Source organism: Chiayiivirga flava, from assembly GCF_014202825.1.
GTDB classification, from domain to species: Bacteria; Pseudomonadota; Gammaproteobacteria; order Xanthomonadales; family Xanthomonadaceae; genus Chiayiivirga; species Chiayiivirga flava.
This window is the reverse complement of sequence record NZ_JACHHP010000001.1, coordinates 286880-344550: the sequence shown is the minus strand read 5'-3', so window position 1 is coordinate 344550 and position 57671 is coordinate 286880. Positions and strand designations below refer to the sequence as shown.

Here is a 57671-nt window from a genome sequence, read left to right as displayed (position 1 = left end):
TGCGCGGGCCGGTCACCGCGGCCGGCTACGTCTTCAACGACAACGGGCCCGGCCTGGTCGAGGACTGCATCGCGGCGGTGCGGCGGGGCGGCAATCTCGTGATCTTTCCCGAGGGCACCCGCACGCGCCGCGGGCAATCGCTCAAATTGCAGCGTGGCGCCGCGCACGTGGCGCTGCGCGGCGCGCTCGACATCACCCCGGTGCGCATTTCCTGCACGCCGATGACCTTGGGAAAAGGCGAGAAATGGTATCGTGTCCCGCCGCGCCGGGTGCTGTTCTCGATGCACGTGGACGAGGACATACCGATCGCCGGATTCCTCGCCGATGCCCAGGGCGAGGCGGTGGCCGCGCGCCGGCTCACCGACCATCTGGCGGACCATTTTTCGAGGGAGGCACCGCGTGGTTGCACTTGAACACGAGATCAAGCAGCTCATCGTCAGCGCGCTGGCGCTGGAGGACATCGCGCCGGACGACATCCAGACCGACGCGCCGCTGTTCGTGGAGGGGCTCGGCCTGGATTCGATCGATGCGCTGGAGCTGGGTCTGGCGCTGCAGAAGCGCTACGGCGTGAGCCTGTCGGCCGATTCGCAGGAAACGCGGCAGCACTTCGCCAGCGTGCAGACGCTCGCGGCCTTCGTCGCAAGCCAGCGCAAACAATGACGGGGCACGCGCCAGCGGCCGGACGACTGCAGCAGGGACCATCGGGCATGACCAAACAGGAACTCTTCGAGCGGATCGTCGCGATCCTGCACCAGCACTTCGAGATCGATCCGGCGCGCATCACGCCCGAAGCCTCGCTGCGCGACGACCTGGACATCGACAGCATCGACGCGGTGGACCTCATCGTGCAGCTCAAGCCGCTGCTCGGCAGTAGCCTGCAGCCCGACGCGTTCAAGTCGGTCCGCACGGTGCAGGACATCGTCGATGCGACCTACGGCCTCGCGCGCAGCGCGGCTTGAATCCTGCGGCCGGACAGCGCTGGCGGCGTCCGGGTGCCCTCGTGCTGGCGGGACTGACGCTCGCCTATCCGCTGATCGTCTACCTCGGCCTGCAGCGCTTCGAACCGCGCATGCTGGCGGTGGTGCTGTTCCTCATCGCCGCCACGCGCGCGCTCGCGACGCCGCAGCCGATCTGGCTCGCGGCCGCGGCCGGCATCGGCCTGCTCGCGCTCGTGGCGACGCTGGGCAATGCGGTGCTGCCGCTCAAGCTGTATCCGGTGCTGGTCAATGCGGTGCTGTGCGCGGTGTTCCTCGTGAGCCTGTGGCGGCCGCCGAGCGCGATCGAGCGCCTGGCGCGCCTGCGCGAACCGGACCTGCCGCCGCGCGCGGTGCGCTACACCCGCCGCGTGACGTGGGTGTGGGCGGGATTCTTCGTGTTGAACGGATCGATCGCGCTGACCACGGCGTTGTGGGCGTCGGACGCGGTCTGGTCGCTGTACAACGGACTTGTGGCGTACGCGTTGATCGGGCTTGTGTTCGGCATCGAATGGCTGGTGCGGCAACGCGTGCGGGCGCTGCCGGATGAGTGACTGGTTGCCGCTGCGCGAGGTGGCGCTGCGTGCGCGCGCGTCCGCCGGTCCGGAGGCGCGCCACGCGCGGTTCCGCGCGCGCGCGGGCGTCTGGCATGCGGCGTTCGCGGCGCAGACCGGCACGCACTGGGCGCTGCATTGCGATGATGTGCTGGAGTTCGCCGCCGCGCTGTTCGGCGCCTGGCATGCGGGCAAGACCGTGTGGTTGCCGGGCGATGCGCTGCCGCAGACACGCGCGGCGCTGCAGCCGCAGGTGGCCGGGTTCGCAGGCGATGCGCCGGGCGATCTCGCGCCGGCGCCGGACGCTCTCGATGCAGCGCTGCCCGGCGATCCGCTCGACGAGGACGCCACGCGGCTCGTGGTGTTCACCTCCGGAACGAGCGGCGAGGCGAGCGCAATTCCCAAGCGGCTCGCGCAGCTCGCGCGCGAAGTCGAATCGCTGGAAGCGACCTTCGGCGCGCGTCTGGGTGCGGCACCGGTGCATGCCACGGTGTCGCACCAGCACATCTACGGCCTGCTGTTCCGCGTGCTGTGGCCGCTCGCGGCCGGGCGCGAGATCGTGCCGCGCCGGGTGCTGTTCCACGAGGACATGTTCGCGGCGCTGCAGCGGGCGCCCGGCGTGCTGGTCAGCAGCCCCGCGCACCTCAAGCGCCTGCCCGAGGGACTGGACTGGCCGCGCCTGCGTGGCTGCGTGGGCGCGGTGTTCTCGTCCGGCGGCGCCTTGCCCGACGAGGCGGCGCGCGACGTGCAGGCCCGCTTCGGCCAGGCACCGATCGAGATCTACGGCAGCAGCGAAACCGGCGGCGTGGCGTGGCGTGGCGACGGCGGTGCATGGCAGGCCCTGCCGCACGTCGAGTGGCGCGTGCGCGATGCGCGGCTGGAGGTGCGATCGCCGCATCTGCACGACACGGACTGGTTCGCCACCGAAGATCGTGCGCAAGCCGACGCGACCGGCTTCCGTCTGCTCGGGCGCGCGGACCGGATCGTCAAGATCGAGGAACGCCGCGTCTCGCTGACCGCGCTCGAGCGCGCGCTGCGCGACACCGGCTGGTTGCAGGAGGCGCGTGTGCTGCTGCTCGACGGCGCGCGCAGCGTGCTCGGTGCGGTCTGCGTGCCCGCGGCGGAGGGCAGGGCGCGGCTGGGCCGCAGCGGCAAGGCCGAGGTGTGCCGGGCGCTGCGCGCCGTGCTCGCGCGCGGGCACGATCCGGTCGCATTGCCGCGCCGCTGGCGGTTCGTCGACGCGCTGCCCGTCAATGCCCAGGGAAAAACCACCGACCGCGACCTGCTGGCCCTGTTCCGTCCGCACGCGCCGACCCCGCGCTGGCTGCGGCGCGATGCGGTCCACGCCGCACTCGAGTTCAACACCACGCCGGATCTGCTGGTGTTCGATGGGCACTTCCCTGCGGCGCCGGTGTTGCCGGGCGTGGTGCAGGTGGACTGGGCGGTGCGCTGGGCGCGGGAGGCCTTCGCGCTGCCGCCGGACTTCGTCCGCATGGAGGCGATCAAGTTCCAGCGCATCGTCGGCGCGAGCCAGCGCGTGCGGCTCTCGCTCGACTGGTCGGCCGAGCGCGGCACGCTCACGTTCGCGTTCCGCTCGGAGTCCGGGCCGCATGCGAGCGGACGCCTCGTGTTCGGCGGCGCGGCGTGAGCGCCGCGTTCTCGCCCGTGGTGGTGATCCCGGTGTTCGATCACGAACACGCGGTCGGTGCGATGGTGCGCGGCGTGCGTGCGCACGGCGTGCCGTGCCTGCTGGTCGACGACGGGTCCGGCCCGGCGTGCGCCGCCGTGCTCGACGGGCTTGCGCGCGGCGATGCGCAGGTCACGCTGCTGCGCCTGCGGCCGAACGCGGGCAAGGGCGCTGCGGTGATGGCGGGGCTGCGCGAAGCCGGCCGGCGCGGCCACAGCCACGCGGTGCAGATCGACGCCGACGGTCAGCACGCCACCGACGACATACCGGCCTTCCTGGCGCGCGCCGCGCAACACCCGGACGCGGTGATCTGCGGTTGTCCGGTGTACGACGCAAGCGTGCCCAAGGCACGGCTCGTCGGCCGCTATGCCACGCACATCTGGGTGTGGATCAACACCCTGTCCTTCGCGATCCGCGATTCGATGTGCGGCTTCCGCGTGTATCCGCTCGGACCCACGCTGCGCCTGATCGACGAGGAATACATCGGCCGGCGCATGGATTTCGACAGCGAGATCCTGGTGCGGCTCGCCTGGCGCGGGATCGCCGTGGTGAACCTGCCGACGCCGGTCACCTACCCGTCGGACGGTGTGTCGCACTTCGATGTGCTGCGCGACAACGTGCGCATCACCGCAATGCACACGCGCCTGTTCTTCGGCATGCTGCGGCGCCTGCCGACCCTATTGCGGCGCAGGTTCGCATGACGGCGCAGGCGCGGCACTGGTCGCAGATCGGCGAGGCGACGTCGGTGAGCGGCATCTGGTTCCTGTACGGGGTGCATCGCGTGCTCGGCCGCTGGCCGTTCCGCGTGTGCCTGGCGCCGGTGGTGCTGTACTACTGGCTGCGGCACGGGCTGGCGCGGCGCGCATCGCTGCAGTACCTGCAACGCGTGGAGGCCAGCACCGGCGCACTCGGCCACGTGCCGCGCCTGCGTCACACGCTGCGGCACCTCTTCGGCTTCGCCGACACCATGCTCGACAAGCTGCTCGCCACGGCGGGACGCTACCCGATGGACAGGGTGCGTTTCGAGGGGCGCGAGGCGATGCACGCGCAGCTGGTCGGCGGCCGCGGCGCGCTGATCCTGACCGCGCACATCGGGTGCCTGGAGCTGTGCCAGGTGCTCGCACGCTACCACCGCGATTTCCGCGTCAACGCGCTGATCCACACCGCGCACGCCGAACGCTACAACCGCATCATCCGCAGGCTCGATCCCGAGTCGCGCATCACCCTGATCCAGGTGACCGAGATTTCGCCTGCCACCGCGATGATGCTCGCGGAAAAGATCGCCGCCGGCGAGTTCGTCGCGATCGCGGGCGACCGCGTGCCGGTGCGCGGCGGACGCGTGGCACGCGCCGAGTTCCTCGGGCATTCCGCGCCGTTTCCCGTGGGGCCGTACGTGCTCGCGAGCGTGCTGGAATGCCCGGTGTACACCATGTCCTGCACGCATGCGCACGACGGCTACACCGTGCGTTTTGCGCCGTTTTGCGAACGCATCGCGCTCGTGCGGCGCGAGCGCGAGGCCGAATTCGCGCGCCAGGCGGCGAATTTCGCCCGCTGGCTGCAGACGCGTCTTGCCGAGGCGCCCTACGATTGGTTCAACTTCTTTCCCTTCTGGGACCAGGCTTCCGACGATGTCCGACATTCCTGATCCGCCGCTGGTCTTCGGTGCGGCGCCGCTGTGCATCGAGGATGTCGTGGCGCTCGCGCGCGGCACGCGCAGCGCCGCGCTCGACCCGACGCCGACGTTCCGCACAAGGATCGCGAAAGGCGCCGAATTCCTCGATCGCCTGCTGCGCGAGGATGGCGTGATCTACGGCGTGACCACCGGCTACGGCGATTCGTGCACGGTCAACATTCCACCGGCGCTGGTGGCCGAGCTGCCGCAGCATCTGTACACCTACCACGGCTGCGGGCTCGGGCGTTTCCTCGATCCGGACGAAACGCGCGCGGTGCTCGCGGCGCGGCTTGCATCGCTGGTGCGCGGCATGTCCGGCGTCAGCATGGCGCTGCTGGAAGGCCTCGCCGCACTGCTGCGGCACGACGTGCTGCCGCTGATCCCGGCCGAAGGCTCGGTGGGTGCCAGCGGCGATCTGACGCCGCTGTCGTACGTGGCCGCCGTGCTGTGCGGCGAGCGCGACGTGCTGTTCCGCGGCGCGCGGCGACCCGCAGCCGAGGTGTTGCGCGAACTCGGACTCGTCCCGCTGCGCCTGCGCCCGAAGGAAGGTCTGGCAATCATGAACGGCACCGCCGTGATGACCGGACTGGCCTGCCTTGCGTGGGTGCGTGCGGACTATCTCGCGCGCCTTGCCACGCGCCTGACCGCGTACAACCAGGTGATCGCGGACGGCAACGCGCACCATTTCGACGAGGTGCTATTTGCCGCCAAGCCGCATCCGGGGCAGCTGCAGGTCGCCGCGCGGCTGCGCTCGGATCTTGCCAGCGATCGCCCGCCGCGCAACGAGCAGCGCTTGCAGGATCGCTACTCGCTGCGCTGCGCGCCGCACGTGATCGGTGTGCTGCAGGACGCATTGCCGTTTCTGCGCGGCCTGATCGAAACCGAGCTCAACAGCGCCAACGACAACCCGCTGATCGATCCCGAACGCGAGCAGGTGCTGCACGGCGGACACTTCTACGGCGGCCACATCGCATTCGCGATGGACAGCCTCAAGAACCTGGTGGCCAACGTCGCAGACCTGCTCGACCGGCAACTGGCGATCATCGTCGATGCGCGCTACAACCACGGCCTGCCGGCGAACCTGTCCGGCGCCGCGGGTGCGCGCGCGGCGGTCAACCACGGCCTGAAGGCGCTGCAGATCAGCGTATCGGCGTGGACCGCCGAGGCACTGAAGGGCACGCTGCCGGCATCGGTGTTCTCGCGCTCCACCGAATGCCACAACCAGGACAAGGTCAGCATGGGCACCATCGCCGCGCGCGACGCGCTGCGCGTGATCGAACTGACCGAGCAGGTGGCCGCGGCGATGCTGATCGCGGCGCGGCAGGGACTGGCGTTGCGGCGGCGGATCGATGCCGGCGCGCGCCTGGGCGGCGAGGCCGAGGCGATGCTCGGCGATCTGGAGACACGCATCGCGTTCGTCGATGAGGACCGCGCGCTCGACGTGGACCTGCGCATGCTCGTCGACGACATCCGCGCCCCGCGCTGGAGCCTGTATGCCGACTGAGAACCGACTGCGCGGCGAGATCGAGCTCGAGCCTGCGTTCCACGATCTGGATCCGATGGACATCGTCTGGCACGGCCGCTACGCGCAGTACCTCGAACTTGCGCGCTGCGCGCTGCTGCGCCGGTTCGACTACGACTACCCGCAGATGGCGGCGTCCGGCTTCGGCTGGCCCGTGGTCGACATGCGCCTGCGCTACGTGCGCCCGCTGCGCTACGGGCAACGCGTGCGCGTGATCGCCACCATCGTGGAGTGGGAGAACCGCCTGAAGATCGACTACGAAGTGCGCGACGCGGCCAGCGGCGAGCGCCTGACGCGTGGGTACACGGTGCAGGTGGCGGTGGAGATCGCGACCGGGGAGATGCGTTACGTGTGCCCCGAGGTGTTGTGGCAGCGTCTGGGGGTGACGCCATGATCGCGCGGCTGCTCGCGGCGGGTGCGGCGCTGTTGCTCGCATGCGGCGCGCACGCGCAGGACCGCCTCGATGCGATCCGCGAACGCCTGGCGCAGCAGACGCTGCTGCGCGGCGAGTTCAGCCAGGAGAAACGGCTGGCCGGTTTCCGCAATCCGCTGCGTTCGAGCGGGCGGTTCGTGCTGGCGCGCAAGCGCGGCATCGTTTGGGACACGCTGCAGCCGTTTGCATCCTCGATGGTGGTGACGGCCGATCGCATCCGCAGTCGTCTGCCCGACGGCAGTGCGCGGGTCGAGGTCGACGTCGCGCAGCAGCCCGCGCTCGGCGCGGTCAACGCGACGCTGTTCGCGCTGTTTGCCGGCGAGCTGGCGGTGCTGTCCGAGCGGTTCGACATCGAGCCTGCCGTCGTCGACGGGGCGCGCTGGACGCTGGGACTCACGCCGAAGGCTGGCGGCCTCGCCGAGGTGTTCGTGCGGGTCGATCTGGAAGGCGATGCGTACGTGCGCGAGGTGCGCATCGAGGAACGCGGCGGCGACATCACGCGGATCGCGTTCGACGCCTTGCGCACGACGCCGGCCGAACTCAGCGAAGCCGAGGCGCGCGCCTTTGACTGAGATGCCCGCACCGCGCCATGCGCGCCCGCTCGCGTGGCTGTGGCTGCTGCTGGTGGCGGCCGTGCTTGCGCACCAGTGGCACTTCTGGCGCAGCGGCAACCTCCAGAGCGACGTGCTCGCGCTGCTGCCGGTGGACGACGCGCGGCCGGATGTCGCCGCGGTGGGCGCGCGCATCGCGGACCAGGGCGCACGGCAGGTGGTGATCGTGCTGTCGTCGTCCGACGCCGACGCCACGCGGCGCGCCGCCGCGGTGTTCGCACAGGCGCTGGCGGACGCCGGCACCGGCCTGGTGCCGGCCGCATCGAACGCCGACTGGTTTGCCGAAGCGCGCGGTTTCTTCGCGCCGTTCCGCGATCGCCTGCTGACCGCCGCGCAGCGCGAATCGCTGGCGACGGCCGACACCGACGCGCTTGCCGCGCAGGCGCTGGCGCGGCTGTACGGCCCGCTTGCCGGTGCGCGACTCACGCCGTGGTCGGACGATCCGCTCGGACTGTGGCCGGACTGGTGGGCCGAGCGCGCCGCGGGCCTGGACGCCGGCGGTGACGATCTGGTGCGCGATGCGGACGGTCGCGCGTGGGCGGTGCTGCGTTACGAGCTGCGCGATTCGGCGTTCCGCCTCGACGGCGTGGCACATCTGCAGTCGGCCATCGACGCCGCCATCCGGCGCGCCGACGACGGCGCGCTGCGCGTCCTGCCGCTCGGCGTGCCGCTGCATGCCGAGGCCGCCGCCGTGCAGGCCCGCAGCGAGGTCAATACCATCGGTGTCGGATCGCTCGCCGCGGTGCTGCTGCTGGTGTGGGCCGCGTTCGGCTCGCTGCGGCCGATCCTGCTCGTGGCGCTGTCGCTGGCGGTCGGCATGCTGGCCGCCGTGTCCGCGACCGCGCTCGTGTTCGGCGAGGTGCATCTGCTGACGCTGGTGTTCGGCGCAAGCCTCGTCGGCGTGGCCGAAGACTACGGCATCCACTGGTTCGCATGCCGTCAGGGCACGCAGGTGCCGCGCTGGGCGTTGTTGCGTTCGCTGCTGCCCGGGCTGTCGCTGGCGCTCGCGACGAGTGCGCTCGCGTATCTCGTGCTCGGCGTGGCGCCGTTCCCGGGCCTGCGGCAGATGGCGCTGTTTTCGGCGGTAGGGCTCGCCGCGGCCTTCCTGACGGCGGTGCTCTGGTTTCCGTGGCTCGATCATGGGCCGGTGCGTGTCACCTGGCTGTCGCGGCGCATCGGCCGATCGCTCGCGGCATGGCCGGTGCTGCGCCCCGGCGTCGCGGGTTTCGCCGCGGCGGCGGTGCTGGCGGCGGTCTGCGTGGCCGGACTCCTGCGGCTGCAGGTCGACGACGACCTGCGCAGCCTGCAGAGCTCGCCGCAATCGCTGGTCGATGCGCAGCGCGATGCGGTGTCGGTGCTGCGCCTGCCGAGTCCGGCGCAGTTTTTCCTCGTCACCGGCGACACGGCAGAGGAGGTGCTGCAACGCGAGGAGGCGCTCACGCAGCGTCTTCGTGTCGCGGTGGCCGACGGCACGCTGGCCGGCTGGCGCGCGGTCTCCGACTGGGTCCCGTCGCGCCAGCGCCAGCGCGAAAACGCGGCGCTGTCGGCATCGGTCGAAGGCGCGGTGCTCGCGCGCGTGGCGCAACAGCTCGACGACGATGTTCCGCGCCCCCCACGCGCGATCGGCACGCTGGAGCCCGAGGCCTGGCTCGCATCGCCCGCGTCGCTGCCGGCGCGCGCGCTCTGGCAGCCCGACGTCGACGGCGCACCCGCCAGCGTGGTGCTGCTCGACGGCCTGGCCGGCCCGCAGGCGGTGGCTGCGGTCGCGTCGCTCGCGTACGGATTGCCGGGCGTGGAATGGATCGACCGTGTCGGCCAGATGTCGAGCCTGCTCGGCGAATATCGCGGCACGATGTCCGCCTTGCTGATCGCCGGCCACGTGCTGACATTCGTGCTGCTGCTGTTGCGTTATGGCCGTGAGGCGTGGCGCGCGAGCCTGCCGACGGCCATTGCGACCGCACTGACGGTCGCGCTGCTCGCGCTGCTCGGCCAGCCGCTGCAGTTGTTCACGATCCTCGGACTGCTCGTCTTGCTGGGCATGGGGATCGATTACGGTATCTTCCTGCTCGAGCACCGCGGCGATCCGGCGTCGTGGCTCGCCGTGTGTCTGGGTGCGGCCAGCACGTGGCTGGCGTTCGGGCTGCTGGCGCTGTCGGCGACGCCCGCGCTGCGCGCGTTCGGGCTTGCCCTGCTGTTCGGCATCGGCCTTGTGTGGCTGCTGTCGCCGCTGTTCCGGCGTCGAGCGGACGAATCGATGCCCCCTGTTCGGAGTGATGGATCGCATGCGTACTGAAACCACCGACGTGCTGATCGTCGGCGCCGGTCCCGCGGGTTCGGTTGCCGCGGCGTTCCTGCGCCGGCAGGGCCGCAGCGTGATGATGCTCGAACGCGAGCAGTTCCCGCGGTTCTCCATCGGCGAGAGCCTGCTGCCGCAGAGCATGGAATACATCGAGGCGGCCGGCCTGCTGCGCGACGTGGTCGAAGCCGGCTTCCAGTACAAGAACGGCGCTGCGTTCGCGTGGGGCGAGCGCCGCACCGAGTTCGATTTCCGCGATAAGTTCTCCACCGGCTGGGGCACCACCTACCAGGTGCAGCGCGCGCGTTTCGACGAGGTACTCGCGCACGGTGCACGCCGCCTCGGTGCCGACCTGCGCTTCCGCCACGAAGTCACCGCCATGACGCCGCACCCGGAATCGCCCGGCGTGACGGCACGGTCGCCCGAGGGCGAGGACTACGCCGTGCAGGCGCGCTTCGTGCTTGATGCCAGCGGCTTCGGCCGCACGCTGCCGCGACTGCTGGCGCTGGAGCAGCCGTCGAATTTTCCCGCGCGCGGTGCCATCTTCACGCATGTGGAAGACCGCATTCCGGTCGGCGAATTCGATCGCGAGAAGATCCTCATCACCGTGCATCCCGAGCACGTGGACGTGTGGTTCTGGCTGATTCCGTTTTCCAACGGGCGCTGCTCGCTCGGCGTGGTGGCGCGGACCGACTATCTGGCGCAGTTCGAGGGCAGCGAGATGGAACGGTTGCAGGCCATCGTGGCCGGCGTGCCGAGCCTCTCGACGCTTCTGCGCGACGCGGCCTGGGGCGTGATGCCGGTGCGGCAGATCGTCGGGTATGCGTCGAACGTGAAGTCGCTGTGGGGGCCCGGGTTCGCCCTGCTCGGAAACGCCGGCGAATTCCTCGATCCGGTGTTCTCCTCCGGCGTGACCATCGCGTTCAAGTCCGCGCAGCTCGCCACCGACGCGATCGCGCGCACGTACGCGGGCGAGGCCGTGGACTGGGAGGCGGAGTACGCGAAACCGCTGCGCGACGGCGTCGATACGTTCCGCGCGTTCGTGGAAGCCTGGTACGCCGGCACGTTCCAGAACATCATCTTCCATCCGGATCCGCCGGTCGACGTGCGCAACAAGATCTGTTCGATCCTCGCCGGCTACGCCTGGGACAAAAGCAATCCGTACGTGGCCGACACCAAGCGCCGCCTCGGCGTGCTGGAGGAGCTGTGCGCGCCGCGCTGACATTGGCCCGCGGTGCGACGCTCGCGCTGCTGATGGCCGCGTGTGCGGCGCCGCCGCCGCGTGCGCGCATCGTGCTGCCCACGCTGCAGCTCGCGCCGGCCAGCCTCGGCCGCACGCTGGCGCTGCAACAGCGGCTGGACTTCGCCTTCGGGCCGGAGCGGCGCGCACTCGATGCGCTGCTGGAAGTGGACGCGCAGCGCGTGTCGCTTGCAGTGCAGGCGCTCGGGCGCTCCGGCGTCACGTTGTCGTGGGATGGCGTCACGCTTGCGCAGACGCGCGCCGACTGGCTGCCGGCGGCGGTGCGCGGCGAACGCGTGCTCGACGATCTGCAATTCGTCTACTGGCCACTGGACGCGATCCGTGCCGCGCTGCCGCCGGGGTGGCAGGTGGACGGCGAGGGCGGCACGCGCAATCTGCGGCACGACGGTACCGTGTGGCTTGCGGCGCGCATGGCCGACGACGGCACCGTCACGCTGGAGAACCATGCCGACGGTTACCGGCTGACGGTGCGGTCGGTGTCGCTCGACGCGGCTGCCGCACACCGCGTGGAGCCGACGATGCCCGCGCCGACGCGGGAGCGGGCGGCATGACGGGCGAGGTGTTCCTGCACGCACCGGGCACCGTGAGCGCGCTCGGGCACGACGCGTCGCGGTTCCGCGCCGCGCTGTTCGCGGCCGATGCACCGCGCGGCCTGTGCGAGAGCGACCGCTATTCGCCCGGCCGCACCCTGGCGCTGGGCCTGGTCGAGGAACCGCTGCCGGACATGCGCGACCGCGAACGTGTCTGGCGCAGCCGCAACAACGCGTTGCTGCGCATGGCGTACGCGCAGGTGCGTGCGCAGGCCGACGCGGCGATCGAGCGGTTCGGTGCGGCGCGCGTGGCCGTGATCGTCGGCACGAGCACGTCGGGCATCGGCGAATCGGAACGCGCAAACGCGTTCCACCGCGCGCACGGCCGCTGGCCGGACGAATTCCACTACGGCCAGCAGGAGATCGGTGCGCCGTCGGCCTACGTGGCGCATGAGAGCGGCGCGCGCGGGCCGGCGTACACCGTGTCCACCGCGTGTTCGTCGGGTGCCAAGGCGATGATCGCCGGCGCGCGCCTGCTGCGCGCCGGCATCGCGGACGCGGTGATCTGCGGCGGCGCGGACTCGCTGTGCCGGTTCACCGTGGCCGGTTTCAGCGCGCTCGAATCGGTGGCGGCCGGGCGCTGCAACCCGATGTCGCGCCATCGCAACGGCATCAACATCGGGGAAGGCGCCGCGCTGTTCGTGATGACGCGCGAGCCGGCGCCGGTGCGGCTCGCGGGCTGGGGCGAGAGCTCCGATGCGCACCACATGTCCGCGCCGGATCCGGACGCCACCGGCGCGATCGCCGCCATCGCGCAGGCGCTGGCGCGTGCCGGCATCGATGCGTCCGGGCTCGACTACGTCAACCTGCACGCCACCGCCACGCCGCTCAACGATGCGATGGAGTCGCGCGCGCTCGCCGCCTCGGGCATCCGCGCGCCGTGCAGCGGCACCAAGCCGCTGACCGGACACACGCTCGGCGCCGCCGGTGCGATCGAGGCCGCGATCTGCTGGGCCACGCTCGCCGGCAATCCGCACGGCGCGCTGCCGCCGCACTGGTGGGACGGTGCCGCCGATCCCGCGCTGCCGTCGCTGCATCTCGTGGCGCCGGGCGAACGCGCCGCGCGGGCGCCGCGGCACGCGCTGAGCCTGTCGTTCGCGTTCGGCGGCAGCAACGCCGCGCTGCTGCTGGCGGCGGCATGATGGCCACGGGCATGCCGCCGATCGAAGCCTGCATTCCGCATCGCGGCGCGATGCGGTTGGTGGACCGCATCCTCGCGCACGACGACGACAGCATCGTCGTGGAAGCCGATGTGCCGTTCGACGGGCTCTTCGTCGAGCGCGCGGGCGTCCCGGCCTGGGTCGGCATCGAATACATGGCGCAGGCGATCGCCGCATGGGCCGGCGCCCGCGCGCGCGATCGCGGCGACGGGCCGAAGCTGGGCTTCCTGCTCGGCACGCGGCGGTACGCGTGCACCCGCAGCCATTTTGCGTCGGGTTGCGTGCTGCGTGTCGAGGCGCGGCGCGAAGTCATGGGCGACAACGGCCTGGGCGTGTTCGACTGCCGCATCCTGTGCGACGGCGACGAACTCGCGAACGCGCACGTGTCGGTGTTCGAGCCTGCCGACGCGGGCGCCTTCCTGCATGGAGCGTCGACATGACGGCCCCGATCGCCGACCGCGCGCGCCGCTGCGTGCTCGTCACCGGCGCCAGCCGCGGCATCGGCCGCGCCATCGCCGAACGCCTCGCCGCGGACGGCTACGACCTGGCGGTGCACTGTCGCAGCCGCGTCGACGACGCCGAGGCCGTCGCCCGCCGCGTGCGCGACGCCGGGGGCAATGCGCGCGTGCTGGCCTTCGACGTGGCCGACCGCGCCGCCTGCGCGGCAGCCATCGGCGAAGACATCGAAGCGCACGGCGCCTATTACGGCGTGGTCTGCAACGCCGGCATCGCGCGCGACAACGCCTTCCCCGCGATGAGCGGCGACGACTGGGACAGCGTCATCCACACCAATCTGGACGCGTTCTACAACGTGCTGCAGCCGGTCGTGATGCCGATGGTGCGGAGACGCGCGCCCGGGCGCATCGTCACACTGTCGTCGGTGTCGGGCCTGGTCGGCAATCGCGGCCAGACCAACTACAGCGCCGCGAAAGCCGGCATCATCGGCGCCACCAAGGCGCTGGCGCTGGAACTGGCCAGGCGCGACATCACCGTCAACTGCGTGGCGCCCGGCGTCATCGAGACCGACATGATCGACGACGAGATCGCCACCGAAGCCCTCAAGCTGATCCCCGCGCGCCGCCTCGGGCGGCCGGACGAGGTCGCCGCCGCAGTGGCCTTCCTGCTGTCCGACGATGCGGCGTACATCACGCGGCAGGTGCTGTCCGTGAACGGCGGGCTGGTCGGATGAGTGCGCACGCCGTCAGGCGCGTCGTGGTCACCGGCGTCGGCGCCATCAGCCCGCTCGGCAACGACCGCGACACGGTGATGGCGCGACTGCGCAGCTGCACCAATGCGGTCGCGCGTATCCCGGAGTGGGACAAGTACATCGGTCTCAACACACGCCTGGGTGCGCCTGCCGCGCCGTTCGAGCTGCCGGCGCACTACAACCGCAAGACCACGCGCAGCATGGGGCGCGTCGCACTGATGGCCACGCTCGCGAGCGAACGGGCGCTGCAGCAGGCCGGCCTGCTCGGCGATCCGCTGCTGCGCTCCGGGCAGGTGGGCGTGTCCTACGGTTCGTCGTCCGGTTCGCCGAACGCCACGGCGGATTTCGGACGCATGCTCGGCGAATGCAACACCGCCGGCATCACCGCCAATACCTATCTGAAGATGATGAGCCACACCGCGCCGGTCAACATCGGCGTGACGTTCGGCCTCACCGGGCGCGTGATCACCACGTCCAGCGCCTGCACCTCGGGCAGCCAGGGCCTGGGCTACGGATTCGAAGCGGTGCGCTCCGGACGCCAGATCGCGATGCTCGCCGGCGGCGCGGAGGAGCTCGACCCCACGGCCGCCGCCGTGTTCGACACGTTGTTCGCCACCAGCACGCGCAACGACGCACCGCAGTGCACGCCGCGGCCGTTCGATGCGAACCGCGACGGCCTCGTGCTGGGCGAGGGCGCCTGCACCTTCGTGCTCGAGGAGCTGGGGCACGCGCGTGCGCGCGGCGCCGACATCCTGTGCGAGGTCATCGGTTTCGGCACCAACAGCGACGGCCAGCACGTCACCCAGCCCAGCGCCGGCACGATGGCCACCGCGATGCGGCTCGCGCTCGACGACGCCGGCATCGCGCCGCGTGACGTCGGCTACGTCAACGCCCACGGCACCGCCACCGACCACGGCGACATCGCCGAATCGCAAGCCACCGCCAGCGTGTTCGGCGAGGCCATCCCGATCAGTTCGCTCAAGAGCTACATGGGCCACACCCTCGGCGCGTGCGGTGCGCTGGAGGCGTGGATGACCATCGAAATGCTGCGCGCCGGCTGGTTCGCGCCGACGCTCAACCGGGACACGCCGGATCCGCGCTGCGCCACGCTCGATTACGTGCGCGGCAACGGACGCGAGATCGCCACCGACGTGGTGATGAGCAATAATTTCGCCTTCGGCGGCATCAACACCTCGCTGGTGTTCCGCCGCTGGAGCGGCTGAGCGCGCACCGCGCTTGCGCAGCATCGCCCGCACCGCTTTTCATCGACAAGGAGGCTCCATGCACCGATTCGCCCTGACCGTCCTCGCCGCGCTTGCCGTGGCCGCTCCCGCGGCCGCGCGCGACACCATGAGCGAAATGCCGCTGCAGGAAGTGATCGACTCGCCGATGGCGAAAGCCGAAGGCCTCGACGGCAGCGTGAAGTTCTACCTCGCCGGCCAGCCGCACCCGCGCGTGCTGCAGTCGATGAGCGAGGACGTGAGCAACAAGAAGACCAACGGCACCAACAAGTCCGATGCCGAAGCCTGCCGCTGGGTGGCGATTTCGGTGCTGCTGGCGTTCCAGGAAAAGGCCAAGCAGCTCGGCGCCAACGCGGTCATCGACATCAAGAGCTATTACAAGAAAAACGAGGTCAGCGACCCGGTCAACTACCGCTGTCATTCGGGCATGCTGATGTCGGGCGTGGCGCTGAAGGGTCGTTTCGCGAAACTTGCGGAGTGACACGCGCGGCACGGAGCGCACGCACGTGAACGCCGTACGTCGGGTCGCGCTCGTGCGCGATGTCAGCGCCGCGCTCGAACGGTGCCAGCTCACGCACGTCGAACGCACGGCGATCGACGTGGCACGCGCGCGCCGGCAGCACCACGCGTACTGCGACCTGCTGGCCGCGCTCGGTTGCGACGTGGTCCGGCTGCCCGCGCTCGATCTTTCGCCCGATGCGGTGTTCGTCGAAGACGTGGCGCTGGTGTTCGACGAGATGGCGATCGCCACCCGCCCCGGTGCCGAATCCCGGCGCGGCGAGGTGGCGTCCGTGGCGCAGGCGCTGGCGCGGTGGCGCGACGTCCTGCCGCTCGATCCGCCCGCAACGCTCGACGGCGGCGATGTGCTGCGTCTGGGCCGCACGCTCTACGTCGGGCGGTCGTCGCGCAGCAGTGCGGACGGGATCGCCGCACTGGCGCGCCGCGTGGCCCCGTTCGGCTACGACGTGGTGCCGGTGCCGCTGCACGGTTGCCTGCACCTGAAGTCCGCGGTCACGCGGGTGTCCGACGACACGCTGCTGGTGCAGCCGGCGTGGGTCGATCCTGCGACGTTCGATGGCTGGCATCGCATCGCCGTGGCGGAGGACGAAGCGCACGCGGCGAACGCGCTCGCGATCGGCACGGCGGTGGTGTATCCCGACGCATTCCCGCGCACCCGCGCACTGCTCGACGCACACGGGCTCGACGTGCACACGATCGACGTGTCCGAACTGCAGAAGGCCGAAGGTGCGGTGACCTGCTGCAGCCTGGTCTTCGACGTGTCCGGCTGGAGCGCCGATGGCTGAGCTGCGGGCCTTTGTCGACGCGCACGCGCTCTGGCTGTTCGTGCTTCTGCTCGTCGCCGGCGCCGCCGGCGCCGCGGTCGCGTGGCGCCGGCGCGACCACGCGGGCGAGGACGCGCCGATCCCGATGCTGCGCAAGCGCACCGCCTCGGGGTTGCTGGGCATCGCGTCGGGCGTGTTTGCCGCGCTCGCGGTGTCGGTGATGGGCGAGGGCAGGCTCGTCGCGCTGGACAACCGCGTGCATGCCTGGCTGGCCGACACCTTCGGCGCGCCGCTGCTCGCCGCGCTGGGCTGGCTGACGTACCTGGGCGACGATGCGGTGATCGTCGCGGCCGCCAGCATTATCGCCGTCGCATTGCTGGCCACGCGACACCGGTTGCTCGCCTGGCTGTGGGTGTTCACGCTGCTCGGCAATGGACTGCTGATCCGCCTGTTCAAGGATCTGTTCCGTCGCACGCGCCCGGTGCACGACCACGGATACGCGATCGAAACCGGCTACAGCTTCCCGAGCGGCCACGCGGCCGGGTCGCTGGTGTTCTACGGCATGCTCGCCTACCTGCTGCTGGTGCTCGCGCCGGAGCGCTGGCATCGGCGCATCGTCGCGACGGCGCTGGTGCTGGTGGCCGCGATCGGATCGAGCCGTGTGCTGCTGCAGGTGCACTATCTGAGCGATGTGTTTGCAGGCTACGCGCTCGGACTCGGGTGGCTTGCGCTATGCATCGGTGCGTCCGAGAGCCTGCGCACGGCGCGTCGCCGCGCGCGCGCCTGATCGGCGTCGTGCGATCGGCAACGGTGCCTGCCGCGCATCGTGCCCGATGCACGCGCCGCCGCAATAATCGCTGCGCAAGCCGTTGATTCGCAAACGCTATCGGCTGGCACGCCTCTTGTAATGACACTCCCGGACTTCGACATCCGAAGTTGTCATCACCAGGAGACTCATCGCATGAACAACAAGATCCGTACTCTGACTGCCGCCATCTTCTCGACCGCGCTGCTCTTCTCCGTGTCGGGCGCGTCGTTCGCCGCGGACGACACGATGAAGACGGGCGCGGCGTCGGAAACCGACTCGGCGCAGCCGGGCACCGACACCTGGATCACCACCAAGGTGAAGGCCGATCTTCTGGCCACCGAGAATGTCGACGGCACCAAGATCAACGTCACGACCGTCAACGGCGTGGTGACGCTGGCCGGTGTGCTCGACGACCAGGCGCAGGTCGACCGCGCGATCGCGCTCACCAAGGCGATCGAAGGCGTGACCGGCGTCGAGACCAAGGCGCTGAAGACGCGCTGATCGGACGATCGCCGCAGTGCGTTCTCGCGCAGCGTCGCTTCATCCGATTCCCATCACGACAAGGAGACATGTCATGAACGAAGACATCATCAAGGGCAAATGGAAGCAGCTCGGCGGCAAGGCCAAGGCCCAGTGGGGCAAGCTGACCGACGATGATCTGACCGTTGCCGAAGGCAATCGCGATTACCTCGCTGGCAAGGTGCAGGAACGTTACGGCGTCGCGCGCGACGAGGCCGAAAAGCAGGTCCGCGACTTCGAACGCAGCCTGCACTGACCGCAGCTGCCGGAGCCGCTCCGGATCGGGCGCGCGACCTTCGGGTCGCGCGCTTTTCTTTTGCGCCGGCAAGCTCCATCTTCGCTGTTTCCGACAGCGAGGGCCGCGATGCAGCTGAGCTTCGACAACCGCCTGCTGCACGCGCTGCCCGGGGATCCCGAGACCGGCGCACGCGTGCGCGAGGTGCGTGGCGCGGTGTGGTCGCAGGTTGCGCCGACGCCGGTGGCATCGCCGCGCCTGCTCGCGGCCTCACCCGAGGTGGCGGCGCTGCTCGGCATCGATGCGAGCGATCTTCGCTCGGACCGCTTCGCGCAGGTCTTCGGCGGGAACGCGCTGCTGCCGGGGATGGTGCCGTACGCGACAAACTACGGTGGTCACCAGTTCGGGCACTGGGCCGGGCAACTCGGCGACGGCCGGGCGATCTCGCTGGGCGAGGCGATCGCGCGCGACGGCTCGCGTGCGGAGCTGCAACTCAAGGGGGCAGGCCGCACGCTGTACTCGCGCGGTGCAGACGGTCGCGCGGTGCTGCGTTCGTCGGTGCGCGAATTCCTCTGCAGCGAGGCGATGGCGCACCTGGGCGTGCCGACCACGCGCGCGTTGAGCCTGGTGGCCACCGGCGAGAGCGTGGTGCGCGACATGTTCTACGACGGACGGCCGCGCGCCGAACCGGGTGCCATCGTGTGCCGCGTGGCGCCTTCGTTCCTGCGTTTCGGGCATTTCGAACTGCCGGCCTCGCGCGGCGAGACCGATCTGCTGCGCACGCTCGTCGACGTCTGCATCGCGCGCGATTTTCCGTGGATCGACGGCACGCCACTGCAGCGCCGTGCGGCATGGTTCGCGGACGTTGCGCAGCGCACCGCGCGCCTGATGGCGGAGTGGATGCGCGTGGGCTTCGTGCACGGCGTGATGAACACCGACAACCTGTCCATCCTCGGCCTGACCATCGACTACGGCCCGTACGGCTGGATCGACGACTTCGATCCGGACTGGACGCCCAACACCACCGATGCCGAGGGCCGCCGCTACCGCTTCGGTGCGCAGCCGCAGGTCGCGTACTGGAATCTCGGCTGCCTCGCCCAGGCGCTCGCGCCGTTGTTCGACGACGCGGCGCCGCTGCAGGACGGGCTGCAGGCCTACGTCGACACGTTCATGGCCGCCGACCGCGCGATGATCGCCGCCAAGCTCGGTCTGCGCGATGCCGGCGACGAGGACGTCGTGCGGATGCGCGCACTGCACGGGATCCTGCAGGCGGGCGAAATCGACATGACGCTGTTCTTCCGTGCGCTGTGCTCGCTCGATCTGCATGCGCCGTCGTCGTCGCATTTCGACGCGGCGTTCTACGATGCGGACAAGCGCGCAGCCGCAGAGCCCGCGCTGCGCGACTGGCTCGCCGACTACGCCCGGCGCGTGCTGGCCGATGCCGCGCCGGCGCACGAGCGGCAGGCCGGCATGCGCGCCGCCAATCCGAAGTACGTGCTGCGCAATTATCTGGCACAGCAGGCGATCGATCGCGCCGAGCAGGGCGACGTGTCCGGTATCGAGGAACTGCTCGACGTGCTGCGGTATCCGTACGACGACCAGCCGGGCCGCGATGCGTTTGCGACACGCCGGCCCGACTGGGCACGCGACCGTCCCGGCTGCTCGACGCTGTCCTGCAGCTCCTGAGCCCGCGCGGCGCGAGCCGCGGCGCGACGGCACCGGCCCGCCGCGCGTCGGTCCTATACTTTCGCATTCGCCGGAGACCGCCATGCGCCATCTGCTGCTGACCGGGCTACTGCTGTGTGCTGCGGCATCCGCGCCGGCGGCCACTGCGACGCTGCCGCCGGGCGCGGTGCTGGTCGATGTCGTGCGGGCACCCGAGGCGGACGTACACGCCGCGGCGCTGGACGCAACGCTGGCCGCCGGCGGCGACGCCGCCGAGGTGGTCCAGACGTTGCAGACCATCGCCGATCCGCTGCGTCGCGAAGCCACCGCAGCGCGGTTGCTCGATCGCCTGCAGCGCCGCGGTGCCGCGGTGCCCGGGCCGCTGCTCGACGCGCTCGGCGCCTGGCCGGTGTCGGTGTGGCGGCGGCACGAGGAAACCGCGGCGGACTGGTTCCTGCCGGTCTTCGATCTGCCGGGGCGGGTGCAGTCGGTCCGTCTGCTGCAGGCGCGCGAGCGCGAGGTCGACGCGCTGCTCGCGGTGCTTGCGCGCAAGCGGGCGGACGAGGCCTCGCGGTCCCTCGCGCAGGCCGCACCGCAGGTCGCCGCGCTCGCCGTGGCGGCGGCATCGCCTGCCGTGTTCGACATGCTGCGCGCTCACGCCAAGTCGCAGGCGGTGGCGTGGCCGAGCCCGGTGCTCGCCGCGTTCGCGCGGCGCGCGGCGGATGCGGACACGTTCATGCACGCCCTCGACGTCGGCGATCCGATCGATGTGCTGCCACTGTTTGCCCAGACGCTGCCGGCGTTGCCGCGCGCCGACGCGCGCACGGTCCTGCGCGAGGCGCTTGCACGGCCGGCATACGCATCCGTTGCCGCGTTCGCGCTGGTGCGGTGGAGCGATCCCGGCGACGTCGCGGACCCGCTGCTGCGCGGAATGCTCGCAACGCGCGACGGCGGCGCAGCGGTGGCCGCGGCGCTGGCGCAGGTGCCGGACGCGCTGGCACGGATCGACGCGCTGCTCGCCTCCGCGTCCGATGCCGCCACGCTCGGCCATCTCGCGCTCGCGTTGCGGCTGCACGGCGGGCCGGAAGCCGAGGTCCGCCTGCATGCGCTGCGCGGGGATGCACGGCTGTCCGCCGCGGTGCGCGCGGAGCTGCAGCGGTGAGCGCGCGCACGCGGATCGCCGCGCTGGGCGCGGCGCTGCTGGCGGGGCCTGTCGCGGCGCAGCAGATCTACACGTTCACCGAAGCGGTGGGCGGGCCGAACACCTACGTCTACGGCCTGCCGGTGCCGGTGCCGATCGATTCGCTCGCGCCGGTGGACGGATTCCGCAGCTACGCCGCGCTGGAGGCCCGCCTGCAGGCGCTCGCCTTCGATTCCGACGATCTCTCCGCGCACGACATCGGCCGCAGCTCCGCCAACCGCGTGCAGTGGGCATACGTGGCGAGCGACGCGGACGGCGTCGATGTCGAGGGCCGTCCGGAAGCGGCGTTCTTCATCAATGCGACCACGCACGCGCGCGAGTGGGCCGCGCCCGAGGTGGCCGCCGGCACGCTCGAACGCCTCGTCGACGGGGCCGGCGACCGCGGCATCGTGCGCTACGTGCTCGACAACACGCGCGTCATCGTCATTCCGGTCCACAACGTGGACGGCTTCCTGCAGTCGCAGCGGTATCCGACCCAGGCCATCGTCGGCCAGGATCCGGATTTCCCCAACGACTGGCCGCGCGACGGCCGCATGCGGCGCAAGAACATGCCCGGCGTGGACGAGGTGCTGACCACGTTCGCCGATCATCTGGGCGGCACCGACCTCAACCGCAACCATCCGCCGCTGTGGGCGACCTCGGTCGGGCCCGGCGGATCGTCGGCCGACCCGCGCTCGCTGACCTACCACGGCACTGCGCCGCACGGCGAGGCGGAGAACCAGTCGCTGGTGCGCGCGGCGGAACTCGGCCCGGCGTCGCGCATGCGGCTGGGCATCGACGTGCACACGTTCTCGAAAGTGTTCTACTCGTCCAACACCGGCCGTACGCGGCTGAACTCGATCCAGACGGCGCTCATCGACCGCCTGCGCTCGCACCACATCCAGGTCTCGGGCGGCGCGAGCTACCGCAACGTGCCGGACCCGGCCAACCAGGGCATCGGGGCCGCCGCCGAGTATTTCGCGTACCAGTGGCTGGTGCCGGCGTGGACGCTGGAGCTGGAGCCGAGCAACAGCGCGGCCGAATACGGCGGTACCAACGTCACCCACAGCGGCTTTATCCTGCCGGCCAGCGAAGCGCGTCGCGTGCGCGAGGCCTGGGCCGAAACGCATCTGGTGGCGTTCTATCGCATGGCCGGACCCGCGCATCTGTCACGTGCACGCTTTTTCGAAGCCGGCAGCGGACGCCTCGCACAGCAGCTGCGCTGGGTCTGGAATCCGACCACCGGCCAGCGCGCGCTGCAGCGCAGCGGCGATGCCGCGCTGGTGCGCGGCGCGCGGTATCGCGTGGAACTGGCCTTCAGCAAGCCGATGCGGATGCGCGACACGGACGGCGCGGTGCTGCCGATGGCAGGGGCCACCGGCGCGGCGCCGGCGGTGGAAGTGTCGCTGCTCGACGCGGCGGGGACGGCGCTCGGATCGGTCGACACCGCCGCCGGCACCTGGCTCGACGACCCGGCACGCGTGCTGCGGTATCGCGACGACACCTTCGCCTTCGAATTCGATGCGCCGCAGACCTCGGGCGAAGTGCGTTTCGGCGTCGCCACGCGCGACTACGCCGCGATGGCGCTCGATGCCGATCCGGCTACGCCCGCGGACTGGGCGGACGGGGCGTGGACTGCGTACGAAAGCGCGGTCGGGGTTGCCGGCGATTTCGGTGGAACCGATCGCAGTACGGTCGCTGTCACGGTGGCCGACGCGGCGGCGGCGCCGTTGGCGACGGTGGTGTCGGCGCCGTCGGTGGTGGGCGAGGGCGATGCCGCGCGGATCGTGCTGCGCCGCGTCGGTGCCGATCTCGGAGGCACGGTCTCGGTGTCGGCAACGGTGGCGGGCGCGCCGTTCGACGGCGGCGTCGCGTGGGCTCCCGGCGAGGGCGGCGACAAGGTCTTTCCGGTGCCGATGCTCGACGACGCCGAGGACGGCGGCGATCGCACGATTGCGATTACGCTGCTGTCGTCGGTGGCGCCGCAGGGCGGCGAACTGCCGCCCGCCACGTCGATCGCGTTGCCGCCGCTGACGGTGCGGCTGCTCGACAACGACAGCGGCGATCTCGCCGTGCTGCGATCGCATGCCGACGGGGCGGGCCTGTCGGACGCGTTGCAGCGCGCGACCGGCGCTGGCGCGACGGCGATTGTCGTGGACCGCGGACCGACCCCGCAAACCCTGCCGGCACGAGGCGACGACGCGGCGCCGCCGTCCGCATGGATGGTGACCGATGCGCTCTCGCTGTACGGCAACCACGGCGACTTCGCGCTGCCGCCATCGGCGGGGTCGCCGACGGCGCTGCTGCAGGTCGGCGGCGAGGGCGCCCTGGTGCTCGACGCCGTTCATCTCGACGCCGGCGGCGATGCGCAGCAGCCGCGGCGACGGCTGCTCGACAATGCGGGACTCGCCACGCTGCGGCGATCGTCGATCGAGCACGGCGCGCAGTCGATCGTCGCATCGAGCGGGCAACTGCAGCTGCAACAGGTGTTGCTGCGGGACCTCGGCGGCGCCCCGGCCGCGATCGCGACGACCGCGGGACGCACCGTCCTGCGCGCCAGCACCGTCACGCAGGTCGGCCACGGCAGCCTGCTGTGGTCGAATGCGTCGCTCGATCTGCAGGCGGCGAGCATCGTCGGCAACGCACCGGCGCCGCTGCTGGCCGACGGGCAGGGCGCGAGCCTGGTGTCCGGCCACGCGCTGCTGCAGGACAATCGTCCGGATCCGGACGGTTCGCCGCCGACCGCGTCGACGGCCTGCGACGGGTTCACCGCGTCGAGTTTCGGTTTCAATATCGATGACGGCTCCGCCTGCGGGCTGGTCGCGCAGTCCGATCGCAGCGGACTGGCGCTGGCACTCGGCGCATTCGATCCGGCACTCGGTGGCCATGCGCCGGTCGGCGCGGCCATCGACACCGGCGCCGCCGCCGGCGCACCGGGCGCGCTCGAGTGCGGCACGGTGGACCAGCGCGGCGCACCGCGCCCGCAGACACTCACCCCGGGCGCGGTGCCGCGCTGCGACATCGGTGCGATCGAACTGGGCATCAACCCGTACCGCGGCATCTGGGCGCCGGCGCGCAGCGGACATGGCCTGGACCTGCAGACCAGCGGCAACACGCTGCTGCTGGCCTGGTACACCTATGCCGACGACGGCCAACCCACGGCCTACCAGGCCGCCGCGTCGCTGACGGGCCCGCGCTGGCAGGCGCGCCTGCAGTGGAGCCGGCGCGATCCGGACACGGGGGTGGTGTCGGTCGTGGATGTGGGCCGCGTCGGCATCGATTTTGCGTCGGACACGCGCGCCACGCTGCACTGGCGCTTCGACGCGCGCGGCACGGACGGGTCGGAGGCGATCGAGGCATCGTTCTTCGACGCCGGCACGCCGCGCTTCGAGGTCACCGGCCTGTGGTTTCCGCCCGCGGAGCCGAACTACGGCGCCACCATCACCCGTCGCGGCGAAACCACTGCGCTCGGGCTGTACTACTACGATGCCGGCGGCACCATCCGCTGGGCGCTGGGCAGCGGCACCGGGGCCGACGCGCAGGAGTTCGCCATGACCAGCTTCACCGGCTTCTGTCCGGACTGCGACGCGACGCAGATGCCGGTGTCCGGCGCGGCTGCCGGAACGGTGCTGGCGCATTTCCGCACGCCGGAACTGGCACGGCTGGACGTGGCGCTGACCTACCCGCGCGCGGCCGGCGGCACGTGGAATCGGATGGGGGTGCGGTTCGTGCCGCTGAACGACGCGGTGGACAACCGGGCCGCCGTTGGCGACGCGGCAAGATAGTCCGCGAAAATTCCTTCCCCCTTGACGGGGAAGGGTTGGGATGGGGGTGGATCTTGATCTCGCTCGTAAGTCACGCATCGAGCGCAGCAGCATGCGAGGCGTCGGCAGAACGAAAGCAACACCCCCATCCCAGCCTTCCCCCGTCAAGGGGGAAGGGGCAGAGCAGGGCGCAGAAGCAACGCCGCGCGCCGTCGTCAGGTCCCCGGCAGCAGTTCCTTCACCAGCTGGATCAGTGCGGCTTCGTTGACCGGTTTGGTCAGATACGCCTTGGCGCCCTGGCGGATGCCCCAGACCTTGTCGGTCTCCTGGTCCTTGGTGGTGACCAGCACGATGGGGATGTGCGAGGTGTCGGGATTCTTCGCGATCGAGCGGGTGGCCTGGAAGCCGTTGAGGTTCGGCATCACCACGTCCATGAGGATGAGGTCCGGCCGTTCGCGCTTGGCCGCTTCCACCCCGAGCGCGCCGTCTTCGGCGGTGACGATTTCATGGCCGAGCTTTTCGATGATGCGCTTCATGCCCATCAGCTGCGACGGAGAATCATCGACGATCAGAACTCGGGCCATGCTATTCCTCGACAGGTGTCCGTCCGCCGAGCGAATCGGCCGAACCGGTTCAACGATTCTATCCGCTCGCCCCACGGGCTAGAAGCGGTTCGCAGCAAAAGTGCCGACGCTCGTCAGAGCTTCACGACAGTTCGGCCGAAAGAGCGACCCGCGAGCATGGTGTCGAACACGCCCGGCAGGGCATCCAGTCCGACCTCGCGCGTGGCGATGCGGTCCAGGTGGGCCGGTTTCCAGGCGTCCGCCAGGCGGCTCCAGACTGCGTCGCGTATCCCCCGTGCCGTGCCGGATGAAGCGATTCCGAGCAGCGATACCCCGCGGATGATGAACGGCATCACCGTCGTATGCAATTCGTGCCCCGCCGCGAGGCCGCAGCTGGCGATGTTGCCGTAGGGGGCGATCACGCGCGTGAGCCCGTTCAGCATCTCGTCGCCGACGCTGTCGATGGCGCCGGCCCACTTCGATTCCTCGAGCGGGCGCTGCCCCCAGTGCAGGTCCTTGCGCGAAATCACCTGTCGCGCGCCCAGGTCCGTGAGCACGTCGAGTTGGTCGAGCTTGCCGGTGATCGCGTGCGCCTCGTAGCCGGCGCGAGTGAGGATGTCGATCGCCAGCATGCCGACGCCGCCGGTGGCGCCGGTGACCACCACCGGGCCCATGTCCGGCGTCTGTCCGTTGGCTTCCATGCGGTAGAGCGCCAGCGCGGCGGTGAACCCGGCCGTGCCGATCGTCATCGCGTCGCGCAGCGTGAGTCCGCTGGGCAGGGGGACGGTCCATTTCGATTCGAGCCGCGCGTACTCCGAATACCCGCCGTCGCGTGTTTCCGACAGCCCGCTGCCGGTGACGAGCACCGCATCGCCTTCCCTGAACGCCGGATCGGACGAACGTGCGACATAACCCGCGACATCGATGCCGCCGACCAGCGGGAAGCGGCGCAGGATCTTGCCCGAGCCGGTGCCGGCGAGTGCGTCCTTGTAGTTGACGGACGAATACGCGGTCTTGATGACCACCTCGCCGGGGGCGAGATCGTCCAGCCCGACCTGCTCGATGCCGGCACGGTGGGTCTTGCCGCCGTCGGCGTGGATGCGGAAGGCGCGGAAGGAAGTGGGGACGGTCATGGGCGCGGGGCTCGTGTCGATGCGCGAAGAAGGCATTGTCGCACGCGCCGTTTGCCGGCCGCGCGGACCGTCCCGAACGCGGTGCCGCGCGCCGAGCCCCCGGCCGTGAATCCTTCTCGCGCCGGGCTCCCAGCGCCGAACCCTTCTCCCGCCGAGCCCCCACCGCGGAATCCTTCTCCCGTGCAACGGGGGAAGGTGCCGGCAGGCGGAAGGGGGCAGCGGAGCCGAGCCGCTTCACGTTACCGCCACCGCTGCACCGGACTATCAGTCACGACGAGATAACACAACGCACCAGCCTGCCCATCGCCCTCTCCGTCCACTCTACCGCTGCGCGACACACACACACGCCGCCTGGCGATGGTCCGCGGCAAACCTAACGCGCGATCGGCCGGCGCTTCCCGTCCAGCCACTTCGATGCCTGCGCAGGCCGATACGCCCGCATCCACGCAAGCATCGCGTCGATGTCGTCGCCGTGCCACAGGTCCTCGCGTTGCGCGTGGTGCAGGAAGCCTTCGTCCACGAGGCCATCGATCATCGACAGCAGTGGCCTGTAGAACCCGTTCGCATCGAGGAACGCGCACGGCTTGTCGCCGAGGCCAAGCTGGCGCCAGGTCAGCATCTCGAACATCTCGTCGAGCGTGCCGAAGCCGCCGGGCAGGGCGACGAAGGCATCGGCGAGGTCGAACATGCGCATCTTGCGCGCGTGCATCGTGTCGACGACTTCGAGTGTGGTCAGGCCCGTGTGCGCGACTTCGAGGTCGACCAGCTGCTGCGGAATGACGCCGATCGCCTGCCCACCGGCCGCAAGCGTGGCATCCGCGACGATGCCCATGAGGCCGACGTTGCCGCCGCCGTAGACCAGCGTGATGCCGTCGTGGCCGAGGCGGGAGCCGAGTGCGGCGGCGCGGTCGGCGTAGATCGGGTTGCGGCCGGTGTTGGAGCCGCAATAGACGCAGAGGGAGCGGATCATGTGCGTGGTTTCATGTGTTGGTCGGTGCCGCTGCCGGCGGCGGTACGATGCCGTCCGGACGCGGGCCACCGCAGTGCAGGCGGCGTCGATCGCAGACGCGGGACCGTCGATGGTGCGCGACGGGAGGATGCAGGGCGCGACATCACTCGCTCCGGAGCCAGCGCGTGCCGTCGACGAAACGTGCCTGCACCCGTTGGCCGGGCGACAGTGCATCGGCGTGGCGCAGCACGTTGCCGCGTTCGTCCAGCACGATGGCGTAGCCGCGTTCCAGGGTCGCGAGCGGGCTCACGGCAGTGAGGGCGCGACCCAGTTCCAGCAGCTTCTGCCGGCGCCGTTCGAGCAGGCGCTGCATCGCCGCGCGCTGGCGTTCGCCGGCGCGTGCTGTGCGTTCGCCGAGGGCATGCAGTTGCGGCTGGCGATGCGACAGGCGTACGCCGGCGCGGCGGGTGCGTTCGACGCGACGCTCCAGCTGGCGCACCGCCTCGCGCTGCAGCCGCAGGCGCAGCGCGAGCAGGCGCTCGGCGCCGTGCTGCAGGCGCAATGCCGGGTGTTGCAGGGTCAGGCGCTGCTGCAGCTGGTCGACGCGGAACGCCGCGTGTTCGCGCACGCGCCGCAACGCCAGCGCAAGCTGCTGCCGCCGGCGGGTGAGCAGCGCGCGCAGCGCCGCGGCGTCCGGCGTCAGCAGTTCGGCGGCGGCCGAGGGCGTCGCGGCGCGCAGGTCCGCGGCGAAATCGGCGATCGAGACGTCGATCTCGTGCCCCACGGCCGACACCACCGGCGTCGTGGACGCCACGATCGCGCGCGCCAGCGCCTCGTCGTTGAAGGCGAAGAGGTCTTCGAGCGAGCCGCCGCCGCGGGTGACGAGGAGCACGTCGTAGCGCCCGCTCGCGTCGGCGCGCTGCAGCAGGCGGACGATCTGCGCGGCGGCGCCGTCGCCTTGCACCGGCACCGGCAGCAGCTCGACCTCGAGCAGCGGAAACCGTCGGCGCAGGATGCTGATCACGTCGCGGATCGCCGCGCCGCTGGGCGAGCTCAGGATGCCCAGCCGCCGCACGAAGCGCGGCAGCGGCCGCTTGCGCTCGGCGGCGAACAGTCCTTCGGCCTGCAGGCGGGCCTTCAGCGCCTCGAACGCACGCAGCAGCGCGCCTTCGCCCGCTTCCTCCATGTGCTCGACGATCAGCTGGTAGTCGCCGCGCGCCTCGTACACGGTCAGGCGTGCGCGCAGCAGCACGTGCATGCCGTCGGCAGGGCGGAACTTCAGCCACTGGCTCTTGGGCTTGAACAGCGCGCAGCGCACCTGGGCGCGCGCGTCCTTGAGGGTGAAATAGACGTGTCCGGAGGCCGGACGCGACACGCCGCTCAGTTCGCCCTCCACCCAGATCAACGGGAAGGCACCTTCCAGCATGTCGCGCGCCAGCGCATTGAGCTGCGACGGCGTGAGGACCTGGCGTTCGGCGGGAAGCACGGAAGACATCCGGCGACGATAGCGGAGCCTTGCCACATGCGCGAGTGGCGCCGCCGGGGTTGACAATCTGCATCAACGATGCTCGGCAGGCCGATGATCGAAAAGGACTTTCGGCGCACGTCGCGGATTGCACCGGACGCGTGCACACTGGAGGCCTTCAACGGGAGGGACTCATGGCCATCGAACTCACCATGCTGGCGTGGAGCGCGGCGCTCGGACTTGCGCAGATCATGCTCGCCGCGGCATTCGTCACGCGCGAGCGCGGGCTTGCGTGGAACGCGGGGGCGCGCGACTCGGTGCTGCCGCCGCCGTCCGGGGTTGCCGGGCGGCTCGACCGGGCGTCGCGCAATTTCCTCGAGACGTTTCCGTTCTTCGCCGCGGCCGTGCTCGCGGTGATGGCGGCGGGTGTCGCCGACGAACGCACGGCGTTCGGCGCGCAGCTGTATTTCTGGGCGCGGCTGGTGTACGTGCCGCTATATGCGGCCGGTGTGCCGTACGTGCGCAGCATCGCGTGGGTGGCTTCGATCGCCGGCCTGCTGATGGTGCTCAACCGCCTGTTCTGACCGCGCCGCGCACCGCCGCGCTTGCCGCCGGCGGTGCGCGAGCGGTTAGGATGCGGCTTCGCCGCCGCGGCGCTGCAGAGGATCCGGGCATGAAACACGACGACGCGGCACCGCTGCAGACGCTGGCCTGGCGCAGCGAACTCGAGGCCTGGTGCGAGGCGTTCGAGCCGCAGCTCGATGCCTGGGTGCCGGCAGAGGTGGCCGCGCTGTTCGAGCGGATCGAGTCGCTGGCGTCGCTGGCCGACGTGCTGGCCGCCGGCGAGGCCGCCGACGCCGCGGCCGCGATCGCGGTGTACCTGTGCACGTTCGCCGACGCGGATCTGATCCCCGACGCGCACCAGCGCACGCGCCTGCGCGAGCTGGTCGAGTCGCTCGCGCGCGCGGTGGCGCCGGCACGCGGCAAGGCCGCGCCCGAGCGGCGCGCGCCGTCGCCGCACCTGTTCCGCGTGCTGCACCTGCAGGGCGGCGGACACGACGATGCGCTGGCCGCCGCGCTCGGCCAGCAGCGCGTCGCGGTGTCGCCGATGGCCTCGCTCGACGCCGCGCGCCTGGCGCTGGACAAGGCCCTGCCGGACGCCGTGCTGCTGCCGGCCGACCGCATCGATGCGCTGCAACCGCTGCTCGACGTGGCCGCGCGTCACGGCAGCGCGGTCTCGCACCGCGTGCTGTGGGCCGTGGTGGGCCTGGACGCCGACCTCACCCTGCGCCTGCACGCGCGCCGTGCCGGCGCCGATGTGGTGCTGCCGGAAACCCAGCCCGACCGCGCCGCCGCGCTGCTGATCGCCGCCCTGCTGCGGCGGCGCGAAAGCGCCTACCGCGTGCTCGTGGTCGAGGACGACCGCGGCCAGGCGATGTTCTGCGAATCGCTGCTGCGCCACCAGGGCTTCGAGGTCGACATCGCGTCCGATGCGCAGACCGCGCAGACGCTGCTGCGCCAGCGCACGCCGGACCTGATCCTGCTCGACATCCAGTTGCCGGATCTCGACGGGATCCAGCTTGCGCAGCGCATCCGCGAGCAGGCAAGTCTGGCGCACGTGCCGATCGTGTTCCTCACCGGCGAGGACGATCTGGACCGCCGCGCCGAGGCGATGGCCGCCGGCGGCGACGACTTCCTCGCCAAGCCGGTCCGGCCGCGGCACCTGATCGCGCACGTCAACAGCCGCATCGACCGCGCCCGGCAGCTGGCGCAACCGGCGCGTGCCGCGAGCGTGGACGAGGACTTGTCCTCGCGCGTGGACCGGGTGCGTTTCGTCGAGGCGATCGAACGCGTGCGGCGTCTGCCGGGCACGTGCGCGGCGGTGGCGGTGGTCGCGATGGACCAGGTCAATGCGACCGCGGCGCGGCTGGGGTTCGTGCGTACCGGCGACCTCGCGCTGCAGATCGGCCTTGCGGTCGCGGCGGACTATGGCGGCGAAGGCCACAGCTGCAGTCTCGGCGAGTTCTCCCATCTGGTGCTGCTGCACGCGGCCAGCGAGCAGGGCCTGCGCAACGAGGCGGCGCAGCTGCGTCAGCGCCTGGCGGCGCGCGGCTGGTTGTCGACGAGCGTGCCGCTCAAGGTCGGCTTCAGCGTCGGCATGGCGCGCTACGACGGCTGCGGCGCCGATCCGGACAGCGTCATCGCGGCCGCGATCGAGGCGGTGGACGGTGCGCGCGCGCGCGAGGACCGGCTTGCGCTGCGCGATCTGGGCGCGGACGTGCGCGACACCGCCGATCCGCTGCGCCGCATCGTCGCCGCCATGCTGTCGCAGCCGCTCACGCCGAGCGTGGGCGAGCTGCATTTCCGCCCGCTGATGCCGGTGCGCGGCACGCGCGAGGGGCAGTTCCTCGCCCGTCTGATGTTGCGTCCGCCCGGCGCGCGCACGGCGCCGCCGGTGGCGCCGGACGTGCACGGCGAGATCGCCTCGTCGCTCGGCGTGAGCGCCACGCTCGACCGCTTCGCGCTGCGCCTGCTGCGCCACTACGCAAGTTCGGCGGCGGTGGCCTCGCGCGGCTGGCGGGTGCTGCTGCAGGTGTCGGACGCCACGCTCGAAGATCCGATGTTCACGCACTGGCTGCGCAGCGACGGCCCGGCGCCGGAACAGCTGCTGTTGCTGGTGCCGGCGGCGAAGCTGCTCGCGGGCTCGGCCGCGATCGCCGCGCTCGAGCGCGCGTCGCAGACGAGCGGCTGGATGCTGCGCCTGTCGGACCCCGCGCAGTTCGACGCGGCGTTCCTGCGGCTGGGCAATCCGGTCGGCGTGATGATCGACGCGCCCGATGCCGCCGCGCTGGCCGCGCACTGGGGCGGCGTGACGCGCGCGGTGCGCGAGCACGGCAAGTTCCTTGTGGTGGCGGGCGTGGACCAGGTGCGCGATCTGGGCCCGCTGTTTGCGCACGACGTGGACTACGCGCTCGGCGACAGCGTCGGCGACTGGCAGCCGACCCCGGCGTTCGAGGCCACCGAACCGCGCGAGCAGTGAGCGTGCGGGCCGTGAGCGCGGCTCAGCCGGACTGGAAGAGGGCGGTGGCGCCGGCGTCGTAGGCAAAGCCCGGGAACACCTGCGACACGCGGTTGGTCGCAAGCCCCATGCGCTTGACCAGCGCCTCGGACAGCACCTGGCGGAAGTCGGTGGTGACGTCCAGATCCTGACCTTCGACCAGCGACAGATCGTCCAGGCCCGGGAACGTGCCGTGCAACTGCCCGCCGTTCACCCGGTTGCCGAGCGCCATCATGATGTTGCCGTAGCCGTGGTCGGTGCCGCCGGACTGATTGGGTGCGAAACGCCGGCCGAACTCGCTCTGGATTACCACCGTCACGCGGTTCATCAGGCCGGAGACGGCGTTCAGATCGGTGTAGAACGCATCGAGCGCGCGGCCCAGGCCTTCGGTGAGGTTGCCGAACCAGTCGTAGTGGTTCGCCACGCCCGGGTTCGGCATGCCCTGGCCTTCGTGCGTGTCCCAGAAGCCGTAGTCGACCGCCGCCGCCACCACGCCCGTGTCGAGCTTGATGAGCTGGGCGAGGTTGCGGAGTTGCGTGCCCAGTTCGTCCGTCGGGTACACCGCGCCCCCGCCTGGCGCATAGCCGTCGTCGTTGTTGCCGGCGGCATACAGGCCGAAGTCGATGCCGCGCATGTATTCGAGTGCCTCGGTGGCGGTGCGGCCGGCGGTCTCCAGCGTGGAATCGCCCTGCCACAGCGGAAACAGCCGGGTGTAGGCGCCCTGGTGGCCGGACAGATCGGTGTTGGACTCGTTCCAGCCCCAGTGGAAACCGTCGACGCGGAAACTCTGCGCATTGGCAAGGCTTACCGCCGAATCGAGGCCGATGAGGCTGGTCTGCAGGTTGCCGGAGAAGCCCATCGCCGGCGCGATCAGCGGGTTCGGCAGTCCGGTGGCGGCAGTGAGGTAGCGCGCGAGCCAGCCGCTGCTGCTGCCGGTGGAGCCGGGCGTGCCCATTTCCATCATCGCCTGCGATTCGAAATGGCTGCGGTTCGGCGTGGGCATGCCGGTGGCGTGCACGATGCCCAGACGGTTGGCGTCGTAGAGCTTCTGCAGCCACTTCGGTGCGGTGCCGACGCCGTCGCCGGTGCCGCCACCAGCGCGCGGGTGCCAGGCCCACGGCGAGGTGCCGATGCGGCGCAGGCGCTCGGTCGGAATCGCGAGGTTCGCCGGCCCGCGCTTGACCTCGTAGGCAGTCCGTTCGGCACCCGAGTACGGCACGACCAGGTGCAGGCCGTCGATCGCGCCGCGCAGGAACAGGGACACGATGACGTTGTTGCCCGCCGCCTTGCCGCCGGTGGTCACGAACGGATCGAAGAAGGCGAAGGCGCGTCCGCAGCCGGCGCCGAGCCCGGCGGCGGCGCAGCCCTTGAGGAAGTCGCGACGATTGCGGTCCATGGCGCGCACCTCAGCGGTGGAAGAATTCGGGCAGCATCAGCAGCAGCGCCACCGTCGCGCGCAGGCGGGCGATGGTGTAGTGGCGGCTGAGGTTGTTGCCGTTCCAGCGGCCCTGGTGCTGCGGCACGCCGGCATTGGTGTCGTCCTCGTCGAGATCGAGGGTGGCCGTGGCGGCGGCGTTCTGGCGCAGGAAATCGACCAGTTGCTGGCGGCGACCGGCGTCGATCGGATAGCCGTACACGCGCCCGATCCAGAAATCGACGATGGCCGCGGCGCTGCGGTTGCCGGCGGTGAGCGAGGCCTTGGTGACCTGCTCCACGTGCAGGAAAAACGGCGTGTCGCCGCTGCCGGTGTCGCGCATTTCCAGCAGGCGCGAGACGAAGCGCCAGGTCTGCGAGAGCGGGCTCACGCTCTGCCATTTCTGCATCGTGTCGGGAAAACCGTCGGGCGTGGGCCAGCGGAACGGGCCGTTGCCGGTGGCGGACACGCGGTCGTTGAAGTCGACGTACGCGTCCCAGCCCGAGGCCGGCCGCAGCCGGGGGGTGAATTCGGCGGACGTGGCGCGCATCGCGTGCATCAGCGCCTCCCACGGGCGCTTGACCTTTTCGCCCCATGTGCTCATGAACGCGTCGGAGGTCAGGATGATCCGCATCACGCGCGCGATCTGATCGTCGCTCTGCCAGTGCGCCTGCCATTCCTCCGCGGCCTCGTCGATCAATGCCTGCGGCGGCGTGTCGCCGATGAAGCGCCGGCACAGCTTGGTGCACAGGTGCCGTGCGGTGAGGCGATGCGCGGCGAGCAGGTCGAACACCTGCTTGCCGTCGACTTCGGCCGGCCGGTTCGCGGCGAAGAACTTGTGCAGGAAGTATTTCGACGCCGGGTCGTGCCAGCCGGCGTAGTACATGTACTCGCCGGTGTCGTATTCCGGACCGTCGGGAAATTCCCAGTGCGCGTCGCGCATGGTCCAGCCGGTGAGGGCGCGCGCGGCTTCGTAGACATCGTTGTCGCAGTAGCCGTCGGCGACGCCGTTTTCGCCCGGCGGCACCACCTCGGGGTCGTTGCCGGGGTAGTAATTCTCCGCGCCGAGCGTGTGCAGCTCGCACAGTTCGCGCGCGAAGTTCTCGTTGTAGCCGGCGCGCTTGCTGGACTTGTTGTCCAGGTACATCAGCATGGCGGGCGCCTTGGCCACCTGTTCGAGCAGGGCGCGGAAGTTGCCGAGCGCGTAGCGTTTGCCGCCGGGGCCGATGCCGCGCATCACGTCGCGATCGTAGTGCGCGAACACGGGCGCGATGTTGAACTCCCAGCCCATCACGTTGAAGTGCGAATGCCAGAAATCGACCATCAGCTCGTACAGCTGCCGCTCGCTGTAGAGGGCGCGGATCAGCTTCACGCAGTAGGCGGTTTCGGTGGGGTGGTAGCGCTGCGGCCAGTCGGTGGAATCGCCGCGCACGTATTCGGCCCACAGCTGGGGGACGGTCATCGACAGTGGTGCGTAGGCCGCCGCCGCGACGCGGTTGTCGCAGGCAGTGTCGGGAATCGCGTCCGGGTCGATCTGGCGCTCGACCCAGGCCTCGAGGCGGTCGCTGTCGGTGGCACCCAGCGCGTCGAACGCGGCCACATCGCCGGGCCGCGGGCCGTACGCGGCCTTGTTGACTACCTTGACGGCCAGCGGCGGGCCGTCGCCGCCGGGCGGGGTGACGCTGTCCGATTCGAAGGTGTCGCGGAAAATCAGCGGTCCGGGCGCAGCGCCCTTGGCCGCGGCGGCGTCGACCGCCGCAACGGAAGTGATCATGGCCCCGCCCCGAATTGCAACCAATTGTGACGTTACGCGGGACGTCGCGCCAAATATGTGACGAACGTCACATTCTCTCGGCATCCCCATCGCGCTCACGTCGGCAAACGCCGGGCGCGACCCGACGGGATTCCTGCCCCCCGGCCGGCCCGCGCGTCCCTGCGCGGGCCGGAAGATCCTTGTACCGTCGGTTCAGGTGCCGATGATGCCGCCGTCGTGCTTCGTGACGATGACCGTCGACGACCGCGGACGCGCGTCGCCGCCGTCCGGCCAGCTGCCGGTCGGATGCTGGATGTTGACGAACAGCGTGCGCAGGTCGGGTGTGCTGCAGATGCCGGTGACTTCGCAACCGACCGGTCCGACAAGGAAGCGGCGGATGTCGCCGGTCACCGGATCCGCGGCCAGCATCTGGTTGTTGCCGAACGGGCCTTCGCCGAGCTGGCTGCCGCTCATGTCGGTCTGGATCCACAGCAGGCCGCCCTGGTCGAACCACAGGCCGTCGGGACTCGCGTGCAGGTTGTCGGCGTCGAGCGGGCGCTCGTCGGCCGTGCCGGGCAGCACCACGCCGGCCCCCTCGGCGCCGGACAGCACGTAGATGTCCCATGCGAAGCGCAACGCCTCGTGGCGGTCGCCGTCCTCGCGCCAGCGGATGATGTGGCCGAACGGGTTCGGACCGCGCGGATTGGCGGCGTCGACGCCCTCGGCGACGCGTGCGCTGTTGTTGGTGAGGGTGAAATAGACCATGCCGGTGAGCGGGTCGACGGCACCCCATTCGGGGCGGTCCATCTTCGTGGCGCCGACCACGTCGGCGGCGAGGCGGGTGTTGACCAGCACGTCGGCCTGGTCGGCGAACTCGACCCCGGCCGCCGCGGCGGCCGCCTGGAATGCGGGATCGGCGATGTCCAGCGCGAGCCACTGCCCGGTGCCGTCGTCGTCGAAACGCGCGACGTAGAGCGTGCCGACATCGAGCGCATCGGGCGCCGGGCGCAGCAGCGGGGTCAGCACGTAGGCGCGCTTCGACACGAACTTGTAGATGTATTCGTTGTTCGCGTCGTCGCCCGAGTACACCACGACGGGTGCCGAGACGCGCGCCGGCGGGAAGATCGCGCCCTCGTGGCCGAAGCGGCCGAGCGCGGTGCGCTTGACCGGGATCGCGGCCGGCGCGTACGGGTCGATTTCCACCATCCAGCCGAAGGTGTTGGGGTTGTTGCGGTAGTCGCCGGTGGCGTCGTCGGCCTTGGTGGTGGCGTCGAAGCGCGGTTCGGCGGAGTCCCAGCGGTAGTTGCTGTTGACCGTCGGCACGCCGTAGCGGGCCTGCTCGCGCGGGCGCTCGGCATCGCGGTTGACGAAGTAGCCGGCCCAGTTTTCCTCGGTGGTGAGGTAGGTGCCCCACGGCGTGCGGCCGCTGCCGCAGTTGTTGACGGTGCCGAGCGTGGCCGTGCCGTCCGGGCTGTAGGCGGTCTTGACCAGCGCATGGCCGCGCACCGGGCCCGACAGTTCCATCGGCGTCGCGGCGGTGATGCGGCGGTTGCGCTTGCTGTCGACCTGTTCCCAGACCCCGTCGTCGGTTTCGCGCACCTCGACGATGCTGACGCCGTGGGCGGCGATTTCCTTGGCGATCTGCTCGGGCGTGCGGCTGCCGTCCTCGGCCAGCGAGCCTGCGGGATGCAGCACGGGCGCATCGATGTATTCGTGGTTCATCGCGATCAGCGCGCGCTGGCGCTCGCCCGTCTGCGCGCGCAGCGGGAAGTAGTGGATGCCGTCGTGGTGCGCGCCGATCTGCTGCGCCTGTTCCTGTGCGGTGTTGAGGCCGGCGTCGAGGTAGGCCGGGCCGTCGGAGAACAGCGGCTCGCCCCACGCAAGGAACGTGCGTGCGCTGTAGCCCGGCGGCACGCTGACGGTGTCCAGGCGATTGACCGCGATCGCCTGGAACGCCGGCCGCGCGCCGATGTTGCGCGGAATGGCCTTGTGGCCTGCGGCCACGCCGTACTCCGCATCCCAGCCCAGGCTCATTGCCTGCGCCAGTGGCGTTGCCACAAGGCCCGCAGCGGCGAGCGACGCGCCACCGCGCAGCAGGCGACGACGGCTCATGTGGACCGCCAGCACGTCGGCGAAGCTGCGGTTGTCCGAGCGGTTGCTGTCCTCGGCCTCGTGCAGCGAGGACAGGGTGGGCATCGGGGGTGGCTTGGTCATGTGGCTGGCTCCGGTGGCGGAAAGAAGGCAATGGATGCGTGCGCGAGCCCGCCCATCGTGGGCGTGGCCGGCGACACATTTGCGGCATACGTCTTTCCGTTGCGTGACAGCGCATCGCGTCGCACGCTGAACCCCGAGTGACCTCGAAATGCCTCTTGTGCGTTGCGGCTGGCTTGCACCGCGTGCGGCTGGCAAAATTTGCGGCTACCTTTTCCGCATCGACAGGCCATGAGCGCCCAACCGGCACCCGTTTCGACCCTGCACGACGTCACCCTCGACCCCATCCTCGCCGCCCTGCAGCGCACCGTTCCGGCGCCGCGCCTGAAGGAGGCGACGCTGTTCGCGCAGGCGTTCTACGGCCGCATGTCGCCCGAGGAGTACGCGCTGCGCGGGCCCGACGACTGGGCGGCGCTCGCGCGCGGCTTCATGGATTTCGTGCGCGAGCGACGCCTCGGCACCGTGGCGATCCGCATCTTCAACCCCACGCGCGCCGAGCACGGCTGGGAATCGCCGCACACGGTGATCCAGATCGCCAACGACGACATGCCCTTCCTCGTGGACACCGTGAGCATGGTGCTGGCGCAGCACGAAGCCGGCATCCACGTGCTCGGCCATCCGGTGCTGCGCTTCCGCCGCGATCCGGGCGGCAACGTGCTCGCCCTCGGCGACGGCCAGCTCGAATCGCTCATGCACATCGAGATCGACCGCCAGACCGAAGGCGACGCACTGGCCCGGATCGAAACCGACATCCTTGCCGCGCTCGACGACGTGCGCGCCTGCGTGCAGGACTGGGACGCGATGCGCGCGAAGCTGTGCGCCATCGCCGACGAGCTTCCGTCGCGCGCGATGCCCGTGGCCGACGCGGTGCGCGACGAGGCACATGCGTTCCTGCGCTGGGCCGCGGACAACCACTTCACGTTCCTCGGCTACCGCGAGTACTCGGTCGACGAGATCGACGGCGAGCCGACGCTGCATTCGGTGGCCGGCACCGGCCTTGGCCTGCTGCGCAGCGAACAGCGCGCCGGCAAGCCGCGCCCGCTGCGCGCGCTGGCCGCGCAATCGTTCGTCGACGGTGCGCCGGTCGAGCCGCTGATCCTCACCAAGACCAACGCCCGCTCCACCGTGCACCGCCCGGGCTACATGGACTACATCGGCATCCTGCGCTTCGATGCCGCCGGCAAGCCGGTCGGCGAACAGCGCTTCGTCGGGCTGTACACCTCCAGCGCCTACAACCGCCGGCCGTGGGACATTCCCATCGTGCGCCAGCGCCACGAATACGTGATGCGCGCGTCCGGCCTTGCGCCCGACAGCCACAGCGGCAAGGCGCTGCGCCACATCCTGGAAACGCTGCCGCGCGACGAGCTGTTCCAGTCCAGCAACGAAGAGCTGTTCGCCAACGCGATGGGCATCCTCGGCCTGCAGGAGCGCATCCGCGCGCGCATCTTCCTGCGTCGCGACCGCTACGGCCGGTTCTATTCGGCGCTGGTCTACATTCCGCGCGACCGCTTCAATACCGAAGCGCGCAAGCGCGTCGAGCATCTGCTGATGGACGCGCTCAACGGCCAGCGCATCGACACCACCATCCAGGTCGGCGAATCGCCGCTGGCGCAGCTGCACATGATCGTGCGGCCGAAGGCCGGCGGCGCCGAGATCGACACCGCGCATCTGGAAACGCGTCTCGCGCAGATCGTGCGCAACTGGTACGACGAACTGCGCGAGCAGCTGGTGGCGCGCAACGGCGAGGAGAAGGGCCTCAAGCTCGCCGGCCGATACGGCCGTGCACTGCCGGCCGGCTACATCGAGGAAGTGTCGCCGGAAGTGGCCGCGGGCGACGTGGAACGCGCCGCCGCGCTGCGCGGTGCGGACGATCTGCGCGTGAACCTGTACCGCCGCCGCCGCGACGACGGCAGCACGCCGCTGCGCTTCAAGCTCTACCGCGCCGGGCGCGACATCGCGCTGTCCGAAGCGCTGCCGATGATGGAGAACATGGGCCTGCGTGTGCTCACCGAGCATCCGTACACGATGCACGTGGGCGAGGGCAGCATCCACATCCAGGATTTCGAGGTCGAGCCGGTGCGCGGCGATGTGGATGTCGACGCGGTGCGCGAATCGTTCGAAACCGCGTTCGAGCGCATCTGGCGCGGCCAGGCCGAAAGCGACGGCTTCAATCGCCTGATTCTCGCCGCCGGTCTCGACTGGCGCCAGGTCACCATGCTGCGCGCGTACTGCAAGTTCCTGCTGCAGACCGGCGTGCCGTTCTCGCAGGCCTACATGGAAGAGACGCTCGCGCGCTATCCGCTGCTCGCGCGCCTGCTCGTGGAACTGTTCGAGGCACGCTTCGATCCGGACACCGGCAGCGAAAGCGCCGAGCAGATCGCCTCCGGCGCCGAGCACTTCGCGCAGCAGCTGCACCTGCTCGCCGGCGACGACGCCGCCACGCGCAAGTCGCTCGACTACGTGATCCGCGCGCGCAGCGGCGATCGCCAGACCCAGATGGTCGCCGCCGAGAAGACGCTGATCGCGCTGCTCGACCGCGTCGAGAGCCTCGACGAGGACCGCATCCTGCGCGCGTTCGCAACGCTCATCGGCGCCACGTTGCGGACCAACTTCTACCAGACCTTCGACGGCAGGCACCGCGAGTACATCTGCTTCAAGTTCGACCCGGCGCAGATCCCGGATCTGCCGAAGCCGCGCCCGTACCGCGAGATCTTCGTCTACGCACCGCGCGTGGAAGGCGTGCATCTGCGCTTCGGCCCGGTGGCGCGCGGCGGCCTGCGCTGGTCCGATCGGCGCGAGGATTTCCGCACCGAAGTGCTGGGCCTGGTCAAGGCGCAGATGGTGAAGAACACCGTCATCGTGCCGGTCGGCGCGAAGGGCGGCTTCTTCGTCAAGCGGCCGCCGGCAGGTGGCGATCGCGACGCGATCCTCGCCGAGGGCATCGCCTGCTACCGGCTCTTCATCAACGGCCTGCTCGACATCACCGACAACCTGGTCGAAGGCGCCGTGGCGCATCCGGCCGGCGTGGTGCGGCACGATGCCGACGATCCGTATCTCGTCGTCGCCGCCGACAAGGGCACGGCCACGTTCTCCGACATCGCCAACGCAATCTCCAACGAGCACGGCTTCTGGCTCGGCGACGCGTTCGCGTCGGGCGGCTCGGTCGGCTACGACCACAAGGGCATGGGCATCACGGCCAAGGGCGGCTGGGAATCGGTCAAGCGTCACTTCCGCGCGCTGGGCCGCGATTGCCAGACCGAGGACTTCACTTGCGTCGGCATCGGCGACATGAGTGGCGACGTGTTCGGCAACGGCATGCTGCTGTCGAAGCACATCAAGCTCGTCGCCGCGTTCGACCACCGCCACATCTTCCTCGATCCGAACCCCGACGCGGCGCGGTCGTTCGCCGAACGCGAGCGCATGTTCAAGCTGCCGCGCTCGAGCTGGGCCGACTACGACGCCAACCTGATCTCGAAGGGCGGCGGGCTGTTTCCGCGCAACCTCAAGACCATCCAGATCACGCCCGAAGTGCGTGCCGTGCTCGGCATCGCCGGCGACGTGACGCAGATGACGCCGAACGAACTGCTGTCGGCCATCCTCAAGGCGCCGGTCGACCTGCTGTGGAACGGCGGCATCGGCACCTACGTCAAGGCCTCGAGCGAATCCCATGCCGACGTCGGCGACCGCGCCAACAACGGGCTGCGCGTCGACGGCCGCGACCTGCGCTGCCGCGTGGTGGGCGAGGGCGGCAACCTCGGCCTCACCCAGCGCGGGCGCATCGAGGCCGCGCTCAACGGCGTACTGCTCAACACCGACTTCATCGACAACTCGGCCGGCGTCGACACCTCGGACCACGAGGTCAACATCAAGATCCTGCTCAACGACGCCGTCGCACGCGGCGAGCTGAGCGTCGAGGACCGCAACGCGCTGCTCGCGAGCATGACGGCCGAGGTCGAGCAGCTGGTGCTGTTCGACAACTACCGCCAGAACCAGGCACTGTCCGTGATGGAGCGCATGAGCGTCTCGCGCCTGGGCTCCAAGCAGCACTTCATCCGCACGCTGGAGGCGCAGGGCCTGCTCGACCGGCAGATCGAATTCCTGCCCTCCGACGCCGAGATCGCCGACCGCAAGGCGCGCGGCCTCGGCCTGACGCGGCCGGAGCTGTCGATTCTGCTGTCGTACGCGAAGATCGTGGTATTCAACCAGCTGCTCGATTCGGACGTGCCGGAAGACCCCTACCTCTCGGCCGAACTGCAGCGCTACTTTCCGGAACCGCTGCACGCGCCGTACGCCGAACACATGCAGCGCCACCGCCTCAAGCGCGAGATCATCGCCACCGCGGTGACCAACTCGATGGTCAACCGCATGGGCTCGACGTTTGCGCTGCGCATGCAGGAAGACACCGGCGAAACCGCCGCGCAGGTGGCGAAGGCCTACACCATCGCGCGGGTTGCGATCGATGCGCGCGAGCTGTGGAACGGCATCGACGCGCTTGACGGCACGGCGCCCGAGAGTGCCCAGCTCGATGCGCTGTCGCTGATCTGGAACCAGCTGCGCGGCATGAGCCGCTGGCTGCTGAACCTGCCGGGCGAGCGCCTGGACATCGCGCGCTCCGTAGCGCGGTACCAGCCGGGGTACGAGACGCTGCGCAACGGCCTTGCGACCGTGCTGTCCGATGCCGACCGCGTGCAGTATGCCGAGGACCGCGGCCGCTGGATGGACCTCAATTTCCCGCAGGCGCAGGCCGAGCAGCTGGCCGGCCTGCCGTTCCTGATGTCGGCGCTCGACATGATCGAAGTGGCGCTGACACACGACTTCGACGTGAAGGACGTGGCGCAGGTGTATTTCGGCCTCGGTCAGCAGCTGCATCTGAAGTGGCTGCTGGAGAAGATCGACGAACTGGCCGTCGAAGGCCGCTGGCATGCGCACGCGCGCGGGGTGCTGCGCGACGAGCTGCAGACCCAGCAGAGCGCGCTGGTGGCGCAGGTGCTCAAGTCCGGCAGCGGCTCGCCGGCCGAACGCGTGGCGCAGTGGCTGCAGCGCGACGATGCGGGGCTGCGCTTTACCCAGGCGATGATCGGCGACATGCGCAACCAGATGACGATGGATTACCCGACGGTGTCGGTGGCGGTGCGACGAATCGCGCAGCTGGTGGCGGCGGGGCAGCGGTAAGTCCGGATATACGGCGGGCGCGGGTGGCCCGACTTGTATCTCGTGGCGGAGGAAGGGTGTTGCCCCCTTCCGCCTGCCGGCACCTTCCCCCGCTGCGCGGGAGAAGGATTCCTCCGATGCAGCGGCTCGTGCTCGGTGCCGACGATGCAGCGGCTCGTGCTCGGTGCCGACATCCTAAGTCCATCGTCCCTGCTTGTCGCGCCTCGGCGGCTGGCTCTGTCATCGGCCCCAAACACCGACACGTTGGCCTTTCCCCTCTCCCGCGCAGCGGGGGAGGGTGCCGAAGGCGGGAGGGGGCGCTCTTCGTGCACGCGTCGCCCCGTCCGACACCAGCCTCGCCCGGCTTCCCGTTCGCCACGGCAACGCATTCGCGGTGCGATATGCTCACGTTTCGTCCGTCGGGATCCGAGCCGTTGACCTCATCGCCCCGCATCGCCTTCGTCGCCAGCAAGACACCCGAAGCGCTGGAAAGCCTCGCTGCGCTCCAGCGGCAGTTCGGCGAGCTCGCGCCGCAGGACGCCGACATCATCGTCGCGCTCGGCGGCGACGGCTTCATGCTGCAGACGCTGCACCGGCACATGGCGCTCGGCAAGCCGGTGTACGGGATGAAGGCCGGCACGGTCGGCTTCCTGATGAACCAGTTCCGCACCGACGGCCTGCTCGAACGCCTCGCCTCGGCGCATGCGAGCGTGCTCAAGCCGCTGGAAATGATCGCCACGTCCGAGGCCGGCAGCAGCGTCAGCGCGCTCGCGTTCAACGAGGTGTCGCTGCTGCGCCAGACCAAGCAGGCCGCGAAGATCCGCGTGTCGCTCAACGGCGCGGTGCGTCTGGACGAGCTGGTCTGCGACGGCGTGCTGGTCTCGACGCCGGCCGGCAGCACCGCCTACAACCTCTCGGCGCACGGTCCGATCCTGCCGCTGGACAGCGACGTGCTGGCGATGACGCCGATCAGCCCGTTCCGCCCGCGGCGCTGGCGCGGCGCGATCCTGCGCGCGGCCACGGAGGTGAAGCTCGAGATCCTCGACCACTACAAGCGTCCGGTCAGCGCCACCGCCGATTCGACCGAAGTGCGCGACGTGGTGGAGGTGACCCTCCGCGAGTCGCGCGACCGCACCGTCACGCTGCTGTTCGATGCCGAACACAACCTCGAAGAGCGCATTCTCACCGAACAGTTCGCGTACTGAGCCGTGGACGGCGCCGATACGTCACCCGTCCTCGACACGGCCGCCGGCAGCGGCGGCCGGCGCGCACTTGTCGAGCGGCTCCTCGAGGCGATGCACGATGGCCGGACGGCCGTGCTGGGGCTCGTGGTCGCGACCGAAGGCTCGACCTATGCCAAGCCCGGCGCCGCGCTGCTGTTCGGCGATGGCGCCCTGCGCCACGGCTGGATCAGCGGCGGCTGCCTGGAACCCGGACTGGAAGCCGACGCGCAGGCCGTCGCCGCATCCGGGCAGGTCCGCTGCATCGCGCTCGATACGCGCGGCGACGAGGATCTGTTGTTCGGCAGTCGCATCGGTTGTCGCGGGTTGCTGCATGTCGCGCTGCTGCCGGTCGCGTCGCTGCGATCACTGCAGGCACCGTTGCGCGCCTGGTGCACGCGCGATGTCGCGCTGCAGCTGGTGCTGACGCGGGCGCACCTGCGCATCGCCTGCAGCGACGGCGGCGATGCCGCCGAGGCGGTGCTGGCATGGGACCGGACCGAGGCTGCGGTACCGGCCGACGGCTGGACGTTGCACTGGCCCGCCGCACCGCGCCTGCTGCTGTTCGGCGCAGGCCCCGAATCGTCGACGCTGCTGCCGTGGCTGCGTCGCCTCGGATGGTATGTCGATCTGGTCGAGCGTCGCCCGCGCTGGCGCGGCGCCGGTGCGCTCGCGGACCGCCTAATCGACCTCGCGCCGGCGTCGGTGCCCGTCGCGCGTAGTGGCTATGCCGCGGCGCTGGTGATGCACCACGATTTCGAGCTCGACCGCGAGGCCCTGGCCGCACTGGCCGCTGCGCCGCCGGCATTCGTCGGGCTGCTCGGGCCGCCGGCGCGCCGCGACGACCTGCTGTCCCTGCTCGATGCACCCGCGCGCGCGGCGCTGGCCGGGCCGCTGCACGCGCCGGTGGGACTGGATCTCGGCGGCCGCGGGCCGGAGTCGATCGCGCTGGCGATCGTGGCGCAGCTGCAGGCGCGGGTGATGGCGGTACGCGCAGCGTGACGTCGCGTCCGCCGCACGCCGCGTTGCTGCTGGCGGCCGGGGCAAGTCGCAGGCTCGGTCAGCCCAAGGCCCTGTTGCGACGCGACGGGGAACCATTGGTGCGGCGCGTCGCGCGCCTGCTGCTGGAGACCGCTCCGTCGGAGTGCGTGGTGGTGGTCGGCGACGGGCACGATGCGATTTCGCAGGCACTCGCTGGATTGCCCGTGCGCGTGGTGCCGAACCCGGACTGGCGCGACGGCCTGTCCGCGTCGCTGCGGCGCGGCGCCGAGGCCCTGGCCGCGCACGCGGGCAGCACGCTGATCGCGACGCTCGACCAGCTGCACCTGGACGCCGCCCACCTGTGTGCCCTGCGCGACGCGCCGGATCCCGCGCGCGACGCCGTCAGTGCCTACGCGGGCACCTGCGGCGTGCCGGCGCGCGTGTCCCGCGCGACGCTGGACGCGGCCCGCACGCTCCGCGGCGATCGCGGTTTCGGCGTCCGATGGGCAACGCTGCGGCCGCCGCCGCACCGCATCGTATGCGAGGCGCTCGCGTTCGATCTCGACACACCGGACGACCTCGCCCACGCGCGGGCGCAGGGCTGGATCGACCCGGCGTAGATGCGGTGCCGACCGCGTCGCGCGGCTCAGCGCGCGTCGCGGATCCGGCCGGTGTTCTTCGCCATCAGCCGTCGCGCGGCGGCGTCCGGCAGATGCTTGATCACCTGCCGCAGCACCTTGTAGCCCAGGCCCGGCACCACGATCGCCCGGCCGGCGTCGGCACCGTCGACGCCCTGGCGCGCCACCTCGTCGGTGTCGAGCCACATCCACTTCGGCAGCTGCGAGACGAGGCCGCGGGTGCCGGTCACGTCGTGGAATTCGGAGTAGGTGAAGCCCGGGCACAGCGCGCACACGCGCACGCCCGCCGCGGCGTTCTCCAGCGCCAGCGATTCGCTGAACTTGATCAGGTAACTCTTCGCGCCGGCATACAGCGTCTGGCCGCGCGATCCGGGCGACAGGCCGGCGAAGGACGCCACGTTGAGGATGCGGCCGGCGCCGCAGGCGCGCAGGCCCGGCAAAAAACGCCAAGTCAGCTCGGTGATCGCGCCGATCATCACCTGCAGGAACTGCGCGTGCACGGTCCAGTCGGACGCGAGGAAACTGCCGGGCACGCCGTAGCCCGCGTTGTTGACCAGCGTGCCGACCTGCAGCCCGCGCTCGCGCACGCGCTCGAACAGATGCAGCGGCGCATCGGGTCGCGCCAGGTCCGCGGGGATCACGACGCAGTCGACGCTGCCGCGCAATTGGTCCGCGAGCGCGTCGAGCCGATCTTCGCGCCGTGCGGTGAGGATCAGCGGCGTGCCGCGCCGTGCGTACTCGCGCGCGATGGCGGCACCGATGCCGCTGGAAGCGCCCGTGACGAGCGCGTGATTCCGAGAGGGGTCGATTGCGGACATGCAGACCTGCGGCAGGACGGAGGAATCGGCCGGCGCCGCGGCGCCGGAAACAATTGTTGACGCCGCAGCGGGCGGACGGACGGGCCCGCGGGCGGCCGTGCAGGATGCGCGAACCGCCGTCGGCAACCGCACCGCGACTCGGTGCCGGCGCAGTCGGATGCGCAGCGCCGGCGAAGCGACGCGCATCCGGCACGCACCGCTGCACGTACACGCAATGTAAACGATTGCAGGCCGCAGGGAGTCAGGCTACGTTGCGCGCGTCGATGGGGGGGTGGATGGTCGGGATGGAGCGGACGCGCGCGCGGCACGCAGCGTGGTTCCGCCTCTGCGCGTATGCGTCGGGGCTGGCGTGTGCGTGGCCGTCGCAGGCCGCCGAGGTGCGGGTGAGCGTGCGCGGCGACGCGGCGGCGCTGTCCGATGCGGTGGTCAGCCTGCACCCGGAGCTGCCGATGACATTGCCGCCGGCCACGGCCGAGATCGACCAGGTCGACGCCACCTTCGTGCCCGCGGTGCTGCCGGTGACGGCGGGGACGCGCGTGTCGTTCCCCAACAGCGACGACACGCTGCACCAGGTCTATTCGTTCTCGCCCACCAAGCGGTTCGAGCTGCCGCTGTACTCGGGTCGCACCGCCGCGCCGGTGACGTTCGAGACACCCGGCGTGGTGTCGATCGGCTGCAACATCCACGACTGGATGCTGGCGCACATCGTGGTGCTCGACACGCCGTATTTCGCGCGTACCGATGCACGGGGGCAGGCGCGGATCGAGGCGCCTGCCGGCCGCTACCGGCTCGAGGTCTGGCACGCGCGCGGCCAGCCGCAGCCCGCATCGCAGATGCTGGACATCGCCGATGCCGCGCCCATCGAGCGCACCATCGACATGGTGCTCGCACCGCCGCCGCCGCCACGCGCCGGCAACGAGCGTCTGCGCGCGCTGCAGGAGAAGTTCCGCAGCCTCGGCCGCGGCGGCTGAGGCGGCCGTGGCGCTGAAGACCTTCCGCTTCCGCAGCAAGATCATCGCGCTGCTGGTGCTGCTCGTGCTCGGCGCGCAGGCCGCGACGTTCGCCGTGGTGCAGGTGGTCACCGAACGCAGCGTGCGCGCCGAACTCGAAGACCGCCTGCGTGCCGCCGAGCGCATCTGGCAGCGCTTCCACGAGGTGCGCGGCACGCGCGTGCGCGATTCGGTGATGCTGCTGGCGGACGATTTCGGCTTCCGCGCCGCGGTCGCGAGCGGCGACGAGCCGACGATGCTGTCGGCACTCGCCAACCAGAGCGTGCGACTGAACGCGGACCTGGGCGCGCTGCTGCGCCCCGACGGCACCCTGCAGAGCAGCCTGTCGACGGCCGCGGCCGAGCAGCAGCAGGCGGCGCTGGCGCCGCTGCTCGACCGTGCCCGCACGGACGGCAGTGCCGTGGCGGTGGTGGCGCTCGACGATGTCCTGTACCAGGTGGCGCTGGTGCCGGTGATGGCGCCGACGCTGGTGGGCTGGGTGGCGCTGGGTTCGCGTCTGAACGCGCAGTACACCGTGGTGTATCGCGATCTCACCGGCTTCGACGTGAGCCTGGCGCGGGTGGAGGGCGAACGGCTGCGCGTCTACGCATCGAGCCTGGATCCGCAGAGCGCCGCGCTGCTGGCACAGCAGACGCAGCTGACCCGCGACCTCGGTGCGCTGCGCGAGGTGCGTCTGCAGTCCGCGCGTGCGTTCGTCGTCACGCAGCAGGTCACCGCTGCGCCGTTGCCGGTGGTGGCGGTGCTGCAGGGATCGCTCGACACCGCGATGGCGCCGTATGCCGCGCTCAAGCGCCGCATCCTCGTGCTGTCGGGACTCGCGGCGCTGCTTGCGCTGATCGTCGCGGTGCTGCTGGCGCGCAGTGTCAGTCGCCCGGTCGGCGAACTGGCGGAGGCCGCGTTGCGCATCGAGCACGGCGACTACAGCCGCCTGCCGCGCATGCGCGGCAAGGACGAACTCGCGCGGCTCGGATCGGCGTTTGCACGCATGCAGGAAGGCATCGCCGAACGCGAGGCCAAGATCGTGTTCCAGGCCACGCACGACGCGCTGACCGGCCTGCCCAACCGCGCCCGCGCGGTCGAGGCGCTGGAGTCGGCCATCCGGCGCTGCCAGCGCGAGGGCGGCGGCTGCGCGGTGGTGATGCTCGACCTCGACCGCTTCAAGGAAATCAACGACACGCTCGGACACGCGTTCGGCGACCGGGTGCTCGTCGAGGCCGCGCGCCGGCTGCGCGACGCCACCCTGCCGGGCGACCTGGTCGCCCGCCTGGGCGGCGACGAATTCTTCGTGCTGCTCGACAACGCCGACCCGCAGCGCGTGCGCGAGCGCGCCGCCGACGTGCTGGCCCAACTGCGCCGCCCGCTGGAGCTGCCCGACACGCGCATCCATCTGGACGCGAGCCTCGGCGTGGCGCTGCATCCGCAGCACGGGGCCGATGCGCAGACGCTGCTGCGCCGCGCCGACATCGCGCTGTACGAAGGCAAGCAGCAGCGCAGCGGCGTGGCGCTGTACCGCGACGGCTCCGACGAGATCCACCTGCGCCGCCTGACCCTGCTTGCGGACCTGCCGCGCGCGATCGAGCGCAACCAGTTCGACCTGCATTTCCAGCCCAAACTCGAACTCGAGCACGGCCGCGTGGTGCATGCCGAAGCGCTGCTGCGCTGGACACATCCCGTGCTCGGCGCGATCGGTCCCGACGAATTCGTGCCGCTCGCCGAGCATTCGGGTTTCATCCATGCAATGACGCGCCACGTGCTCGACCGCGCCCTGCTGCACAACGGCCTGTGGCGCGAGCAGGACCTGGACCTGGGCATCGCGGTGAACCTGTCGGCGATGGATCTGATGGACGTGGATCTGGTCGACTTCATCGACCAGGCGCTGCGCCGCCACGCGGTGCCGCCCGGGCGCCTGATCCTCGAGCTGACCGAAAGCGCGCTGATGCGCGACGTCGACTACGCCGTGCGCATGCTGCATCGCCTGCGCGGCGTCGGCGTGCGCCTGTCGATCGACGACTTCGGCACCGGGTATTCCTCGCTCGCGCAGCTCAAGCGCCTGCCCGTGGACGAGCTGAAGATCGACAAGAGTTTCGTCATGCAGCTGTCGGAAGGCAGCGACGATGCCGTCATCGTGCGTTCGACGATCGAGCTGGGCCACAACATGGGCCTGAGCGTGATCGCCGAAGGCGTGGAGGACGACCGCAGCCTGGCACTGTTGCGCCGCTTCAACTGCGACATGGTGCAAGGCTTCCTGTTCAGTGCGCCGATGCCGGGCGAAGAACTGCTCGGCTGGCACGCCCGTTTCGTCGCGGCCCCGCGCGAGGCCTGAGGAGTATCCATGATCGACATCCGCCGTGTCTGCGCTGTTGCGCTGCTGCTGGCCGCAAGTGCCGCCGCACGTGCCGACGACGGTCGCCTGCTGGCCACCGGCGGCGCGACGATGGTGGAGGGCAGCGCCGGCGGCGGCATCGTGCCGTGGGCGGTGCTCGCCGGCTACGGCACGCGCGACGAAAGCGGCGGCACCGCCTTCGTCACCCGCGTCGACAGCGGCGACTATGCCCTCAACGGCTACGGCGTGGCCTACACCTTCCGCAACCGGATCGAGCTGTCGCTCGCGCGCCAGCGGTTCGATCTGGGCGAGCTGCGCCGCCGGCTCGCGCTGCCGTACGAGGCGCTGGAGCAGGACATCGTCGGCGCGAAGCTGCGGCTGGGTGGCGACCTGGTCTACAGCGCGATGCCGCAGATCAGTCTCGGCGTGCAGCACAAACGACTGCGCGACGATGCGCTGCCGCTCGCGGTGGGCGCGCGCGATGGCAGCGGCACCGACATGTATCTCAGCGCGACCAAACTCTGGCTGGACGCGGCCGGCGGCTATCCGCTGTTGCTCAACGGCACGCTGCGGTCGACCCGCGCCAACCAGATCGGCCTGCTCGGCTTCGGCGGCGACCGCAAGGGCGGGCGCTCGCTGGTGTTCGAAGGCTCGGCGGCCGTGCTGCTCGCGCCGGAGCTTGCACTGGGCATCGAGTATCGCGAGAAGCCCGACAACCTCGGCTTCGCGCGCGAGGACGCCTGGCGCGACGCCTTCGTGGCATGGTTTCCGAACAAGCGGATCGCCGTGGTCGCGGCCTGGGCCGATCTGGGCAGCATCGCCACGCTCGATCGCCAGCGCGGCGGTTATCTTTCCGTGCAGCTGAGCTACTGAGGCCGGCATGGCATCGATCGCGCGCATCGCGCCGTTGCTCGTGCTGCTGCTCGCGCAGGGCTGCGCCACGCCGCCGCGTTCGCTCTACGCGGACCTCGGCGGCCGCGACGGCGTCGATGCGATCGCGCTCGAACTGTTGTCGCGCACGTCCGACGACAGCCGCATCGCGCACCATTTCCGCAACGCGAACATCGTGCGGCTGCACGAGAAACTGGTCGAACTGATCTGCGTGGAAGCCGGCGGTCCCTGCGTCTACAGCGGAGCCTCGATGGCGGAGGCGCACGCCGGGCGCGGCCTGACCGAAGCGGACTTCAATGCGCTGGTGGAAAATCTCATCGACGCGATGGAGTCGCTGGACGTGCCGCGGCGCGCGCAGTTCCGCCTGCTCGAGCGACTGGCGGCGATGCACGGCGAGGTGCTCGCACCGCCGCGCCCGCGGCAGGCGCGCGACGACGCGGCATCGCCGCCGCAGGATCCGACGGCGGCGCACCGTTCCGGCAGGTGACGCTGCGGGCGCGCGTCGCTATCCTCGCGCTCCATACCGCACCCACGGAATCGCCATGCGCCGCAGACTCGTCGCCGGAAACTGGAAGCTGCACGGCAACCGTGCCTTCGCGCGCGGCCTGCTCGACGCGGTGCTCGCCGGCTCGCGTCCGGCCGACGTGGAGGTGGCGATCCTGCCGCCGGTGCCTTACCTCAGCGAGCTGATCGAGCGCTATGGCAATGCCGGGCTCGCCTTCGGCGCGCAGGATGTCAGCGCAAACGTCGAAGGCGCCTACACCGGCGAGGTATCGGCCGCGATGCTGCTCGACGTGGGTTGCCGCTACGGACTCGTCGGCCACTCCGAGCGCCGTCACCTGCACGGCGAAAGCAATGAGCTTGTCGCGGAAAAATTCGTCGCGGCAAAGAAGGCCGGGCTGGTGCCGATCCTGTGTGTCGGCGAAACCCTGCACCAGCGCGAGGCCGACCAGACCGAATGGGCCATCTGCCGCCAGCTCGAACCGATCTTCGCGCTCGGCGCGAACGTGCTCGACGGCGCCATCCTGGCGTACGAGCCGGTGTGGGCCATCGGCACCGGCCGCACCGCCACGCCGGCGCAGGCGCAGGGCGTGCACGCCGCCATCCGTAGCGAAATCCGCGCACTTGATGCTAAGATTGCCGACTCGCTGCCGATCCTCTACGGCGGCAGCGTGAAACCCGCCAACGCCGCCGAGCTGTTTGCACAGCCGGACGTCGATGGCGGCCTCATCGGGGGCGCGTCCCTCGTGGCCAAGGATTTCCTGGACATCGTCGCCGCGGCGACGGTGTCCTCCCGGTAAGCGCACGTCGCAAGAGCCTCATGATTCTTACGCTAGCCAATGTGTTGTTCGTCCTCGTGGCCGTGGCCATGATCGTGCTGATCCTGCTGCAGCGTGGCGCCGGTGCCGCCGCGGGTTCGGGTTTCGGCGCGGGTGCGTCTGCCACGGTGTTCGGTGCGCGCGGCGCCTCGAACTTCCTCTCCAAGAGCACCGCGATCCTCGCTGCGATCTTCTTCCTCCTGAGCCTGGGCATGGCGGTCTATCTGCACAAGACCGCGGGCTCGGCCGCCGGCACGCAGGATCTGGGCATCATGGGCACGCTGCCGCCCGCGGCGACCGAGGTTCCCGCCGGCGATGCGACGCCTGCGCCCGCCGCGGCGAACGGTGCCGCCGCGACGCCGGCCGAAGTTCCGGCCGCGCCCGTCGACGTCGCTCCGTCCACCGATGCCGCAGCGCCCGCCACCGGCGACGCGCCGGTCGAACAGGCAGCGCCGGCCGTCGAAGCCGCGCCGCAGAACGAGGATGACAACGGCGGCTGATTCGCCGTAGACTTCGCGCCCCGCCGGCCACGGCGGCGGCATGAGCAACACCTGCCCAGGTGGCGGAATTGGTAGACGCACTACCTTGAGGTGGTAGCGCCGTAAGGTGTGGGGGTTCGAGTCCCCCCTTGGGCACCAACGCAGAGGTTCGCGCATCGGATGCGATGCGCGGGCCGATCGAATCGACCCGCGCCCGTCGCGGGTTTTTTTGTGCCCGGGATTTGTGCCGCGCGCGCACGACATCGCACGATTGCGCCCTCGTTGCGGTTGCTCCGCGCGAGAGGCGCATGCGACAATTGGCTGTCACGTTCCGGCTCGCGTTGCGCATCGCAGCACGGTCGGCAAACGCACAGAGCAAGCTTCGCACAGGCCCCGGAACGGGCCACCGCGTTTCGCCAGCAGACGGTGCCGCCACGCCGCGACACACGCCCGCCATCGACGCGCGAGCACGACGCCCGCTCGACACCGATGCGCGCCACCCGGCGCGCCGCAGCAACTCCAGGGTCGCACCGGCGGCCGCGAAGCGAGGCGAGAACGACGTGCTGGGCGAATATCTGCCGATCCTGCTGTTCCTGATCGTGTCCACCGGCATCGCGGTGGTGCTGCTCACCGTCGGCTGGCTGCTCGGCCCCAAGAATCCCGAATCCGAGAAACTCTCGCCCTACGAATGCGGCTTCGAGGCTTTCGAGGACGCGCGCATGAAGTTCGACGTGCGCTACTACCTGATCGCCATCCTGTTCATCGTGTTCGACCTGGAAATCGCCTTCCTGTTTCCGTGGGCGGTCGTGTTCCAGGAGATCGGCGCGACGGCCATCTGGGCGATGGCGATCTTCCTCGGCATCCTGACCATCGGATTTGCCTACGAATGGAAAAAAGGCGCGCTGGAGTGGGAGTGATCCGATGAGTCTCTCGCAGATCTTCCACAACCCCGAACCGATCGGCCGCGTCGACGACATTCTTCGCCCCGAGGGCGACAACCCGCTGCTCGAGCGCGGGTTCGTCACCACGTCCGTCGATACGCTGGTCAACTGGGCCCGCACCGGCTCGATGTGGCCGATGACTTTTGGTCTTGCCTGCTGCGCGGTCGAGATGATGCACGCCGGCGCCGCGCGCCTGGACCTCGACCGCATGGGCGTGATCTTCCGTCCGAGCCCGCGCCAGTCCGACGTGATGATCGTCGCCGGCACCCTGGTCAACAAGATGGCCCCGGCGCTGCGCAAGGTCTACGACCAGATGCCGGACCCGAAGTGGGTCATTTCGATGGGCTCCTGCGCCAACGGCGGCGGCTATTACCACTACTCGTACGCGGTGGTGCGCGGCTGCGATCGCGTGGTGCCGGTGGATGTCTACGTGCCGGGCTGCCCGCCGACGGCCGAGGCGCTGATCCACGGCATCCTGCAGCTGCAGAAGAAGATCCGCCGCACCAACACCATCGCGCGCTGACGCGCGACCGCCACCGATCCAAGGACCCACACGCGCCATGCCCGAGCAGGCCCAATCTTTCGCCGATCGCCTCCGCGCCCGCTTCGAGGGCAAGGCGACGGTGCGCGAGGATCGCGGCGAAACCACGTTGGTCGTGCTGGCCGAGGCCTGGCTCGATGTCGCGCGCACGCTGCGCGACGACGCCGAGTTCCGCTTCGATCAGCTGATCGACATCAGCGGCGTCGATTACCTTAGCTACGGTGACGACGAGTGGGACACCGACGACGTGTCGAGCGAAGGTTTCTCGCGCGGCGTCGAAGGGCAGGGCCCGGGCCGCTTCAAGTGGGCCGATCGCCCGCGTCCGGCCGGTATTGCCAACCGCTTCGCCGCGGTCGCGCACCTGCTGTCGGTGCACCATAACCGCCGCGTGCGCATCAAGGCCTTCTGCCCGGATGAAACGCTTCCGGTCATCGCCTCGCTCGTCGACATCTGGCCGGTGGCCAACTGGTTCGAGCGCGAGGCCTTCGACCTGTTCGGCATCGTCTTCGAGGGCCATCCGGACCTGCGCCGCATCCTCACCGATTACGGTTTCGTCGGCCATCCGTTCCGCAAGGATTTCCCGCTGATCGGCAACGTCGAAGTGCGTTACGACGCCGAGAAGGGCCGCGTGGTGTACGAGCCGGTCTCGATCGAACCGCGCGTGCTGGTGCCGCGCGTGGTGCGCAGCGACTCGCGCATGCAGGCCGCCGGCGCCGAGCGCGTGAGCCTCGTCACGCAGAACACCGGCAACAACGCCGAGTCCGCGCCCGCCGCGGCGGTGGAAAAATAAGCCATGCAGGAAATCCGCAACTACACGATGAACTTCGGCCCGCAGCATCCCGCTGCGCACGGCGTGCTGCGCCTGGTGCTGGAGATGGACGGCGAGGTCGTGCAGCGCGCCGATCCGCACATCGGCCTGCTGCATCGCGGCACCGAGAAGCTGGCCGAGAGCAAGCCGTTCAACCAGTCGATCGGCTACATGGATCGCCTGGATTACGTCTCGATGATGTGCAACGAGCACGCCTACGTGCTGGCCATCGAACGCCTGCTCGGGATCGAGGCGCCGGAACGTGCGCTGTGGATCCGCACGATGTTCGACGAGATCACGCGCATCCTCAACCACCTGATGTGGGTCGGCACCAACGGCCTCGATCTGGGCGCGATGGCGATGTTCCTCTACGCCTTCCGCGAACGCGAAGAGCTGATGGACTGCTACGAAGCGGTGTCGGGCGCGCGCATGCACGCAACCTACTACCGTCCGGGCGGCGTGTATCGCGACCTGCCGGACGTGATGCCCAAGTACAAGGAATCGCCGTGGCGCAAGGGCGCGGAGCTCAAGCGCGTCAACGAATGGCGTGAAGGTTCGATGCTGGATTTCCTCGACGCCTTCGCGCAGGACTTCCCGCACCGCATCGACGAATACGAGACCCTGCTCACCGACAACCGCATCTGGAAACAGCGCACCGTCGGCATCGGCGTGATCCCGCCGGAGAAGGCGCTGGCGTGGGGCATGACCGGCCCGATGCTGCGCGGCTCGGGCATCGCGTGGGACCTGCGCAAGAAGCAGCCGTACGCGAAATACGCCGAAGTCGACTTCGACATCCCCGTCGGCGTGGGCGGCGACTGCTATGACCGCTACCTCGTGCGCGTGGAAGAGATGCGCCAGTCCACGCGCATCATCAAGCAGTGCGTCGACAAACTGCGCACGCTGAAAGGCCCGGTCACGCTGCACAACTACAAGGTGATTCCGCCGTCCCGCGAGGAAATGAAGGACGACATGGAAGCGCTCATCCACCACTTCAAACTCTTCACCGAAGGGTATGTGGTGCCGGAAGGCGAGGTGTATGCCGCGGTCGAGGCGCCGAAGGGCGAATTCGGCGCCTACATCGTCAGCGACGGCGCCAACAAGCCGTTCCGCCTGAAGCTGCGCGCCCCCGGCTTCGCGCATCTGTCGTCGATGGACGCGGTGGTGCGCGGCCACATGCTGTCCGACGTCGTGGCCATGATCGGCACGTACGATGTCGTGTTCGGGGAGATCGACCGATGAGAAGCCGGGATTCGGGATTCGTGACTTGTGATTCGCTGAAGCGGCGTGCGTCGCGTCAGCGTTTTGCGTGCGAATCCTGCACGTCGTCGACAGCAGCGATCGCCGGCTCTTTCGAATCACAAGTCACGAATCACGAATCACGGTTCTTCGTATGAAAGCCACCGGCAATTTCGAAGCGGTGAAAGACGTCGACCCGATGGTCGTGCTCACCGCGCACGTGCGCGAACACCTCGACCACTGGGTGGCCAAGTTCCCGCCCGATCGCAAGCGGTCGGCCGTTATTCAGGGCCTGTTCGCCGCGCAGGAATCGAACGGCGGCTGGCTGACGGACGAACTCATCGCCGCGGTGGCCAAGTACCTCGACATCCCGCCGATCTGGGCCTACGAAGTGGCCACGTTCTACTCGATGTTCGAGACCAGCCCGGTGGGCCGTAACAACGTCGCGATCTGCACCAACATCAGCTGCTGGCTCAACGGCGCCGAAGACATCGTGCGCTACTGCGAGAAGAAGCTCGGCACCAGGCTGGGAGAAAGCACCGCCGACGGCCGCATCTACCTCAAGCGCGAGGAAGAATGCCTCGCCGCGTGTGCCGGTGCGCCGATGATGGTGGTCAACGGTCATTACCACGAGAAGCTCGACACCGCGAAGGTGGACGAGATCCTCGACGGGCTGAAGTAGGATTCCGAAGAAACCTCATGGCACACGGTCACCACTCCTATCTCGACCAGCGCGGCGCCGTCGGCCCCATGCCGCAGGACCACAACGTGGTCCTCACCACGCTGCACTTCGACCAGCCGTGGTCGTACGACAGCTACCTGAAGGCCGGCGGTTACCAGGCGTTGCGCAAGATCCTCACCGAGAAGACCGACCAGGTCGCGATCATCGACGCGGTGAAAGCCTCGGGCCTGCGCGGCCGTGGCGGTGCAGGCTTCCCGACCGGGCTCAAGTGGAGCTTCATGCCGCGCACCGCGCCCGGCCAGAAGTACATCCTCTGCAACTCGGACGAATCCGAACCGGGCACGTGCAAGGACCGCGACATCCTGCGCTACAACCCGCATGCGGTGATCGAAGGCCTCGCGATCGCGTGTTACGCGACCGGCTCGACGGTTGCGTACAACTACATGCGCGGCGAATTCCACCATGAGCCGTTCGAGCGCATTGAGCAGGCGCTGAAGGATGCCTACGCCAACGGCTGGCTCGGCAAGAACATCCTCGGCTCCGGCATCGACATCGACATCCACAACGCGCTCGGCGCGGGTGCCTACATCTGCGGCGAAGAAACCGCGCTGATGGAATCGCTGGAAGGCAAAAAGGGCCAGCCGCGCTTCAAGCCGCCGTTCCCGGCCAACTTTGGCCTGTTCGGCAAGCCGACGACGATCAACAACACCGAAACCTACGCGTCCGTGCCGGCGATCCTGCGCAACGGCGCGGAGTGGTTCCTCAACCTCGGCAAGCCCAACAACGGCGGCCCGAAGGTGTTTTCGGTGTCCGGCCACGTCAACAACCCGGGCAATTTCGAGATCCGTCTCGGCACCTCGTTCGCGGACCTGCTGCAGATGGCCGGCGGCGTGCGCAACGGCAACAAGCTGAAGGCCGTGATCCCCGGCGGTTCGTCGATGCCGGTGCTGCCGGCCGAGACGATGATGGCCTGCACGATGGATTACGACTCGCTGCAGAAGGCGGGCTCGGGCCTCGGCTCCGGCGCCGTCATCGTGATGGACGAAACCACCTGCATGGTGCGTGCGACGCAGCGCATCAGCCGCTTCTACTACGCCGAATCCTGCGGCCAGTGCACGCCTTGCCGCGAAGGCACCGGCTGGATGTACCGCGTGCTGACGCGCATCGTCGATGGCAAGGCCACGCTCGATGACATCAACCTGCTGAAGGCCGCCGCGGGCCAGATCGAAGGACACACCATCTGTGCGTTCGGTGAAGCCGCTGCGTGGCCGGTGCAGGGGATGCTGCGGCACTTCTGGCACGAGTTCGAGTACTACGTGAACAACGGGCGCTCGATCGTTGATGCGCAGGTGGGGGTGGCGGCGTGATCGACGTTCAGGGCGAAACAACGTCGCTGGGTCCCGGCGTTCGCCGGGACGACGGGCG

51 protein-coding genes and 1 tRNA gene (1 of these 52 cut by a window edge) are annotated in these 57671 nt (G+C 70.1%); 44 read left to right on the top strand and 8 right to left on the bottom strand.

From position 1 onward, the window contains the following. The 25 genes from HNQ52_RS01490 to HNQ52_RS01370 form a co-directional block, all read left to right on the top strand. A protein-coding gene (locus HNQ52_RS01490) for a lysophospholipid acyltransferase family protein (RefSeq protein ID WP_183959083.1) crosses the window boundary here: on the top strand, positions 1–413 show its 3' portion. It extends 364 nt beyond the left edge of the window; the window shows 413 of its 777 coding nt (coding positions 365–777); its start codon lies beyond the left edge, outside the window; it ends in the stop codon at positions 411–413. Then, positions 400–660 carry a phosphopantetheine-binding protein gene (locus HNQ52_RS16995; RefSeq protein ID WP_183959081.1) on the top strand — a complete coding sequence of 87 codons (261 nt, stop codon included), beginning with the start codon at positions 400–402 and terminating at the stop codon, positions 658–660. Before HNQ52_RS01490 ends, HNQ52_RS16995 begins: the two co-directional genes overlap by 14 nt. Positions 661–707: 47 nt before the next feature. After that, positions 708–959, top strand: a complete 252-nt coding sequence (locus HNQ52_RS01480; RefSeq protein ID WP_183959079.1) for an acyl carrier protein — start codon at positions 708–710, stop codon at positions 957–959. Next, positions 956–1528 carry a COG4648 family protein gene (locus tag HNQ52_RS01475; protein ID WP_183959077.1) on the top strand — a complete coding sequence of 191 codons (573 nt, stop codon included), beginning with the start codon at positions 956–958 and terminating at the stop codon, positions 1526–1528. Before HNQ52_RS01480 ends, HNQ52_RS01475 begins: the two co-directional genes overlap by 4 nt. Then, a complete protein-coding gene (locus tag HNQ52_RS01470; RefSeq protein ID WP_183959075.1) occupies positions 1521–3176 on the top strand; it encodes an ApeI family dehydratase in 1656 nt (551 codons plus the stop codon). Before HNQ52_RS01475 ends, HNQ52_RS01470 begins: the two co-directional genes overlap by 8 nt. Continuing rightward, entirely contained in the window at positions 3173–3916 is a 744-nt protein-coding gene (locus HNQ52_RS01465) for a glycosyltransferase family 2 protein (protein ID WP_343059149.1), read from the top strand. Before HNQ52_RS01470 ends, HNQ52_RS01465 begins: the two co-directional genes overlap by 4 nt. Continuing rightward, positions 3913–4860, top strand: coding sequence for a lysophospholipid acyltransferase family protein (locus HNQ52_RS01460; protein ID WP_183959073.1), 948 nt, complete (start codon positions 3913–3915; stop codon positions 4858–4860). Before HNQ52_RS01465 ends, HNQ52_RS01460 begins: the two co-directional genes overlap by 4 nt. After that, positions 4844–6391 carry an HAL/PAL/TAL family ammonia-lyase gene (locus HNQ52_RS01455; protein WP_183959071.1) on the top strand — a complete coding sequence of 516 codons (1548 nt, stop codon included), beginning with the start codon at positions 4844–4846 and terminating at the stop codon, positions 6389–6391. The genes HNQ52_RS01460 and HNQ52_RS01455 overlap by 17 nt, the downstream gene beginning before the upstream one ends. Next, positions 6381–6803 carry an acyl-CoA thioesterase gene (locus tag HNQ52_RS01450; protein WP_183959069.1) on the top strand — a complete coding sequence of 141 codons (423 nt, stop codon included), beginning with the start codon at positions 6381–6383 and terminating at the stop codon, positions 6801–6803. Before HNQ52_RS01455 ends, HNQ52_RS01450 begins: the two co-directional genes overlap by 11 nt. Next, the gene (locus HNQ52_RS01445; protein WP_183959067.1) at positions 6800–7414 is read left to right on the top strand and encodes an outer membrane lipoprotein carrier protein LolA; all 615 of its coding nucleotides are present in this window, start codon (positions 6800–6802) and stop codon (positions 7412–7414) included. Before HNQ52_RS01450 ends, HNQ52_RS01445 begins: the two co-directional genes overlap by 4 nt. A gap of 1 nt (position 7415) precedes the next feature. Then, positions 7416–9746, top strand: coding sequence for an MMPL family transporter (locus tag HNQ52_RS01440; protein WP_183959065.1), 2331 nt, complete (start codon positions 7416–7418; stop codon positions 9744–9746). Beyond that, positions 9736–10971: an NAD(P)/FAD-dependent oxidoreductase gene (locus tag HNQ52_RS01435; RefSeq protein WP_183959063.1), complete on the top strand. Its 1236-nt coding sequence runs from the start codon at positions 9736–9738 to the stop codon at positions 10969–10971. Before HNQ52_RS01440 ends, HNQ52_RS01435 begins: the two co-directional genes overlap by 11 nt. Beyond that, a complete protein-coding gene (locus tag HNQ52_RS01430; RefSeq protein ID WP_343059147.1) occupies positions 10956–11561 on the top strand; it encodes a DUF3261 domain-containing protein in 606 nt (201 codons plus the stop codon). Before HNQ52_RS01435 ends, HNQ52_RS01430 begins: the two co-directional genes overlap by 16 nt. After that, on the top strand, positions 11558–12742 hold the full coding sequence (locus tag HNQ52_RS01425) for a beta-ketoacyl-ACP synthase (protein WP_183959061.1): 1185 nt from the start codon (positions 11558–11560) through the stop codon (positions 12740–12742). The genes HNQ52_RS01430 and HNQ52_RS01425 overlap by 4 nt, the downstream gene beginning before the upstream one ends. A gap of 11 nt (positions 12743–12753) precedes the next feature. Further along, positions 12754–13200, top strand: coding sequence for a hotdog family protein (locus tag HNQ52_RS01420; RefSeq protein WP_246387461.1), 447 nt, complete (start codon positions 12754–12756; stop codon positions 13198–13200). Further along, positions 13197–13949: a 3-oxoacyl-ACP reductase FabG gene (fabG, locus tag HNQ52_RS01415; protein WP_183959059.1), complete on the top strand. Its 753-nt coding sequence runs from the start codon at positions 13197–13199 to the stop codon at positions 13947–13949. The genes HNQ52_RS01420 and fabG overlap by 4 nt, the downstream gene beginning before the upstream one ends. Beyond that, positions 13946–15190, top strand: coding sequence for a beta-ketoacyl-ACP synthase (locus tag HNQ52_RS01410; protein ID WP_183959057.1), 1245 nt, complete (start codon positions 13946–13948; stop codon positions 15188–15190). The genes fabG and HNQ52_RS01410 overlap by 4 nt, the downstream gene beginning before the upstream one ends. Positions 15191–15248: 58 nt before the next feature. Next, the gene (locus HNQ52_RS01405) at positions 15249–15689 is read left to right on the top strand and encodes an excinuclease ATPase subunit (protein WP_183959055.1); all 441 of its coding nucleotides are present in this window, start codon (positions 15249–15251) and stop codon (positions 15687–15689) included. 25 nt (positions 15690–15714) lie between these two features. After that, complete coding sequence (locus tag HNQ52_RS01400; RefSeq protein ID WP_183959053.1) at positions 15715–16512, top strand: dimethylarginine dimethylaminohydrolase family protein; 798 nt, start codon at positions 15715–15717, stop codon at positions 16510–16512. Next, the gene (locus HNQ52_RS01395) at positions 16505–17278 is read left to right on the top strand and encodes a phosphatase PAP2 family protein (RefSeq protein WP_183959051.1); all 774 of its coding nucleotides are present in this window, start codon (positions 16505–16507) and stop codon (positions 17276–17278) included. Before HNQ52_RS01400 ends, HNQ52_RS01395 begins: the two co-directional genes overlap by 8 nt. Positions 17279–17452: 174 nt before the next feature. Then, entirely contained in the window at positions 17453–17800 is a 348-nt protein-coding gene (locus tag HNQ52_RS01390) for a BON domain-containing protein (RefSeq protein WP_183959049.1), read from the top strand. A 73-nt stretch (positions 17801–17873) separates the two neighbouring features. Further along, the gene (locus HNQ52_RS01385; RefSeq protein ID WP_183959047.1) at positions 17874–18074 is read left to right on the top strand and encodes a CsbD family protein; all 201 of its coding nucleotides are present in this window, start codon (positions 17874–17876) and stop codon (positions 18072–18074) included. 108 nt (positions 18075–18182) lie between these two features. Further along, positions 18183–19739: a protein adenylyltransferase SelO gene (locus tag HNQ52_RS01380; RefSeq protein ID WP_183959045.1), complete on the top strand. Its 1557-nt coding sequence runs from the start codon at positions 18183–18185 to the stop codon at positions 19737–19739. 82 nt (positions 19740–19821) lie between these two features. Then, on the top strand, positions 19822–20880 hold the full coding sequence (locus HNQ52_RS01375; RefSeq protein WP_183959043.1) for a hypothetical protein: 1059 nt from the start codon (positions 19822–19824) through the stop codon (positions 20878–20880). Further along, positions 20877–24683, top strand: coding sequence for a M14 family zinc carboxypeptidase (locus HNQ52_RS01370; RefSeq protein ID WP_183959041.1), 3807 nt, complete (start codon positions 20877–20879; stop codon positions 24681–24683). The genes HNQ52_RS01375 and HNQ52_RS01370 overlap by 4 nt, the downstream gene beginning before the upstream one ends. A gap of 194 nt (positions 24684–24877) precedes the next feature. Here HNQ52_RS01370 and HNQ52_RS01365 read toward each other — a convergent pair whose 3' ends face one another. From HNQ52_RS01365 to xseA, 4 genes are all read right to left on the bottom strand, one after another. After that, positions 24878–25246, bottom strand: coding sequence for a response regulator (locus tag HNQ52_RS01365; RefSeq protein WP_183959039.1), 369 nt, complete (start codon positions 25244–25246; stop codon positions 24878–24880). Between the two features lie 113 nt (positions 25247–25359). Then, a complete protein-coding gene (locus HNQ52_RS01360) occupies positions 25360–26358 on the bottom strand; it encodes an acrylyl-CoA reductase family protein (protein WP_183959037.1) in 999 nt (332 codons plus the stop codon). Between the two features lie 373 nt (positions 26359–26731). After that, entirely contained in the window at positions 26732–27325 is a 594-nt protein-coding gene (locus HNQ52_RS01355; RefSeq protein ID WP_183959928.1) for a TIGR00730 family Rossman fold protein, read from the bottom strand. Between the two features lie 145 nt (positions 27326–27470). Continuing rightward, positions 27471–28793, bottom strand: coding sequence for an exodeoxyribonuclease VII large subunit (xseA, locus tag HNQ52_RS01350; RefSeq protein WP_425486459.1), 1323 nt, complete (start codon positions 28791–28793; stop codon positions 27471–27473). A gap of 173 nt (positions 28794–28966) precedes the next feature. Here xseA and HNQ52_RS01345 point away from each other — a divergent pair, with 173 nt between their 5' ends. Both HNQ52_RS01345 and HNQ52_RS01340 read left to right on the top strand, forming a co-directional pair. Then, positions 28967–29356, top strand: a complete 390-nt coding sequence (locus HNQ52_RS01345) for an MAPEG family protein (RefSeq protein ID WP_183959033.1) — start codon at positions 28967–28969, stop codon at positions 29354–29356. Between the two features lie 89 nt (positions 29357–29445). Next, a complete protein-coding gene (locus HNQ52_RS01340; protein ID WP_183959031.1) occupies positions 29446–31812 on the top strand; it encodes a response regulator in 2367 nt (788 codons plus the stop codon). A gap of 22 nt (positions 31813–31834) precedes the next feature. On the opposite strand, the gene HNQ52_RS01335 is transcribed toward HNQ52_RS01340, so the two are convergent. From HNQ52_RS01335 to HNQ52_RS01325, 3 genes are all read right to left on the bottom strand, one after another. Further along, positions 31835–33226 carry a DUF1501 domain-containing protein gene (locus HNQ52_RS01335; protein WP_183959028.1) on the bottom strand — a complete coding sequence of 464 codons (1392 nt, stop codon included), beginning with the start codon at positions 33224–33226 and terminating at the stop codon, positions 31835–31837. Between the two features lie 10 nt (positions 33227–33236). Beyond that, positions 33237–35018 (bottom strand): DUF1800 domain-containing protein, encoded by a 1782-nt coding sequence (locus HNQ52_RS01330; protein ID WP_183959026.1) that lies wholly within the window; start codon positions 35016–35018, stop codon positions 33237–33239. A gap of 192 nt (positions 35019–35210) precedes the next feature. Continuing rightward, positions 35211–37211, bottom strand: a complete 2001-nt coding sequence (locus HNQ52_RS01325; RefSeq protein WP_221281871.1) for a PhoX family protein — start codon at positions 37209–37211, stop codon at positions 35211–35213. Between the two features lie 228 nt (positions 37212–37439). Between HNQ52_RS01325 and HNQ52_RS01320 the strand changes: the two genes are divergently transcribed. From HNQ52_RS01320 to HNQ52_RS01305, 4 genes are all read left to right on the top strand, one after another. Beyond that, complete coding sequence (locus HNQ52_RS01320; RefSeq protein WP_183959024.1) at positions 37440–42380, top strand: NAD-glutamate dehydrogenase; 4941 nt, start codon at positions 37440–37442, stop codon at positions 42378–42380. Positions 42381–42793: 413 nt separating this feature from the next. Then, positions 42794–43564: an NAD kinase gene (locus HNQ52_RS01315; RefSeq protein WP_246387457.1), complete on the top strand. Its 771-nt coding sequence runs from the start codon at positions 42794–42796 to the stop codon at positions 43562–43564. A 3-nt stretch (positions 43565–43567) separates the two neighbouring features. Next, positions 43568–44581, top strand: coding sequence for an XdhC family protein (locus HNQ52_RS01310; protein WP_183959020.1), 1014 nt, complete (start codon positions 43568–43570; stop codon positions 44579–44581). Next, positions 44578–45180, top strand: coding sequence for an NTP transferase domain-containing protein (locus tag HNQ52_RS01305; protein ID WP_183959018.1), 603 nt, complete (start codon positions 44578–44580; stop codon positions 45178–45180). The genes HNQ52_RS01310 and HNQ52_RS01305 overlap by 4 nt, the downstream gene beginning before the upstream one ends. A 26-nt stretch (positions 45181–45206) precedes the next feature. Here the strand turns inward: HNQ52_RS01305 and HNQ52_RS01300 are convergent, their stop codons facing one another. Next, the gene (locus tag HNQ52_RS01300; RefSeq protein WP_183959016.1) at positions 45207–46016 is read right to left on the bottom strand and encodes an SDR family NAD(P)-dependent oxidoreductase; all 810 of its coding nucleotides are present in this window, start codon (positions 46014–46016) and stop codon (positions 45207–45209) included. Positions 46017–46300: 284 nt separating this feature from the next. Here HNQ52_RS01300 and HNQ52_RS01295 point away from each other — a divergent pair, with 284 nt between their 5' ends. From HNQ52_RS01295 to nuoF, 13 genes are all read left to right on the top strand, one after another. Next, positions 46301–46987 (top strand): methylamine utilization protein, encoded by a 687-nt coding sequence (locus tag HNQ52_RS01295; protein WP_183959014.1) that lies wholly within the window; start codon positions 46301–46303, stop codon positions 46985–46987. Positions 46988–47000: 13 nt separating this feature from the next. Beyond that, positions 47001–49349: a putative bifunctional diguanylate cyclase/phosphodiesterase gene (locus HNQ52_RS01290; RefSeq protein ID WP_246387522.1), complete on the top strand. Its 2349-nt coding sequence runs from the start codon at positions 47001–47003 to the stop codon at positions 49347–49349. A gap of 9 nt (positions 49350–49358) precedes the next feature. Then, the gene (locus HNQ52_RS01285; protein ID WP_183959010.1) at positions 49359–50222 is read left to right on the top strand and encodes a DUF3034 family protein; all 864 of its coding nucleotides are present in this window, start codon (positions 49359–49361) and stop codon (positions 50220–50222) included. 7 nt (positions 50223–50229) lie between these two features. Further along, on the top strand, positions 50230–50727 hold the full coding sequence (locus HNQ52_RS01280) for a group I truncated hemoglobin (RefSeq protein ID WP_183959008.1): 498 nt from the start codon (positions 50230–50232) through the stop codon (positions 50725–50727). 55 nt (positions 50728–50782) lie between these two features. Continuing rightward, positions 50783–51541 carry a triose-phosphate isomerase gene (gene tpiA, locus HNQ52_RS01275; RefSeq protein ID WP_183959006.1) on the top strand — a complete coding sequence of 253 codons (759 nt, stop codon included), beginning with the start codon at positions 50783–50785 and terminating at the stop codon, positions 51539–51541. A gap of 20 nt (positions 51542–51561) precedes the next feature. Next, a complete protein-coding gene (secG, locus tag HNQ52_RS01270; RefSeq protein WP_183959004.1) occupies positions 51562–52059 on the top strand; it encodes a preprotein translocase subunit SecG in 498 nt (165 codons plus the stop codon). A 53-nt stretch (positions 52060–52112) separates the two neighbouring features. After that, positions 52113–52197, top strand: a tRNA-Leu gene (locus HNQ52_RS01265). 401 nt (positions 52198–52598) lie between these two features. Next, positions 52599–52955 carry an NADH-quinone oxidoreductase subunit A gene (locus HNQ52_RS16990; protein WP_343059216.1) on the top strand — a complete coding sequence of 119 codons (357 nt, stop codon included), beginning with the start codon at positions 52599–52601 and terminating at the stop codon, positions 52953–52955. Positions 52956–52959: 4 nt separating this feature from the next. Further along, the gene (locus HNQ52_RS01255; protein WP_183959002.1) at positions 52960–53502 is read left to right on the top strand and encodes a NuoB/complex I 20 kDa subunit family protein; all 543 of its coding nucleotides are present in this window, start codon (positions 52960–52962) and stop codon (positions 53500–53502) included. 37 nt (positions 53503–53539) lie between these two features. Beyond that, positions 53540–54310, top strand: coding sequence for an NADH-quinone oxidoreductase subunit C (locus HNQ52_RS01250; RefSeq protein WP_183959001.1), 771 nt, complete (start codon positions 53540–53542; stop codon positions 54308–54310). A 3-nt stretch (positions 54311–54313) separates the two neighbouring features. After that, complete coding sequence (locus HNQ52_RS01245) at positions 54314–55567, top strand: NADH-quinone oxidoreductase subunit D (protein ID WP_183958999.1); 1254 nt, start codon at positions 54314–54316, stop codon at positions 55565–55567. A 151-nt stretch (positions 55568–55718) separates the two neighbouring features. Continuing rightward, positions 55719–56246, top strand: coding sequence for an NADH-quinone oxidoreductase subunit NuoE (gene nuoE, locus HNQ52_RS01240; RefSeq protein ID WP_183958996.1), 528 nt, complete (start codon positions 55719–55721; stop codon positions 56244–56246). 17 nt (positions 56247–56263) lie between these two features. After that, positions 56264–57613, top strand: coding sequence for an NADH-quinone oxidoreductase subunit NuoF (gene nuoF / locus HNQ52_RS01235; protein WP_183958994.1), 1350 nt, complete (start codon positions 56264–56266; stop codon positions 57611–57613). Positions 57614–57671 lie beyond the last annotated feature (58 nt).

Coding starts and splice junctions, on each gene's coding strand:
- nuoE (WP_183958996.1), top strand. CDS start 55,719: ATGAAAGCCACCGGCAATTTCGAAGCGGTGAAAGACGTCGACCCGATG.
- HNQ52_RS01445 (WP_183959067.1), top strand. CDS start 6,800: ATGATCGCGCGGCTGCTCGCGGCGGGTGCGGCGCTGTTGCTCGCATGC.
- HNQ52_RS01345 (WP_183959033.1), top strand. CDS start 28,967: ATGGCCATCGAACTCACCATGCTGGCGTGGAGCGCGGCGCTCGGACTT.
- HNQ52_RS01330 (WP_183959026.1), bottom strand. CDS start 35,018: ATGATCACTTCCGTTGCGGCGGTCGACGCCGCCGCGGCCAAGGGCGCT.
- HNQ52_RS01470 (WP_183959075.1), top strand. CDS start 1,521: ATGAGTGACTGGTTGCCGCTGCGCGAGGTGGCGCTGCGTGCGCGCGCG.
- HNQ52_RS01385 (WP_183959047.1), top strand. CDS start 17,874: ATGAACGAAGACATCATCAAGGGCAAATGGAAGCAGCTCGGCGGCAAG.
- HNQ52_RS01405 (WP_183959055.1), top strand. CDS start 15,249: ATGCACCGATTCGCCCTGACCGTCCTCGCCGCGCTTGCCGTGGCCGCT.
- HNQ52_RS01450 (WP_183959069.1), top strand. CDS start 6,381: ATGCCGACTGAGAACCGACTGCGCGGCGAGATCGAGCTCGAGCCTGCG.
- HNQ52_RS01320 (WP_183959024.1), top strand. CDS start 37,440: ATGAGCGCCCAACCGGCACCCGTTTCGACCCTGCACGACGTCACCCTC.
- HNQ52_RS01365 (WP_183959039.1), bottom strand. CDS start 25,246: ATGGCCCGAGTTCTGATCGTCGATGATTCTCCGTCGCAGCTGATGGGC.
- HNQ52_RS01375 (WP_183959043.1), top strand. CDS start 19,822: ATGCGCCATCTGCTGCTGACCGGGCTACTGCTGTGTGCTGCGGCATCC.
- HNQ52_RS01435 (WP_183959063.1), top strand. CDS start 9,736: ATGCGTACTGAAACCACCGACGTGCTGATCGTCGGCGCCGGTCCCGCG.
- HNQ52_RS01255 (WP_183959002.1), top strand. CDS start 52,960: ATGAGTCTCTCGCAGATCTTCCACAACCCCGAACCGATCGGCCGCGTC.
- HNQ52_RS01340 (WP_183959031.1), top strand. CDS start 29,446: ATGAAACACGACGACGCGGCACCGCTGCAGACGCTGGCCTGGCGCAGC.
- tpiA (WP_183959006.1), top strand. CDS start 50,783: ATGCGCCGCAGACTCGTCGCCGGAAACTGGAAGCTGCACGGCAACCGT.
- HNQ52_RS01455 (WP_183959071.1), top strand. CDS start 4,844: ATGTCCGACATTCCTGATCCGCCGCTGGTCTTCGGTGCGGCGCCGCTG.
- HNQ52_RS01325 (WP_221281871.1), bottom strand. CDS start 37,211: ATGACCAAGCCACCCCCGATGCCCACCCTGTCCTCGCTGCACGAGGCC.
- HNQ52_RS01280 (WP_183959008.1), top strand. CDS start 50,230: ATGGCATCGATCGCGCGCATCGCGCCGTTGCTCGTGCTGCTGCTCGCG.
- HNQ52_RS01335 (WP_183959028.1), bottom strand. CDS start 33,226: ATGGACCGCAATCGTCGCGACTTCCTCAAGGGCTGCGCCGCCGCCGGG.
- HNQ52_RS01395 (WP_183959051.1), top strand. CDS start 16,505: ATGGCTGAGCTGCGGGCCTTTGTCGACGCGCACGCGCTCTGGCTGTTC.
- HNQ52_RS01300 (WP_183959016.1), bottom strand. CDS start 46,016: ATGTCCGCAATCGACCCCTCTCGGAATCACGCGCTCGTCACGGGCGCT.
- nuoF (WP_183958994.1), top strand. CDS start 56,264: ATGGCACACGGTCACCACTCCTATCTCGACCAGCGCGGCGCCGTCGGC.
- HNQ52_RS01380 (WP_183959045.1), top strand. CDS start 18,183: ATGCAGCTGAGCTTCGACAACCGCCTGCTGCACGCGCTGCCCGGGGAT.
- HNQ52_RS01295 (WP_183959014.1), top strand. CDS start 46,301: ATGGAGCGGACGCGCGCGCGGCACGCAGCGTGGTTCCGCCTCTGCGCG.
- HNQ52_RS01460 (WP_183959073.1), top strand. CDS start 3,913: ATGACGGCGCAGGCGCGGCACTGGTCGCAGATCGGCGAGGCGACGTCG.
- HNQ52_RS01420 (WP_246387461.1), top strand. CDS start 12,754: ATGCCGCCGATCGAAGCCTGCATTCCGCATCGCGGCGCGATGCGGTTG.
- HNQ52_RS01410 (WP_183959057.1), top strand. CDS start 13,946: ATGAGTGCGCACGCCGTCAGGCGCGTCGTGGTCACCGGCGTCGGCGCC.
- HNQ52_RS01425 (WP_183959061.1), top strand. CDS start 11,558: ATGACGGGCGAGGTGTTCCTGCACGCACCGGGCACCGTGAGCGCGCTC.
- HNQ52_RS01440 (WP_183959065.1), top strand. CDS start 7,416: ATGCCCGCACCGCGCCATGCGCGCCCGCTCGCGTGGCTGTGGCTGCTG.
- HNQ52_RS01360 (WP_183959037.1), bottom strand. CDS start 26,358: ATGACCGTCCCCACTTCCTTCCGCGCCTTCCGCATCCACGCCGACGGC.
- HNQ52_RS01245 (WP_183958999.1), top strand. CDS start 54,314: ATGCAGGAAATCCGCAACTACACGATGAACTTCGGCCCGCAGCATCCC.
- fabG (WP_183959059.1), top strand. CDS start 13,197: ATGACGGCCCCGATCGCCGACCGCGCGCGCCGCTGCGTGCTCGTCACC.
- HNQ52_RS01250 (WP_183959001.1), top strand. CDS start 53,540: ATGCCCGAGCAGGCCCAATCTTTCGCCGATCGCCTCCGCGCCCGCTTC.
- HNQ52_RS01285 (WP_183959010.1), top strand. CDS start 49,359: ATGATCGACATCCGCCGTGTCTGCGCTGTTGCGCTGCTGCTGGCCGCA.
- secG (WP_183959004.1), top strand. CDS start 51,562: ATGATTCTTACGCTAGCCAATGTGTTGTTCGTCCTCGTGGCCGTGGCC.
- HNQ52_RS01390 (WP_183959049.1), top strand. CDS start 17,453: ATGAACAACAAGATCCGTACTCTGACTGCCGCCATCTTCTCGACCGCG.
- HNQ52_RS01480 (WP_183959079.1), top strand. CDS start 708: ATGACCAAACAGGAACTCTTCGAGCGGATCGTCGCGATCCTGCACCAG.